Source organism: Alteromonas sp. CNT1-28, from assembly GCF_022348345.1.
Lineage (GTDB): Bacteria > Pseudomonadota > Gammaproteobacteria > Enterobacterales > Alteromonadaceae > Alteromonas > Alteromonas macleodii.
Map to the genome: position 1 here is coordinate 1 of NZ_JAKREZ010000035.1, position 44,219 is coordinate 44,219.

Here is a 44,219-nt window from a genome sequence, read left to right on the forward strand (position 1 = left end):
ACTGGCGTCAGGCGATGAGTCGTTTTATTATCGAGTTCGAGGAACGCCTCGAAAAGCATATTAACTAATGGCAGTTACACAGAATCTGTTACAGGCTCTAAGTAGTTCCGTTCTGCCCCGCTTCTCCTTTCCCGAAGTATTTACGAAGCTCATCATATCCACCAATTCGCTTTTCTTCGATGAAGGTTTGAGGCGTCGTTTCTACACCATGCTTTTGCTTGAAATCATCGGTGTCATTACGTGAAGTAAGATGATTGTCTTCTACTAAATAGCCTTCTCGCTCTAGTAAGTCTTTTGACCTTAAACCGTAAGGGCAAATGTGCTCTTTAGTAACCATTCTATATAGGATAGCTTTCTTACTCATTTTCCTTTCCTTTATTCAATTTACCTTCAAATTGAGGAATTGGACGCTGTTCGGCCTGTTCCTGAGTTGTTACCTTGCCATTCTTATTTATATCCTCTATCAACCACTCCATCTCCTTTATTTCCTTTCGCTGAGCTTTAATAATGCCGTTTGCTAATTCTCGTACGCGAACGTCTTCAAGGTTAGAACGCTCACTAGTCAAAATAGCTATAGAGTGATGAGCAATCATTGCTTTCGTGTAAGCGGTATCTGAAATGGTACTTTGTGAACGAACAAGATAGATACACAAGGCGAAAGTAAGTGCCGCTATTATAAAAATGGCTGTATTGAGTTTCTTGTTGCTATACATACCTAACATGAAAGCTAACATTATAATCGCCATGCCTGCCCCCATATAGAGTGCCATATAAGTCCTTGTCTCACTGAACCAGACATGCGAGATAGCGTAGGTATTTAAGTACATCATTAAAAACATCGCTACAGTTGAAGTTATTATCATTGCAGCGAACTTAGAGTATTTCATATGTAATCCTTACTTAAGAAATAGTTAATATTTGTAGATCTTTCTAACAAAAGAAAGCTTGAGAGAGGTTACAAACCAATCAATCTTAACTAGTCAAGTTTTGTACCAACAAGGAAATATTATGTTTTTGTCTATATTAATAGTTTTAGCTGCGCTGTTGAGCTGCGTAGGGCTGCATCTTTTTAATATTTCAGTAGTCGCGGACAATATCAGCGAGAGATTGAAGGGAGCTTGGATAAAAACACTGTCGGTAGTCGTTATTGCCATTTCGAGCCAACTTTTACTAGCAGTCATTTTTACTCTGGCGTATGAAATTGGACTTTATTTCGAGCTCGGCGATTTTAAGCAACCTGCCACTTCCATGGATATTTTTTACTTTTCACTAACTACGATTACTACATTGGGTCTTGGAAGTATCGAGCCGGACGGACATCTACGAATGATAGCAGGAGTTGAATCGGCTACAGGGTTTCTACTAATAAGCTGTTCAGCATCGAAAGTGTTCAAGCATATGTAATGTAAAAACTGTAACCTGAGAAGATGTAAACCTCACCCGTCAGGACTAGTTTTTAATGAAACAATGTTTCGCAAATTATTGTCTTTTTAGATACTAAAAAGCGAACAATAGAGCACTCTTTGCTTCTCTCTTAAAGAAGTTTGAGGGTATAGCTTAGCAAACGTTTCAGAACCAAAAGCACGGTTGAAAGCTGACTTTATTATCTCAAAACTGATTTAAATCTGGGCTATGATCTTGGCGCTTTTATTCGAGTCGCTTATGCAGATATATTTGGGATTACTATAGGAGCATACGCACAACTTCGGTAATTCCTTCATCCCTGATAACTCTAGTTTCCAAAAGCAGTTACAGCTTGAGTTCAAACAGATGAACATACGAGCTGCGCTGTGCTATTTACTTCTCTTACGGACATTTTTGCGGGTTTTGAGGTTCTTCCTGCAGACTTTCGAAGATTATGAATCAATACTAGTAATTGAATTTTTTACTGAGTTATGATTTTCGTTTGGTTTTAGAGCGCATTGATTAAATTTACATATCTTCAATAACTATTCTTTATTTTTAAAAGCAACCGAAGAAGCCACCGTTAAACGACAAAAAAGTAACCTTATCTCCTATATGGTGGACTAAATACACCCACGCCTTTTATACTCTTCTACCCATTCCTTGAAGCGTTTTTCATCGCGCTCTGCGGTCTTTGCGCGTCTATGTAAGGTTTTCTTAGACAATGCTTTTGGTTCTTCTTTATCAAAAGTAACTCCAGATAATGCATCTGCAAACATCTCGGGTTTTACATGACTGTAATGCTGCTCGATCATTTCTGTACTGGTTCCACATTGACGCGTAATTACGTCTATGCTGGTTCCGTTGAGAAGCTGCCACGTAATGTAAGTGTGTCGGAGAGAGTACAGCGTTCGAGGTCCTCTGGGTGACTCTTTTAATCCGGAACTTTGAAGAGCTTTCTCAAATGCCTTACCTAATTGCCTTGTGGGCTCGCCACTTGCTAGCAAAAATAGCTTTTGATTGGGTGTGCGCAATGGAAAGCGTTCTCGTAGGTTCGTTAGGGCTCCTATCACATCACGTTTGCAAACTACTTTACGCGGTCCCGTATATTTTGTTGTTTTACCCTTAGAGACATTGATGAAAAATTGAGCTTTTGAACCTTGAGTTTTAATCTCGATATCTTTCCAAGTTAGGTGTTCCATCTCCGTGCCGGGCCTAATTCCGGTATTAACTGCTATTTCACAGTAATCGTATAGTAACTCACGAATTTGACGGGTCTTTTCACTATGAGCGTTTTGCTCACCTTCATATATTTCGTTGAGGATAACATCATACTCTTCTTCAGAAAAAGCCGCACGACGTGTGCCTGTTCCACCTTTCGAAGAAAGAACAGGTACTTGAGCGGCGATCATCCATTTTTGCTCAATAGCTTCTTTAAAAACGAGCTGAAGAGCAGCATTGTGAGTTAATAATGTAGAGGAGGCTGGAGACTTCTTCATTCGTCCCTTACGCCACTCATCAAACTTAGATATTTCTTCTTGGTCAATTGAGGTGATAAACGTACGCGAAAAGTAGGGGATGTGGTAGTTTTCTAACGCTCGAATATAGTCTTTATAGGTGCGTTTACCGCCCCCGTGTTCTAGTTGCTCTTCAAGCTTTTCGATGACGCGGTCAGCTACGTCTTTGAATCGCTTACTTTGGACTAGTGTGTTATTTTCGTGTCTAATTTGGTGGTCTAAGAAGATTCGATGTGCCATGGCGATAGCTTCGTCTTTATCTTTCTTCTTAGTTGATTTACAGAGCCATTTTTTGTGATTGGTTAGTATAAATCGCGCATACCAGCGCTCACTGTTATCTTGTTTAAAGATATACAGCTCGTCGTTTATGTCGTGTCTTTCAGTCTGTTTTGCCATAGCGCCAGTAAAACAGAAAAGAGCTCTCTTTGCAAAGAATTTGCAAAGAAATTAAAAGTTGCATATTTTCAATGCTTTAGAGTGGTTATTTGCATTGAAAATCCGCGTGCCCCTGGTTCGATCCCGGGTCGAGGCACCATTATTTAAGCCCTTGCAGAAATGCGAGGGCTTTTTTGGTTTCGGCGGTTGAAAAACACAGGCACACGCTAACGTGCCCCTGCGGCTGCGCCGCGCGTTACAATCCCGGGTCGAGGCACCATTATTCAGAAAGCCCTGCATGAAAATGCGGGGCTTTTTTGATCTCGGCGGTTGAAAAACACAGGCACACGCTAACGTGCCCCTGCGGCTGCACCGCGCGTTACAATCCCGGGTCGAGGCACCATCATTTAAGCCCTTGCAGAAACGCGAGGGCTTTTTTGATTTCGGCCAACCAGCCCCGAGCTTTCAATTAAATCCGGTTTTTCCAAAAACTATTCTGATAAAAGTTATTTCTCTAGTGCTTTAACCATCCAGTTATGCCAAATTCTGCGTTAATACCTACGAAAGGGTACTTAATTTAGCGAGTGGTGCACTTATTGACTTTTAATCTAAGTAACTTGATGCACTTAATCGTCGAGGTTTGATTTAATGCGTCTTGTGTCTTGTGTCTTGTGTCTTGTGTCTTGCGTCTTGTGTCTTGTGTCTTGCGTCTTGCGTCTTGCGTTTGGAGTCTTGTATGAGTTATGACTAGACTTTCGTTATAGATTTTCACAATTTAAATTAAAAGGGAGTTTAATTACGATGCTTAAGTATATTCATAGTTTTCTGTTTTCGAATAAAAGCCATCGAGTACGTGTGAAGTCGCCAATTGTATTTAAATTAGGTGCTTATGTAACATTCTTCGTGGTTTCATCTATTGTATTTTCCGGTTCTACCTTAGCAAAAACGGTTTGTAGTACTGAAGTGATAGAGGAAAAAGGCACCCCTACTCTCAGTTCTGGGCTGATTGATGCAATGTATGAAGCAATTAGCACTAACACGTTTGCCCTTGACGAACCTTATACTTTGATAAGTAAGAAACATTTCTGTACGGGTGTAGGTAAGTCTAATAAAGGAACCGAAAGCTCTTTGGAAACCTTTAACAGTGTTCCAAATCCTGATCCAGCTCCGAAAGGAGGTGATAAGCAAACAGTCAAGCAGACTAGAGCTGATGGAACCAGGGAGTGGACTTATACATATATGAATGGAGTTTGGGTATTGACTGGATACAAATACACACCTTTGCCTGATGCTGATAGTTTGGATCCATAATTGACCGGCCCCAAATAAATGGATTCACGATATAGATGAATTCGGGCATGATTATGCCCCCTAGTGGGGCTTATCGATGAAATCGAAATGAACAGATAGTTTCCAATATTAAGCAGCATGAAGCGGGGCTGAAAGGCCAATTAACACCTCAAGTCATTGATGATGACGAACACACAAGCGCTAAGACATCTGTACCAAACTTAAAAACTCTTGAAGCGAAGACACATGGAATTGTGCCTTTGGTGACTTTTTAACGCCCGGTCGAAGTATCTGAACCGTTTTCATACCTAAACTATTACCCGCACTAATTTCTGACTCCTCACTGTCTCCAATAACCCATACCTCACTCGGAGCTGTATTATATTTTTTGGCTATGATGTCGAAGTAGAATGCTTTGCCTTTTCTAGGCGGGTTACCTGGGTCATCGTAGTAAATGTCTTCAAAAGCACCTTCAACGCCCAATTGGCGAATTTTCGAATGTTGAAATTTTTGGAATCCAGAAGTTACAAGTAGCTTCACCTCTTCAAACGCATTAACTAAATGAGTGTCTTCATAGCCTTCTATAGGGTGCGCAATACTCAACTGCGAAAAGTAAGCATAACTCGCAGATTTTGAATGCTCAGAGAACTTATATTTTTCAACAATATAGTCCAAAGGTTTACGCCAAAAATCCAGACGCATTTCTTGTCTCATAGAGGGAGTTAAATCGTTACTCTTATCTGACTCGATGACATCGAATAGAGGTAGCAATATGTCTTCACCTACACTATTGCCCGGAGCTAAGCAGTTGTCGAAATCAAAAATAATTAATGGCATGTATGGATAAATTACTAGGGAGTGGTGTGCACCATAGTCGCACATGAATGTTTCGATTTCAGAAAGAGCAACCTGCATAGTCGCGCACTTGTCGCATAGTGGAATTACGCCAAATACTCTGAAAGCAAGCCTGATAAGAACTAGTTTGCGCTTTTTAGGCGCAGTTAAAGCCAAAAAACGCTTTTTTAATAAAAAACTTATGCATGTTCTTGCCTACTTTTCAAAATGGGTACTACGCTTACTTCATATGTAAAAACGCAGCGAAATATAACGTTGTTACTTTTTAAAAGAGGTAACGCGCCATTGCTCTGTGTTTTAAAGAGATAGTTTTTGGCTTAACACCTGTGATTTTAAGCGGAGTGAGAAACTTCGAACTGTTAATAATGATAGGAAGCTAGCTGCTTCGTTCAACTGCCTTTGTCTAAAAGAAGCAACCGGCAGTTGAATGTTCAGGGTGAAACTAAGCCGCGCGTAATTCTCAAGGAGAGTTTTTTGTCAGCTAACAACACATCTTCAAATCAGCAGAGCGCAGTAAACACCATATTTGCTATTTCAGGTATTGGAGTTATCGCTTCGTGGGTGCTCTACTTTTCAGTATCGGCGTTAGCCGCTCTCGCTGTGCTAACCGGCGCAGTGGTGATTTGTGCCCTTATTCACTCAAAAAGTAACAGCGAAAGCGACGAGATATACCCGACAGAGAATAGTGCTGCGGATATGGCGGCAAGCAGAAATGCTGATATTGAAAAAGCCAGTGAGGGGTTAAGTGTTTCACTTGGCACTTGTGACGCCAATTTATCGGACATCAAATCAACGCAGGATGACGCAGTAGAAACTTTGTCTCACGCCTTTAGCAGTTTGAAATCACTAGTTTCTCAACAAATTGAGTGTATTGAAGATCTGCTAAGTGTGGACGAAGCGCATACGCAGTCTTACTCCGACCGAATGCGCAATTTCGCCCGCGAAACCGATGGAACACTAACGCAATTCATTGATTCTACAGAACAGATGTCGTCGTCGACAAAGCACCTAATGGAGCAAGTGCAAACCATTCAACAGGCCATGCCTACGGTAATTGAAGCACTGAGTGGTATTGATGACATCGCTGCGCAAACTAATTTACTTGCTTTGAATGCGGCCATAGAGGCGGCGCGAGCAGGTGAGGCTGGTCGTGGCTTCGCTGTTGTTGCTGATGAAGTCAGGGCGCTCTCAACTCGCTCCACTCAGTTTAGTGATGTGATTAAAACCCAGGTCGAGAACATAAGAAGTCTGGTAGATAAGCTCACAGACACCGCTGAATTTGTAGCGTCGCAGGATATTTCTCAGGTGGTTAATGCTAAATCACATATCAGTGAGCAGTTGTCTGAGATTATCAAGAAAGCGGAGGCTGACCTTGTAACCACTAAACAGATTGAAGACATTGGCTCTCAGCTTGACGAGTCGATAAATGCGGCCATTCGGGGTATGCAATTTGGCGATATCAACGGCCAACACATTCAGTATACCCAAGATATGATCAAGTTCATTTTAGAGCAGTTGGCGACGTTAGACGCCAACAATATCGAGCGTTTCGTCAGTGCATTAAACGAGTACCAAAAAGGACTCGCTGCGAAAGGGAAAAATGACCACAACCCTGTGTCTGCAACATCTATGGACGCTGGGGAAGTCGAATTGTTCTAGCTAAGCAAGGAACAGGAAGCACAGTCAGTAATGACCTACTTTGGAGAAGTGAGCATATGAGCAAACACATTCTAGTTGTTGACGATTCAGTATCCATTCGTCAGATGGTAGAAATGACCCTAAAAGGTGCGGGCTATACCGTTACGACAGCCCAAGACGGGCAAGATGCGTTAGATAAATGCAAAAGTCAGCAATTTAATTTTGTTTTAACCGATCAGAATATGCCACGAATGGATGGCCTTACGCTTATAAAAAATTTGCGCGGTTTGGGGACTTACAGCAGAACGCCTGTTGTTATGCTTACTACAGAAGCAGGCGACGATATGAAAGCAAAAGGTAAAGCCGCTGGCGCCACAGGCTGGATGGTAAAGCCTTTCGATCCAAACAAGCTTCTTGATGTAACGAAGCGCGTGCTGGGCTAAATCGCCCACCCACTCCTAAAATCTGGAAGGATTCGGAATGAGCATCGATATAGAACAGTTTCATGGCGTGTTTTTCGACGAGAGCGATGAGCATCTCGACGATATGGAACAGCTATTGATGAGTTTAGATGTTGAATCCCCTGATCCTGAAGAGCTGAATAGCATTTTTCGCGCTGCCCATTCGATTAAAGGTGGCAGCGGTATTTTCGGTTTTGATGCGTTGATGAATTTAACGCATGTGATGGAAAACTTGTTAGATAAAGCCCGCAACAATGAGCTTAGTGTTACCGCTGACATTGTAAATGTGCTTTTAGAAACTCTCGATGTTTTAAAAGACACGCTTAACGCCTACCGCGATGAGACCCCCGTACCAGAAGACAGTATTGCCGAGCGCATTAAAATTCTAAATGGCGTAATCAACGGTCAATCTACAGACGCAACCTCAGGCGATGGTGACGATTCTTCAGAAGTAAGCGTGAATGCGCAAAACGAAAGCGCTCAGGACGACAGCTTTGGTTTCTTTGACGATGAGCCTAATAGTGCTATTGAAGCCGCTGACGACAGTTTTGGTTTTTTCGACGACGAACCAGTTAACGAAGCGCTCTCTCACGGCGACAACACTAAAAGTGAGAATAATGACGATGACGGCTTTGGCTTCTTCGATGATGAAATATCGAATAATACAGTTGGCGCACAAACTGCATCGACTAAAGCCGAAACAGCTGAAGTAGAGCAGGGTTTCGGTTTTTTCGAAGACGCACCGTCAGCTACCAATATCAATACTTCCCTAGAAATTGCGAGTAGTAATAACGCGCAAAGCGCCAGTACTCAATCGAATACAGCAACAACATCTAACAATGATAAAGCGCCAACAAGTGGCGTTGCCCCCACTACAACACAAGTCAAAACGCCACCAAAACCGCCAGCGAAAAAGAGCACTGCCCGTGAATCGGCCTCTATTCGTGTAGACACCACTAAAATTGATGCCATGGTTAACTTAGTCGGAGAGCTGGTTATTACCCAGTCTATGCTGTCTATGATAGGGCAAGACGTTGAAGGGCAAGTTGGCGAGCGGCTGCAGCTAGCCATTGATGAGTTGCAGCGAAACACCCGGGAAATTCAAGAATCAGTGATGTCTATGCGCATGCTCCCGCTAACCGCAACCTTTAATCGTTTCCCGCGCTTAGTAAGAGATTTGGCAGGTAAGTTAGGTAAGCAGGTAGAACTGGTACTCCAGGGAGGCAGCACGGAAATTGATAAAAGTTTAATTGAAAAGATTGTCGACCCCCTTACCCATCTCGTTCGCAACAGCATCGATCACGGCATAGAAATGCCCGACAAACGCGTCGCTGCTGGCAAGCCAGAAAAAGGCACGGTTATTCTAAGTGCCGAGCAGAAAGGCGGTAGCATTATTATCAGCATTATTGATGATGGCGGTGGTCTTCACCGCGACAAAATTCTCGATAAAGCGCGAAGTAACGGGCTCACCGTATCTGATGACATGCCTGATTCAGAAGTATGGCAGCTTATATTCCAACCTGGGTTTTCAACTGCCGAAGCCATTACCGATGTATCGGGAAGAGGGGTAGGTATGGATGTGGTGCGCCGCAATATCGAATCGATAGGCGGTCGTATCGATATCGAGTCTAGTGCCGGTGAAGGTTCAGCGTTTTTCATTCACCTGCCGCTTACGCTAGCCATAGTTGATGGCATGTGTGTGTCGGTGGGTAAGCAAATCTTCGTGATCCCACTTTTAAATATTATTGAATCCTTCCAGCCTACTAAGCAGCAGCTGAAGACCTTGGGCAACGACACCGTTCTCTATATACGAGATCAATACTGGCCTTTGGTGCCCCTCTACGACTTCATGGAAGTAGAGGATGCCGCGCTTTCTCCCACAGAAGGCATTGTGGTGTTGCTTGAAAGCAGTAAAAAACGCTTTGGTGTTTTGGTTGATGCACTCGTCGGTCAGCAGCAGGTGGTGATTAAAAGCTTAGAAGAGCACTACCGTAAGGTGGCTGGAATAGCGGGGGCAACCATTATGGGCGACGGAAAAGTCGCACTTATTATCGATGCAGACTCCATTGCTACAACGTATACCTCCAGTCAAATAGAGGAGTTACTTTCATGAGTGAAACTGCCTTGCATCAAGCGGTTACCGGCGGACAGGACAAAGAATATTTAAGTTTTGTGCTTGGCGATGAGCATTACGCCTTGGACATCACCACAGTAAAAGAAATTAGAGGGTACGAACAAGTCACTAAGATTGCGAATGCGCCAGCCTTCATAAAAGGCGTGATTAATTTGCGTGGTGACATCGTTCCTATCGTGGACTTGCGCATTAAGTTTAACGTCGGCGAGGCCACATATAACGACTTCACAATAGTGATAATGCTGAATATTCAAGAGCGTATTGTTGGCATCGTGGTAGATGGTGTATCCGATGTTATTCGCTTGTCTGAAGAACAAGTACTTCCGCCACCAGAGTTTGGCGTAGCTTTTGACAGCAGGTATCTACACGGCTTAGCTGATGTAGATGAAAACATGGTCATTCTGGTGAACATAGAAAGCTTAATAACCAGCGAAGAGCTGGGTTTAGTCGCACCTGAGAGCGTAATAGACGACGCGTAGTTACAAGGTCCTTCACTAAACGGAAACACCTGACATTGGGAAATATTAGTTATGGGCGTATTTAATTTTCTGAACGGCGAAGAGTTAAAAATAGCGAAGCACGACTCGCTATTGAAGTCGAATATCCTAAAGGCCAGTGCCTCAAACTTGTTGGTTATCGACAAGTCGGGGGGTATTCACTACCACACTCCCGCATTCCTGCGAATGACAAAGGCCTACCCTAAGGACTTTACTGTCAACGATGGTGAGTCTTCACTATCAGGAAAGCACATAGACGACATTGCAAATGGGGCCAGCGCTTCAGAAAACCTGTCTTATTTACTTACCCATACTTCGGGCGATAAGCACCTCGTTTCTCTTGCTGAGCACGGCTTTTGTGTAAGTGCATCTACAATAACGATAGACGAGAATGGCACTCAGCTTTATGTCACCGAGTGGCAGGACAACACTGAAAATAAACGCAACAAAGGTATGGTCGATGCCATTATGCGAAGCCAGGCGGTGATATCGTTTACGACAGATGGCGAAATCTTGTCCGCCAACGATAACTTTTTATCCGCAATGGGTTATAGCGAAAGTGAGGTGGTGGGAAAGCATCATCGTATTTTTGTCGACAGTAACTATGCACAAAGCGACGAATACAAACAGTTTTGGCAAAAGCTTAAAAGTGGCGATGTACACAGCGGAGAGTTTTGCAGAATAAACAAGCAAGGCGAAGAGGTGTGGATTCAAGCGACCTACAATCCAGTATTTGATGACAACGGTGACGTAGATTACATCATCAAGTTTGCCTCTGATACTACAGCGCAAAAACAAAAAAATGCTGACTACGAAGGGCAGATTACGGCCATTAAGAAATCACAGGCCGTGATCGAGTTTGATCTTGAGGGGAACATTTTAAATGCCAATGAAAATTTCCTCGCCGCAATGGGCTATAGCCTGTCAGAAATTAAAGGGCAGCATCACAGTATGTTTGTCGACCCAAGCTATAAGTTAAGCGCTGAATATGCAGCTTTTTGGCAAAGCTTAAAAGCCGGAGAGCACAGTGAGGGTGAGTATAAACGCATTGCAAAAGGTGGCAGGGAAATATGGATCCGCGCATCGTACAACCCCATTTTCGACAGCTCGGGTAAGCCATTTAAAGTCGTTAAATTTGCCACCGATGTAACGCAAGACAAGTTAAAAAATGCGTATTTCGAAGGACAAATTAACGCTATCAGCAAATCTCAGGCTGTGATCGAGTTTGATGTCGACGGCACTATCATTACTGCTAACGACAACTTCCTCAACACCATGGGCTACCGACTAGACGAAATCAAAGGTAAACATCACCAACTATTTGTGGATGAAGAAACCAGACAGTCAGAGTCGTACCAGCGTTTTTGGTCTGAACTTAAAGAAGGTAATTTCTTCTCAGGAGAATTTAAGCGCGTAAGCAAAGCAGGAAAAGCCGTTTGGATCCAAGCTTCTTACAACCCTATAGAAGACATGAATGGCAACCCGTTTAGGGTGGTCAAATACGCGACTAACATTACCGAAGAGAAGTTGAAAAACGCCTACTTTGAAGGCCAATTAAATGCCATTAGTAAGTCACAGGCCGTCATTGAGTTTGACCTTGAGGGGGTTATTTTAAACGCAAACAGCAACTTCTTAGCCGCGATGGGATATACCCTAGATGAAGTGAAAGGAAAGCATCACAGTATTTTTGTGGAGCCTGGTTTCAAAAACAGCCCTGAATACGCAGCATTCTGGGAGCAATTGCGCCAAGGCGTTTATGCTAGCGGAGAATACAAGCGTTTCAACAAGTCAGGAAAACCAGTTTACATTCAAGCCTCTTACAACCCAATCCTAGACCAAAACGGCACGCCGTTTAGAGTCGTGAAATATGCCACGGACGTGACAGGAAGAACCTTAGCGGTAGAAAGCATTAAGTCTATTATGGCAAGTCTAACAGACGGTGATTTACTGAAAACGATAGAAGAGCCATTAGAAGGTGACTTTAAGGTGCTTGGCGAATCTATTAATCACTTTATTGGTGAACTGCGCGACACCATAGTGAAAATTCACACCGCTGTGGAAACCATCGATACGGCTTCAAATGAAATCGCCACCGGCAACGCCGATTTGTCTAGTCGTACCGAGCAGCAAGCGTCTAGCTTAGAAGAAACAGCGTCAGCCATGGAAGAGTTAACGGGCACAGTGAAGCTGAACGCAGAGAATGCCGATCAAGCAAAAGGCTTGGCAAGCCAGGCGTCAGAAGTAGCATCTGAAGGCGGAAAGGTCATTGAACAAGTAGTGCATACCATGGGTGAAATTAACGACTCTGCCCAGCGTATATCTGACATCATCGGCGTTATTGATGGCATTGCTTTCCAAACTAACATACTCGCACTGAACGCAGCAGTTGAAGCTGCAAGAGCGGGCGAGCAAGGTCGCGGGTTTGCCGTTGTTGCCTCTGAGGTGAGAACGCTAGCGCAGCGTTCTGCCGAGGCGGCAAAAGACATAAAGGCACTAATTTCTGCGTCGGTCGATAAAATTGGTGATGGCAACGTGTTGGTGAATAAGTCTGGGGAAACCATGGCCAACATAGTCACTGCAATTAAACGCGTTAACGACATTATGTCTGAAATTGCAGCGGCATCGTCTGAGCAAGCCACCGGAATACAGGAAGTGAGCAATGCGGTGGTGCAAATGGACGAAATGACTCAGCAAAATGCTGCGTTAGTTGAACAAGCAGCAGCGGCTGCAGACAGTATGAGACAGCAATCGGGTGAACTAGCCCAACGGGTGTCTGTGTTCAAAGTGGGAAGTAGTCGCAAGCCCACTCAGAATGCTGACATTCAGTCGCTAAACGGCAGCAAAGCATTACCTAAAGAGCGTGAAGTGCCCAAGCAGCGAATGAAAGCGCTGAACCCAGCGGCACCAGATGCGTCAGATTGGGAGGCGTTTTAGTGTATGACCGCTCTACAAAGCACGGATGCGCAAAGGGAATTTCCATATAGCCGAAGAGATTTTGAACGGGTTAAAAGCCTGCTGTTTAAACAAGCCGGAATTAACTTAGCTGATTCAAAAGATGCGATGGTATACAGCCGCCTTGCCAGGCGGCTGCGTGCACTAGAGATACACAGCTTTAAAGAGTACTTAGCGTATGTAGGAAGCTGTAAAGATGAAATGGAACACTTCATTAATGCGCTCACCACTAACCTCACGGCATTTTTCAGAGAGCCACATCACTTTGACGCACTCGCCAATTACCTGACAAAGCGACCTCAAACTAAGCGTATTTGGTGTGCCGCAAGCAGCACTGGCGAAGAGCCTTATAGTATTGCAATGACAGTGGCGTCGGTGTTTGGCACCTTTACTCCCAATGTACAAATACTTGCCACTGATATCGACAGTAAAGTTCTGCAAAAGGCTCGGGAAGGAGTGTATGCCCAAAACAGTATCAGTCAGCTGTCTTACGATTATAAAACGCAATTTTTCTATAGGGGAAAAGGCGCACAAACCGGAAGAGTAAGAGTAGTGGATGAGCTGAGAAAAATGGTGCAGTTCGAACCACTAAATTTGATGTCGCCAAACTGGTGTGTGGATGCGCCAGTGGACGTGATTTTTTGCCGTAACGTCATGATTTATTTCGATCGACCCACGCAGCGCAAAATTTTAGCGCGCATGGTTAAATTGATGTGCAATGACGGGATGTATGTCGCAGGGCACTCTGAGAACTTCACGATGTATCCTGAACTGGTCGCACCCATGGGGAAAACCATTTATCGGCCAGTCGTTTAAAAGGAATTTGCAGTATGAGTCAGGACGAAAACCCCATTCGATACTTTGATAACCGCCTTCAAAAAGAAGCCGTTAAACTATTGCCGGGTCAGTACTATGCCACTGCTTCAGACAAAGCGCTGGTAACCATTCTTGGTTCTTGCGTAGCAGCGTGTATTTTCGATCAAGAAAAGAAGATTGGTGGTATGAATCACTTTATGTTGCCTGACCTCAACTTCACCACCAATCTCGACGCTTGCCTAGCCACAAAGTACGGTGTACACGCCATGAACATGTTAATTGATCAGCTTGTACACCTTGGCGCACGGCGAAATAAGTTGATGGCTAAAGCATTCGGAGGAGGAAAGGTGCTTCCTGGGTTTGTGCAGCAAGACATTGGACGAGTAAACGCTGAATTTGTCTTGGAGTATTTGGATGACGCGAACATACCGTTAATAAGTAGTGATTTAATGTCTACTTATGCTCGCAAAATTTATTACTTTCCTGCCGACGGTAATGTTTATATGAAGCGTATTCGCGAGTTTAACAATGCTACCCTCTACGAGCGCGAATCTACCCACCGGGTTCTACTTTCTGAACAAGCTAAGACGGGTGTAATTTCATTTTCGGAACAGTCACATGCCTATAAAAGTCCTCGTAGTTGATGACTCTGCGTTAATCCGCCAAATCCTTTCAGAAATAGTAACCCGAGATCCAGGTTTAACGCTTGTGGGTGCGGCGCCGGATGCTTATGCGGCGAAGCGAATGGTGCAAGAGTTCAGGCCAGACGTTATTACTCTGGACATTGAAATGCCGAAGGTAGACGGGTTACGTTTTTTAGAAGTAATGATGAAGGCGATGCCGACCCCAGTTGTGATGATATCTACGCTGACTGAAAGAGGTGCCGACGCAACACTGCGTGCGCTCGAACTAGGCGCTGTGGATTTTATGGCAAAGCCAAAGCTCGGCGTAGCGCAAGGTATGGCTGAATACGCGGCGGTTATTGTTGAAAAGATAAAAGCAGCAGCGCATTCGAGGTTAGGCCAACCTACGCAAACACGCTGCACAAAACATGCTTCTATGCGCTACACAGGAACCGAAAAGTTAATTGGTATAGGCGCATCAACTGGGGGAACCGAAGCAATAAAAGACGTTATCATGCATTTTCCCCGCAATGCACCGGCCACCATTATTTCCCAACACATGCCTCCAGGGTTCACAACCACCTACGCCAAGCGGCTCGATAGCCTTTGTGAAATAACCGTGAGAGAAGCGCACGGAGGGGAGCGTTTATTGCCTGGATTTGCGTACTTGGCACCAGGTAATAAACATTTAAAAGTAGAGCGTAGCGGCGCTGACTATCGTTTAACCCTTGATGATGGCCCCAAGGTATCGGGACACAAGCCCTCCGTTGATGTGATGTTTGACTCGCTGGCTGAGCATGCTGGCGCAAACGCGGTGGGTGTGCTGCTTACAGGCATGGGACGGGATGGAGCAAAAGGCCTTAAGAGTATGCACACAAAAGGCTCTGTTACGTTTTGTCAGGATGAAAAAACCTGCGTTGTTTACGGTATGCCTAAAGTGGCTGTAGAAATGAAAGCCGCTAGTTTTATCAAGCCGTTAGAAGATATCTCAGATGCAATTCTAGATACGCTAGAAGCATTGGGCGCGGGAAGTAGATATTAGCTTCCCGAACACTAAATGTAGCAGCGTATTGTAAAATATGGTTAATGAAAATTTTGAGACTCCAATACAGTACTTTGACGAACGCTTTTCTATTCAAGCGGTAAAGCTGCTGCCAGGTCAATATTTCGTGACAACTTCGAACAAAATGTTGGTGACCGTTTTGGGTTCTTGTATAGCGGTATGTCTTTTTGATCCCTTGCTAAAAATTGGGGGAATGAATCATTTTATGCTTCCTGCATCACAAAATGTGACTGAAGTACACGAAAAGGCAGCGAGATACGGTATTTATGCCATGGAAGTATTGATCAATGACTTGATTAAGCTGGGGGCATGTAAAAAAAGGCTAAAAGCAAAGATATTTGGAGGAGGAAAAGTCGTTCCAACTTTTGTGCAACAGGATGTAGGCCAAATAAATGCAGACTTTATTGAAGGGTATTTAGAGGCTGAAGAAATTATTATTTTAGCTAGTGATCTACGTGAAGACTATGCAAGAAAAATCTATTTTTTCCCTGCTGATGGCGGCGTCCTTATGAAAAAGATCAGAACATTGAAAAATGCTACTATCATAAATAGAGAAAGCCAACATCGCTGGGAGTTATCTCAAAGAGCTTCGAGCGGAAATATCGATTTCTTTGAAGATTAATATTCTAATAAATTGGCTTTAGAAAACTAATAGTAAAGATTCATTCCTCCTCCTGTATTTACCTATCGTTATTAGGCTTGTTCCAGAAAAGCTAAGGTGTTTTAATAGCAACGCTTAATAGTGAGTAATGCTGCTGCAGAATGCTGTTGCTGTAGCCGATACTATGGATAGGCTCACTATTTAGTGCGTAAAAATATAAAAATCGATACGTAAGTGGAATGGTAAGGTAAATCATTGTCGACATAATAATATAAAAGACAATGGCTTATGTGCGTTAGCAAGAACAAGGTAGGCAGAGTTTTATTACTGCGTATGTTTTGTAGTACCTAACTAGAATAAAAGGCCTGCTATATTCCTTACAGATTTGAGAGCAAATATATGCTCATTCTTACGGTATGACACTAACCCGGGATTATAACGAGTAGTTGGGGACTCTTATGAAACAGCAAACGTTTATAGCAGTATCAGCTTTAATGTTTTCTTCTTCTGTTTTGGCTAATGGCGGCTTTGAACCGAATAAGAAAGCATGCGTGAACGTCGGAAAAGAAATCACTCGCGTAAGCACTGAAATGGACGCAGCTAAGTCAGGTATTCAGAAGTCATGGCTTAAGCGTCAATTAAGCGCACTAGAAACGAAACGCAATTCTTGCAGCACACAAGGTTTTAAGCCAAACCAGCCCGAGCTAGCAAAAGTTTAATTGTTTTGTATTTCGATTTGAAAAAAGTCTTACTTCGGTAAGACTTTTTTGTTTGCGCCTAACTATTTTGCAACTACGCTAGATTTATAGTGGTCAGGCACAGCGAGGTCGTTGTGCCCTCGCACAGAACACGTTACGAACTTATCATTTCGATAAGCGCAGTAAGCGAAGCAATGTTGTGATCGGGAGCAAGACCTAACGGGTACATCATTTTCCCCGAGCGTTCTACGAATGCGGTTTGCATACCTGTCGCCTTAGCACCACTTACATCCCAACCATGAGCCGCCACCATCATGGCATCTTCGTTCTTTACGTTAGCCTGCTGACAGGCCCAGTGATAAACCGCAGCATGTGGTTTGTAGGTACGTACACTTTCCACACTTAATACATGGGAAAAATAGGGCTTAATATTGGCAAACTCAAGCTGTGCGTCTAGTCCGGCTTTAGACGAGTTTGAAAGCGCGACTAAGGTTACACCAGCACTTTGAAGCGCCTTTAATGTAGGAACAACATCGTCGTGCGCTGGCAATCGGGTAATATGCTTTTTGATGGTATCTTTTGCGGTAGCCTCATCAACAGAGATATCCTTACTGTGAGCTACCATGGTAAGCGCTGCGGCTCCAATATCAATGAAATCGTGAAACTGTCCAGACGCAACATCCACTAAACTGTGATGCAATAGGTTAGCAAACCATAAGTCTACCAGTGTCTCATCGCCGTTTAGCACCGACGCTAAGCCTGTTTTTATGGCCTGCATGTCTAGTAGTGTTTCATTAATATCGAAGAAAATAACCTTTGGCGTCACGATTCAACTTCCTATAGTTGATGATAGTAAACGGTACGTTTCGTTTTTAGCTTGTTCGTTGCTTATACCACTGTAAAACAGAATTGGTTTTGCTAAAGCACATTACGACCAATGTCGATGAATTAACGCTGACAGGATATAAGAAGAATCTAACAAGAAAGGGGGGCAAGAAAAGGCAGCAATAGCCTCATAAACCTTGAACGAAATATATTGAGAGAAACGAACAACAAAAAGCCGGCACTAAGGCCGGCTTTATTTTTAGGTGTTGCGCTTTTTGTTCTTAGAAGAACAAGTAAGAAACGCTAAGCTTCATGCTACGAGGCATAATGTAGCGGCCGTTTGGTGAATCTGGATTACGTGGGTCACCCTCGGTAATACCTTGTTCGTCGGTCAGGTTATCAACAGAGAACTGAAGACGAAGTGATTCAGTTGGCTCTAGAGTTAGACCTACATCAATCTTCTCGTATCCCTCTAGTACAACTGTGTTTTCGTTGTTACCAAAGCGATCATCAACCGCTGATAATGTACCGTATACCGTGGCATACATATCGCCGATATCGAAGCCGTAGCTTGGTGTTACACGTACTTGCCAACCAGGCTGACGCTGAGATTCATTGCCTTCGTTATTGGCGCTGGCAGTAATTTCAGTTTCCTGAATAGTTCCGTTCACGCTCAACGAGAAGCCTGAATCGTGGCTATAGCGACCGTCAAGTTCTATACCGTAAGCTTCGTTGGTAAGAATTTCAGCCGGTGCGCCCGGACGGCGTACAAACGTATCGCCTTTTACTTCGTTTGCGAATGCAGTCGCAAAGAACTGGATGCTGTCATTCATGAACTTATAGCCAAGCTCGCCTTGAGTAACTTCTTGAATCAAGTCGTTACCGCCAGTGTAGGCACCCCAGTTGTCTCTGAAGTCGTCGAAATAAGGCATTTTATAGCCTCGGTTCATGCGAACGAATACACCGCTGGTGTCATTAAGCGCGTAGTTTGCGCCCACCGTCCACGACGTTTTAGTTTCGTCGTACTCAAGTGCTTTAGTTATTTTGCCGTCAAGATCTTCATCTACCGAATAGTTCACTTCGTGATTTTCACGGCGTAGCCCTAAGTCGATGCTCAGGTCTGTGGTTGCGTACCACGTACCCGTTGCATAAAGTGCGAACGTGCTTGCATCACCTACAGAGCTGATGTCGTAGTTCCAATCGCAGCCTTGTGCGTCAGTGTTACATTCGATCCCGTCTAGCAATTCGCCGCCTGGCTGCAACACGTGGTAAGCCGTGTTACCAATGCTCCACCAGTCATTAGCTTTGGTTGATGCACTGTAAATACCAAATGATGTATCGAAGTCTTCCCAGCTTTTCGACACAGCAAGGTCGTTAGTGAAAGCTTCAATATCTTTAAGTACTACCCAACGGCCGATTTGCTGAATAGGCGTATCACCGTCATACACTGTGCCAGTTACTGCACCAGTGGCTGATTCGCCATTGTCGGCAACATTTGCAACGGTAGTTGCAGAACCATTCGGTACAAGACCAAAAGTATTGGCTTCACCTTTGGTAAGGTTAAAGCGGTCAACTAGCTGCCAGTCGTTGCCTAAGTCAAGCTTAATGCTACCGCCACTTACGTGACCGTCCCATCCACGACCTTCGCCAAAGTCGAATGACTCAGTAGTATCATTAGGGCCATACGTAATGGTGCCTTGTCGATTCAATGGACCAATTTGCGTATAGTTTGCGTCGATACCTTCAACGTTTAAAGGTGTAGGTAAGTACCAAGTACCGCGATCGTCAGTTTGACGGGTATAAAGGTTAAGCTCGCCTTTTTCGAAAACTTTAGTGATGTTAACGGTGAACTGGTTACCCTGCTCAGAATTAAAGCCGGCATCACGAATACCTTCTGAGCTCTTAATGTAGCCACCAACCATGTAGTACAAGTCGTCATCTAGTGCGCCGCTTGCAACCACGTCAATGCGGTTTAGGCCGTAGTCAGAGATAGTGTACTTCGCTGACGCTTCTGTCGACTCGCCACCACGTTTAAGGCGGAAGTTTGTTGTAAGACCTGGTTGACCGTTGCTTACTACTGGGTTTGGACCACCGCGTAAACCTTCAACCATTTCAATGGTATCGTCTATGCGAAACAGCTGAGAGTTCTCAAGGAAAGATAGCGTAGGTGCAGGGTAGATAGGAGAGTTCTCAAGCGCAATCGTTAAGAACGGCGCATCGCCACCACCTGGAAAACCACGCACAAATACGTTCGCGCCAGACTCACCGCCTGAGCTTTCAACCCAAACACCTGGAATGGCCTTAAACAAATCGGCCGTAGACTTAGGTGCCAATTTTTCAATGTCGCTAGCGTCGATGTTGGTTACCGCGAAGCTTGCGTCAATCTTTCTAATCCCTGCGCCGCCTGGCGTACCGCTGACAACAATGATCTCTGCGTTGTCTTTCGCTTGTTGTTTTACGTCTTCTTGTGCCATGGCAGGCTGCGTTAGTGCTACCGCTACTGCACTCGCCAGCATTCCTTTTGTAAACAACGTTTTCATGGTGTGTGCTCCCGAAAATGTTCTATTGCGTTGTTAACTGAATGCGTTAAACAGGTTTAAAAATTGTTATACGCATCACGATTGCGAAACAAAATAGATCTGTTTGCAAACGATTGCAAGAATAAAATGCAATCGTTTGCAAATTTTTTGTTTATTGTTGTTAACATGGTTTTACGCCAAGACGATTCGCGCTATATTGTGAATTCGGCTGTAGAGTCGACGATTTATCCGGTTTAGGTAGCGGTTTTACGCTTATATTTTGTAGTGCTATCACGGGTAACCCGGTATACCGAAAATTATTAGAGAATGGTCACATTGGTTTCTGAAACAAAACTCACCTTAGCGAAGCTGGCTGATATTGCTGGTGTATCAACTTCGACAGCATCACGGGCACTGAAAGACAACCCGCTTATTAAGCAGGAAACCCGAAACAGAATTCAGGCACTAGCTAAAGAGCACAATTTTAGTATTAACGCGGCCGCTAGCCGCTTAAGAACACAGAAAACTCACGTGATAGCGGTGATTTTAAATCTAATCGACAACACCGAACAAAGCACTACAGACCCATTCCTGCTTAAGCTGGTGGGAGAGCTAAATCAGGCGCTAAATGCCAAAGGCTACGAGCTACTGCTGTCTAATTCATTTATGGCATCTGACGATTGGGCGAACTACTTTATTCGTAGCCAGCGTGCCGACGGCATTATTGTCATTGGACAAGGCAAATCTACGGCCAAAATCGACCGAGCAGCACAGTCGGGCATTCCCATTGTGTTGTGGGGCGATGCAAAAACAGACGCGCCATATCCCATTATCGGCGGCGACAACTATCTGGGTGGCTATACGGCAACCCAGCATTTGCTGAGCCACGGCGCCAAACGCATTTTGTTTCTTGGAGACTCTGAACACGCGGAAATGCAGGAACGTCACAAGGGATATTCGCAGGCACATAAAGACGCTAACGTGCCAATAGATGCGCAGTGCACTTGCGCTATAGACATTACCTCTAAAGCGGCTTACCAATATATTAACGAGCGCATAAAAGCGAATGGCTTAGACTTCGACGGCATCGTATGCGTAAGCGACATGGTAGCGTTGGGCGCATTGAAAGCGCTTAAAGAGCGCTACGTTGGTATTCCAAGCGATGTTGGCATAGTGGGGTACGACGATATTTCTTTAGCTGAACTTATGCACCCGTCGTTAACAACGGTGCGTCAGAATACTCAGCAAGCCGCAATAGAGATGGTTACGCAGCTATTAAACCAGTTTGAAAACAAACCTACAGAAAGCCAGGTAGTGGAAACAACCTTAATTGCCCGTCGCTCTACGCAGCACAGCGACTAATATTTCGCTTTTTTATCAGCTTTTTAACGCATAAACGCTATTATTTAACGGTAACAGGGTGTCGATATTAAACTCTAACAAAAAAATAATAGTGCTTTGCAAACGTTTGCATTTTTATTTTCTTACGACTACACTCCTGCATAATTCAGTTAACAGAGTGTTTACACATGTCCCGATTCATGGTCATTGCAGCCATTGCCATTAGCTACTACGTATTTGCCATACTACTTAACAGTGTGGGTACTGTTATTCTGCAATCGATCAATAGCTTCGACATTAGTAAGCCAGAAGCAAGCACACTAGAAGGCTTTAAAGATCTTTCTATTGCTATTGTCTCGTTCCTAGTGGCCAGCTTCATTCCAAGAGTTGGCTACAAGCTTTCAATGTTACTTGGGTTAGCATTAGTGGCCGTTGCCTGTGCGCTGACGCCTTCTATCGCAAGTTTCTGGTTCATTAAAGTGTTGTTTGCCTGCATAGGTACTGCATTTGCGCTAGTGAAAGTGTCGGTGTACGCCATTATTGGTCAGCTGTCGTCTACCACTAAAGCGCACTCATCGTTAATGAACACCATTGAAGGTATTTTTATGTTGGGCGTGTTGTCTGGATACTGGGTGTTCGCTGGGTTTATCGACCCCAATAACGATGCTTCTTTATCTTGGCTGAACGTTTACTACTTACTAGCTGCGCTGGTTGGTTTTACGTTAATCGTTGTGGCATTGGCGCCTATAAAGCCTGTGGACAAAGCGCAATCAGAAGGCCTTGCAAGCGAGTTCTTCAGCATGCTGAAATTGGCCTATAAGCCGTTAGTGCTGGTGTTTATCTTTTCTATTTTCTTATACGTGTTAATAGAGCAGGGCATAGGTTCGTGGCTGCCAACTTTTAACAAAGAGGTGCTGGGCTTACCTACTCAAGTCAGCATTCAAATAACCAGTATCTTTGCGATAGCGCTGGCCGTTGGGCGCTTAACTGCGGGCGCAGTACTTACGCGAATGAACTGGTATCCCTTCTTAAATATCTGTTTGGCGGGTATGGCTACGGTAATGCTACTAAGCTTACCGCTTGCCGAAAACGTGGCAGACAGCACAATAGCCAGCTGGGCTGATGCACCAATAGCTGCGTTCCTTATTCCATTAATTGGATTGATGATGGCGCCTATTTACCCCGTATTAAACTCGGTAATGCTAAGCGCGCTACCTCAACATCAACATGCACCTATGACAGGGCTAATTGTGGTATTTTCGGCTCTTGGGGGAACCACAGGTTCTATCGTGACTGGATTTATTTTCGACGCAGTAGGGGGCCAACAAGCATTTTATCTATCGCTTATTCCAATCGGTGCATTAGTGGTAACCCTATTCTTCTTTAAACGAGCGTCTTCTTCTCTATCGCCTAAAGGTGCGCAGTAACTATGAGTTCTTCTTCACACAACTGGCGCGACAGCTTGTCGTTTTTTGCCAGCGACCTGTTTAAACATGTGCAAATGGCACAGCTATTCCCAGACAGCAAAACCTTCGCTGACGCTATTGTTAAAACCGATCTCAATACCGTTTTAGCGGCCTATGAACAAGCGTGTTTAGATGCTGAGAAAAGCGGCGAAGCAGTAGACTTAGCTACGTTTGTTAATACCCATTTCGATATTCCAGAAATGATTAGCGCAACATCGCAAACCAAGTTTGAAAATGTAGCCGATTATATTGAGCATATGTGGCAGGTGCTAACGCGTACCCCCGACACTGAGCAGAAAGACAGCTTAATAGCGCTAACCCGTCCATACATAGTGCCGGGTGGACGCTTTCGCGAAATCTATTACTGGGATACATATTTTACCGCGTTAGGTCTAATTGACGCGGGGCGCACCAACATGGCAATTAACATGTTGGTGAACTTTGTAGATATTTTAAATGAAGTAGGCTGCATTCCTAATGGCAACCGCGCCTATTATTACTCTCGCAGTCAGCCTCCTATTTTGGCGTTGTTTTATAATTTGCTTAAAGACGCACTAAGCGACCAGCAAAAAGAATACGTTATCTGGGGCTTAAAGAAAGAATACCAGTTTTGGATGAATGAAGCGGGCGAGAACGCGTCACAGAAGGGCGCAGCACAACTGCGCACGGTTACCATGCCGTGTGGTGCTACACTTAATCGTTACTTCGACACCGAGCCTACGCCTCGCCCTGAGTCTTATCGAGAAGACATAGAAACAGCAGAGCACATAGGCGCTGACAAAAGTCAGTTTTACCAGCATGTTCGCGCGGCTTGCGAATCGGGTTGGGACTTTAGTTCGCGCTGGCTAGCTAATCCCAATTCATTGGCAAGTATTCGTACAACTGAAATTATTCCCGTAGATTTAAATGCGCTTTTGGTAACGCTTGAACAAACTCTGGCAAGCGTGACTAAAGGTGCCGAGCAAGCGCGCTACAGTGCGGCATCTACAGCACGAATTAAGGCAATAAACACCTATTTGTTTAATGCTGAAAAGGCGGGCTATTTTGACTATCACTTCCCCACACAAACTCAAACCGATGTAGTGTCAGCGGCTATGTGTGTGCCGTTGTTCGTTGGTATCGCAAATGAACAACAGGCAGAGGGAGTGCGCGCCGCGGTAATGAACACCTTGCTAAAAGAAGGTGGCGTGGTAACCACTTCAAACGCGACGTCGCAACAATGGGATGCGCCAAATGGCTGGGCACCGCTTCAACTGTTTGCCGTTGAAGGGCTGCGCAACTATGGGTTTGAAATGCAGGCTCAAACCATCATGCTGCGCTTTTGTAAAACCATTGAGCGTCACTTTGCATCAAGCGGTGTGCTTCTTGAAAAGTACAATGTGTGCGAACCGGAAATAAAAGCAGGTGGCGGTGAATACGACGTTCAGCTAGGTTTCGGGTGGACCAATGGCGTGTATACCCGCTTTCAGGCATATCTGAACCAGTAAACAAGCTTCCGTTACAACAAAAACGCGCGGTACCGTAACAACGGGCCGCGCGTTTTTTGGTAGTGTAGATATTAATTGCTGCCTGAGCGGTTACCCATATCAATCGACATGGCAATATCATCGAGTATATCGTTTAGCCCCGTAATCTTCTCGTGAGCGATAAATACGCTCATCTGCGACTCAACCACGATATGGTCGGAAGTGGCATCGTTTTCAAAGGTATTGTCTAGTGCGTTCTGTACGCGGTCGAAAAACTGTCGCGCACTTCGTTCTTCAATATTGTGCAGACATAAAATAAATTGCTCGGTACCAAATCGCCCTAAAATATCGTTACCGCGGGTAACATTTTGAAGCGTTTGTGCAATTTGTCGTAATACTAAATCACCTTTTGTTGACCCCATTTTCCGCGTTATTTCACGCAGGTTGCTAATGTCGAATATAGCAATGGCAATGGCCCGGCCTTTTTTCGGCGCATCAAGCTTGTTAATGCGGGCTATCGCCGAATTCGCATTAAGTAGCAGAGTAACGGGATCGATGGCTTTGCGCGCAAGGTGTTTTCTACGAAGTACGTAGCCAGTAATACCGCTTACCAGAAGGAAAATAACAATAGCGGTATACAGCGTGTTCTTTCGTTGCTGTTCCGCTTGTTCAATCGCAGATTCCAAATCATAAATACGGGTATACAAGTTAGCAGCACCAATAATTAAGGCCGAGTCTTGAGTAACTTCACGGCGCTTAGTCACTTCTTTAGAATAAATCTCGTGCGCTTCTTTCGCCTTAGCTAAGTCCTGCAGTGCGATATACATAGACACGTTGAAGCTAAGGTAATCCAAATTTGAACGAAAGACCGGCGGTATCGCGTCATCATTTAACGCTTCAATACCTGATATATACTGCTTAATACAGGTGAGATCGTTGTCATGTAAGCAAATCTCAGCTTTGTGCCAGTTAACAAGAAGTTCGCCTAACGAACTCGAGATGTTCGAAGACGCTTTTTCTAAATCGGGAAGGGTGTAGGTAAGTCGGTTGTAGTTTTCTGTTTTTCTATAGTAAATAGACAGTGCATACTGATACAAGAAGTTGGTTAGCGGTGTGTCTATTTCGCTATTGAGTACACCTAGTTCTAGAATGCTTTGGTAGGCGCGCTCAGTTTGACCGCTGCTTAGCAATGACACAATGGCGCTGATAAGAATACTTACCTTATTACTGCCTTCATATACAAGCAAGCCCATTTCATGTGCTTTTAGATATTGCTCTGCTGCTAAGGCATGTTGCTCTAAATCGCCATATAGTAAACCAATTGCGTTGTGAATATGCGCTAACTCACCGGGGCTGCCGTCGTTTGAATAACGCTTAAGCACACCAAACATCTTACCTAATCTTATTTCAGGTGAAGTGGTTTCTGAGCAGTAGTTAATTAGCCCTAAAGAAGAGCTGGTAAAGATATCGCTGTGGCGCTCGGGCGATGATAGTTCTTGGGCTTGTTGGTAGTACTTACAGCGTGCAGGGTTTTCTCTGGCGTCATAAGAAAAGCCAATTTGATAAATAGCCGATGCAAACGCATAAGAGCTTTCATCAATATTGCTTTGCATAATGGCTTTAAGCAGCATAGTTTCAGCCTCTTCGTACTTACCACGGCAAATTAAAAACTGCCCTTTGGCTACGGTTAAGGCAAAACGTTGTTGTGATGTAAGCGACTCAAGAGCAAGTGTGTCTTCAAGTTCTGGAAGTAGAGACTGATTAGGGCAATCATACGAAGGCGTGCGTACCTTTTCGATAACGGCATCGATGTTGTCGTTTGCCAACGCGGCAAAAGAAGCTAGCGCAACGCTCAAAAAAGAGAATACTGTTAAAGATAACCTTTGAAACATGAGAAATAACGTTTTTGTTTTTTCTTCATAATATCGATTTGAGCCCAGAACTACTACACGGGGCACCTAAAAGTTACGTATTTTTTGTATCTTAATGCGTCTACTATTTTTTAAAACGTTGGGCTATATAGGCACGTGTTAAGTATTTACCCTACATTGCTAATGGGTAGGCGATCCAAAACTAACCAATATAGCTACTCCGACCAAGGCAACGGCTGACCATACAATAGTTGCTTTAGTCGCCCGTTCACCAAGTACCCATGCAACCCCTAGCGACATTAATGCGCTTGTAGCAATAAGGGTTTGAACCACGGCCGCTTTCGCATAAGCGAATGCAAACATTTGTAGGTAAATAGCGGCAGTAGTGCCAAGTAACGTGGCTAACACAAAAGCAGGCCATACACGTTTTCCACTGTCGCTTTCATAGTTAATAACGGGCATGTAGCGCGTTTTGGTTATGGCTATAAATGGCACCACAAATACCATACCGCCCACAAGGCGCAAGAACGCAGCGCTGGCAGCGTCAATTTCACCGGCACTTAAAATGTCGCGGCTAACTACGGCACCAACTGCCTGACATAACGCCGCGCCCACACCATACAAATAGCCACTGGTAGCAAATACATGAGTAGTGCTGCGTTTACGTACCTTTATAACCATATCTACCGAAAACAGTACCACTGCAACGCCAACCCACTGCTGCCAGGTAATCCATTCGCCAATAAACGCCATAGCAAAAAGGGCAGTGAATAAAGGCGCAAGGGTTTCGGCGACCAGCACCGCTTGGCTATCGCCAATGCTTTGCAAGGCTTTAAAAAAGCAGGTGTCGCCAATGCCTATACCAATAAGCCCGCTAAGCAATAACCACAAAACAGCATGAGTACTAAGCCCCATTGGCTGAACCACTACTAAAACCACTGCCAAAATGGCAATAGAAATAAGCCCTTTCCAAAAGTTCATGGTAAGCGGCGAAAATGCGTTACCCGTTCCACGGAATAAACGCGCAGCAATTGCCCAACAAAGCGCTGTACCTAGCGCAGCAAAAACACCCATAAATTACCTGTTAAAACTTTGCCCAAAAACGCTGGGGCAAATAAGTAGCTTGCCAAAAAGAGCGGCTATGCTAATGCAAGGTGTGGGCGGGGTAAACTTAAATCACATCAGTAGTTTTTAACTAAATATATTGAAGCCTTAAGCAAACGTAACAGAAGGCTAAAGGCATTCGTGGCATTATGTTGGTGGTAAGATTCGTGAGTAAGTTAAGCGCTGTACTCAATTAAGTGGGCGTTAACCGAAGTTTAAGAATAATAGTGAAGTAAAAGGACGATAAAAGCGTGAGCGTAGAGCAGATGAACTTAACCGGCATTAAAGGTGTAATATTCGATTTAGACGGCACCTTGGTAGAGTCTAGCCTTAACTTCACGCAAATGCGCGCCGACGTAGGCTGCCCACAAAACGAAGATATACTTACCTTTGTAGATGCCCTTAGCTGCGCCGAAGCCAAAGCGAGTGCACACCGCGCTATATTGCAGCACGAACTTGACGATGCGCAAAATGCTAAGTGGTTACCCATTGGCAAAGCCATGGTAGAAAAGGTGCAGGCACACAATTTACCCATGGCAATAGTTACCCGCAACTGCCGCCAAGCCACCGCAATTAAGGTAGCAAATAACAGCATTCCCATCGATTACGTGCTAACCCGCGAAGATGCCCCAGCCAAGCCCGACCCAACCGCATTATTGATGGTGGCGAACACATGGCAGCTTCAACCTGAAGACTGCCTGTATGTAGGCGACTTTATTTATGACCAGCAAGCCGCCGAGAATGCTGGGATGAAGTGGTTTTTGGTTTAGAGATCAATTTTATGCCCTGAAGGTGGAGTCGGTACTTCGGGTAAGATCGTCATCAATTCTTCTTCTACAAAGCATGGGTTTCCGATGCCCGCATATACTTTAGTATACTCTTCTTCTCTTAGCTCTTGCATGTTCATATTTTGTTCGATACTCATAGTTAATTCCTTTTCAATTAATTTCAAATAGCTAAAAAGCGCAGAAAGGTTAACAAGGCTACTGACATATGGATTTGCGATTGAAGACAGAAAAGAGATTCATTAAGCACTTTTTCGTGTTTGGCGCAATATTGATGTTTTTCTGTCTCATTATTTCAAATGATGCTAGAGCTCTTGGCGTTACATTAAATGGTAAAACTAAGTTCGCAGGTATTCCCGCAGGTATCATAAGAGACATCGAAGTAGTTGGTGATGCTGTTTATATTGCATCTGAAAATGGTGTGTTTAAGTACTTGGGAGGACAGTCAGAGAGGGTAAGTTATGATTCGACTCTCAGCACCCGTGGTACGGTTTCTGATCTTTATTTTGATGGGAAAGAAACACTATGGATAGTTGAATTTGGAGTAGGGGTTTACAAGTTTAATGTGGGTACTGGTCTAGCAGAAAGTTTTCATCACGAAAGTAAGTGGCCCAAATATGCATGGAAGATAGGAGTCTTGGAACACTATGTTGTTGTTTCTTTGATAAGCGGCATTATCGTTGTAGACATTGCGACGGGTGAGCTACAAAGTTGGGCATCAAATGTTGGTGTCGGAAACGTAGAAAGAGTCTTATCGCTCTCGGTATCAAAGAGCGGTCTGGTCTTCTTAGCGTCTAAAGACGGATTAGTGATAGTTGATCCTGACAGGAAGGTCAGTGAGTTGATAGCGGTTGACAATTCCTTGACCGCTCTCTCTTCAGTTGACGCAGTCTCAGCGTATGACTCTATAGTTCATATCGGTGGAAAAGAAGGAGTTTATGCTTGGGACATGTCAACTAACGAAAAGCGATTTTATCCGTTCAAAATTCCAAGTTCATCCAGCTCTATTTCAGATGTTTATGTTTCAGAATTAGGTAGGTTATATGTCGCAGCAGGAGGCCTATTCGAAATCAAAGAAGGACGAATAATCAAACCTGACTTTATGTCACCTTTGATAACTTCTGATGGAATAAAAAGCATTGTAAAAATTGCAGAATTACCGTCGGGAGAATTATTAATAGCGTCTTCTCAGCTAGGGCTTGTTTCTATTTCTCACTCACATGAAGCTATAAATCTTGTCCATCAAAATGGCCAGGTCTTTAGAAAGAACATTAAATCATTTGGCACCAGCAGTGATTTTGGGTATGCCGTAGGCACAAAAGATCAAGGCTTTCTCATTGATTTGAAAACAGGGGAGGTAAAGCCATTTAGTTTTTGGGAGAATAATAGTTGTATTGATGAATTGTTGAACGAAATTAGTGCGGAATTTACAAATACAGTTTCTGGCTACGACTTCTGCAGTTCTGAGTATTCACACATCACTAGTAACTCTGTTTCCCATTCTTATGTATACCATGACTCTGGGGAGAATGCGTTTTATAACATTATTGATAGAGGTGTGATAGTCGATAAAATACCTGCCCCTCAAAACATGATCACTTCGGTTTTGACTGCCTCTGGTGAAATCGCAGGATTCGATACCAATAGTTATTTTCATATCCAAATGTCCAAATTTAACTGGAAGTCAATTTCTCCTGATGAAGGCAATTGGGTTGGACTGACTTGCTTAATTGAACTGGAGAACACTTTCTTACTCTGTACTTCAGGGCAGGGAATAAAATCTATCAACAAGCGTACAGGAGAGATAGCTTCATCTAGTCTACTCGAAGATACAGGTGCAAGATTTATTAGGGGAGCTCTGTTAAGCACAAATGATAACTTATGGTTCTTATCAAACATGGGGCTCTTTGTTGTAACGTCAGACGGTAACTTAATTTCTTTTAATGAAAATGATGGGATATTTGATACTGACTTTGAATACCGTGGAATACAAGAACTGGGAGATCGCATAATTGTCCTCGGTGACAAGTACTCATATGTAATCTCTGAGAAGAAAGCCATTCTGGCTATGAAGGCCAAAGAAAATATTAAGAGTAGAGTTGTTTTTACCCGTATCGACTGGGCTGCTAAAGATTCGAAATCTCATAAGATGCTTCAAACAACTGGGGGTCTCTCTAACCCAATAATGCTAGAAAGTGATTTTGATGCATTTGCAGTGGACTTTAGAACTAACAGTTTTTCAGAGAATGAAACTCAAAAACTAGAGTACAGAATTCTAGGAATAGACGATGAGTGGAGCGTGCATCCTCAATCACAAGCCTTTCTCACATTGTCGGATCTTAGGTCTGGAAGCTATGAGTTTCAAGCGAGGGTGATGGGAGTTGGAAACCCTATATCTACATTAGTGTTTGAAGTAAAGCCACCGATATACTTTCAAAGGTTTGCTTTTTGGATTTATCTCACTATTACTTTAAGTCTCATTATCGCATACAAGCTCAATTATCTGAGCAAGGTATGGGGCTACTTTAAAACTACTAAACTCTACAACCATCTTACCCGCTACGAAATAACCGACGGGCACTCTAAATTTGAAAAGATGCTTCGCAGCAAAGAACGCTTCATTAACGAAATCACTCACGAACTTCGCACCCCAATTCAGCTCATCAATGGATCGTTAGAAGGCATATCCAAAACAGCTCATGCAGCGAGCAAAGAACTGATATGTGTTCAGGACAATATGAAAAGGGTCGAACAGTTGATTAATCAAATGAGTCAAGATGTCCCTAAAGCCTTGGCTGCTGCCGACTACTACAGATCCTACTCGCCAGACAACATAAAATTCATCGTCCTATCGCTAGAGCCATTAGCCAAGCAGAAGCGGCAGAATTTAGAATTACGTATTAAAGGGAAAAAAGAAATATCGCTCATTAACGACAGCTTAGAGAAAATCCTGGCAAATCTAATTCAAAATGCAATTAAGTTCACACCAGAACTTGGCACAATAAAAGTAGCCGCTATACAAGATAGTAAAGTGCTTAAAGTTATCGTTAGTGATGACGGAGAAGGAATTGATGAGCACTTTCACAAAAAAGTATTCGAGCGATTCACTAAAGGGAGCAGTGAGCATGAAGGTCATGGTGTTGGCTTAGCAATGGTGAAAACCTTAGTTGAACTGAACCAGGGCGACATTGCGTTAGAGAGTCAAAAAGGCATTGGAACTAAAGTTACCGTAACGTTACCCATTGATGACATTGAGTATGTAAATTCGCATGCTGAAAAATTGTCACCCGCAAATGCCAAATCGAACAAGAAATCACTATTAATAGTTGATGACAGCAGAGAGTTCCGCTCTTATCTATTTGATTTGTTTTCTAGCAAATATCGCTGTTTAGTTGCGCGAAATGGTGTGCAGGCGTTAGACGTTATGCAGCATTACCTTGTCGATCTAGTTATCACAGATCAAATGATGCACGAAATGGACGGGCTGAGTTTAATAAGAGAAATTCGCGGTAATGTAAGCTATGCCAGTATTCCCATATTGATGTTAACTGCGGAAACCGGAACTGAATTAGAAAAATCAGCGCTAGAAGAAAAAGTGGACTACTTTTTGGCAAAACCTGTATCAAAAGAGGAAATTACTCTTAGGGTTGAGCATTTATTGTCGGTTAGAGAGGCAAAAGAGCGCGAGGAAGAGGAAAGCGAAGAGCCTGCATTTAAATTTGGATGCCTGAAAATCCCCGAGTTTGATAACGAAAAGGATATGGCGTTCTTTTTGAACTTTATCGCAGTATTGGAAAAGAACTACCACAATGAATCATTCAATAGAGACCAAGCTGCCTCGCAGTTATTGATAAGTCCTAGAAGTTTGAACCGAAGAATGTCAGAGTTGTTTGAATACAACTTCAGCGAGTTTCTTTCACGCTTCAGAATCGAAAAGTCTATTCCGTTACTGTTAGAGGGAAATAGCATTCTAGATACCTGCCTAGACGTTGGCTTCGGCACCGCAGCTTATTTTTCGACGTCCTTTAAAAAGGTTATGAGCTTACCACCCAAAAAGTTTGTGGAGCAATACAATAAAACAGTAGCGTAAAGGTAGTATCTAAAAGAACTAAATATACCTACGTCTCTCCGCCAAAAAGCCTATCAATAGAAACGATGCCACATAGCCTGCACCTTGGTACTGCCAAGGCAAGTAGGCTAGGGTGTGTTTTAAAAAAGGTGCGCCGTACAAGGTTAGTGCGCCATAGCCAAAGGCACACAGCACTACAAACAAACTAACGCGAATGGTGAAATGGTAAGGTGCCAGTATGCGTTTTACATGGCCGTTAATCAGGTCGCCGTACACCACTAGAATAGTGGCCATAAGCATAATGCTCATTTCGGTGTAATAGGGGCTTAGGGCGCGAGAAAGGGCACTGAAAAGTTCACTCATAAAATTACTACTATTATGACGTTTTTACTGTGTGCCCATTATAACCACGGTAAGGTCAAAAGCGTTAGCTAACGCCCTTATTAAGTGCGCTTACTGCTTTAAAGCCTTGCTCAATAGTGGCAATGCGGTCGGTGGTCTGATCGCGCTCTACAAATTTATGTTCAATACCGGCTAATTTGCCGTGCGCGAATATCTCTTTAAAGTTAATGGTGCCTGTGCCCACATCAGCAAAACTGCCGTCTTCAGCCAAATCTTTTACATGCCAAAGTTTAAAGCGGCCTGGGTACTGCTTAAAGTAATCAATGGGATTTTTACCTGCTTTTACCGTCCAGTATAAATCCAGTTCCATGGCAACAAGGTCTGGGTCGGTCTGAGTTATAAGCACGTCTAATGGTGTCTTACCGTCGCGTACTTCAAATTCAAAATCGTGGTTGTGGTAGGCAAGAGTAATACCTTCCTTCTTACACGCTTCGCCAATGGTATTTAGCTTATCGGCAAGGGCTTGGTATGGCGCAATGCCTGTACCACGCTGGGCTTCGCTAAGCCAAGGAACTACCAAGTACTTGTGACCAACGGTTTGTGCGTCATCTAAAATTTGTGACAGGTTAGTATCGAACGCGTCTAACTGAATATGAGCCGAAGGCGCAGTTAGGCCATTGTCATCAAGCAGTTGCTTAATTTCCTTTGCGCTATGGTCAAAGTAGCCTGCAAATTCCATTTCCGAATAACCAACATCTGCAACCAGTTTAAGCGTAGCCGGCACACTTACTTTCATAATATCTCTAAGCGTGTAAAGCTGCAGACCAACAGCACTTTTGTGCATGCCCTTCATCATAGCTCCTTTATCACTGCCATGCCCCTGAACCGAACTAGTACGTGCCAAAACAGCAGGAGCGCTTATAGCCGCCAGTAAACCAGATGAATATTTAATGAACTGTCGTCTTGAAACGCCAGAGCCAATATTACTGGCCGCGTCTAAAATTGCTGTCTTACTTAAGTTTGTTTTACTTAAATTCACTGCTTGCTCCTTTTCTGTAGTGGTACATAGGTGATGACGCATCGCTATCATCAATTAACCCAAAGCTTTGCCCGTGCTCTCACGCACAATAAGTTCAAACGGCATAATAACTTTGGGGGCCTTGCGAATTTTTCCGTTAAGAAGGTCCACCAGTAGCGTAACCGCCGTTCTACCAAATTCTTCTGCAGGTTGAGCAATAGTGGTTAGCGGTGGATCCACAAATGCTGAAAACGCAATGTCATCGAAACCTGCCACCGATATGTCATTAGGAACATGTAGGTTGGCTTGCTTGAAGGCTTGCATGGCACCAATAGCCGTTTCGTCGTTCTCACAAAATACGGCGGTGGGTCTACTTTCAAGGTGACTAATGGTTTCCCCTGCGTTGTATCCGGCCTGTAATGTAAAATCCCCCGGGAACAACAAGCTCTCATCAAAGGCAATATTGGCTTGCGCTAATGCGTCTTTATATCCAACCAAGCGTTCTTGGGTAAGCGGACTTGAATTAGGTCCTTTGATCATGGCTATACGGGTATGGCCTAATGAAATTAAGTGCTCGGTCATTGCTTTGGCTGCAGCACGGTTGTCTAACGACACAACAGGATATTGGCCATCGTCAATCACCTCACAGGCATTCACCATGGGAAGTAGGCCATTGTCGTTGATCATCGTGGCATCAAATGGGTTGTGCGCACGTAACTGTATAAGCCCATCAGCCTGAGAAGTACTTACCATCTTGGCGTAATGGCTTTCTATTTCACTATTACCAAGCGTATTGGCAAGTAAAATGGAATAGCCCAGTTCGGCTGCCGCTTCCTGCATACCGCTAATAACACGGGCAAAAAATACGTTCGCTACCGTAGGCACCAGTACCACTAAATTGTGCGTTTTTCCCGAACGAAACTTAACTGCCATTAAGTTAGGTTTATATCCAACTGCCTGAACAGCGGCCATCACCTTATTGCGCGTTTTAGGAGAAACACGCTCAGGTTGTTGCAATGTTCTTGATACGGTAGCGACCGACACGCCGGCACTATCTGCTACATCTCTAATATTTGCCATTTACGTTATTGTTGTTTGTTAATTCACTCGCGCATTGTAAACCTAACCCAGTAGAGGTGTGGTCTATACGATGGTAGCGAATTCAAAATTTACGTGAAATTAATATGTAACCGTTTTCATTTTAAGCAAAAGAATACGCACTTTCATTAAAACGTCAAAGGTTATTTGTAGGATTTATGTAAATTTGAGCTAGTGTTATGTTCAAATTTGGTGCAGGAATAAGCGGTTAAAGGTAGTAAAGCCCCGGTATTACCTCGCCATTTGTAAACTTTAGATTAACAAAATGCTGTTTTTTGTATTGACCATTAAAATGTAACGGGTTACATTTTGTGGCATTAGTAACACCAATAGTGCGTTTGCACACAGAGGAATTTCAATGCAACCAATTCGAATGGGAATGATCGGAGGCGGGGAAGGCGCGTTTATCGGTGCCGTGCATCGTCATGCCGCAGGGTTAGATGGGAACTACCAGTTGGTGTGCGGCGCATTTAGCCGCAACGAAGAAAATAATACGCGTACTGCTTCTGCATTGAACGTATCAACATCGCGTACATACGACAGCTGGCAGTCAATGTTAGAAGAAGAAGCCAAATTACCTGAACAGCAGCGCATGCAGGTTGTGGTTATCGTAACGCCTAATCATCTTCACGTACCTATTTCACTTGCCGCAATTAAGGCGGGCTTTCATGTTTTCTGTGAAAAACCAGCAGGCGTTAGCTTTGCAGAAGTAAAAGAGCTTCAAGATGTTATTCACGCCAGTGAATCGCTATACGGCTTGGCTCATACCTACCTTGGTTATCCTATGGTTTGGCAAGCACGTCATCTCGTTGAAAGCGGTAAGCTGGGCAAAATTCGAAAAGTGTATGTTGAGTATCCGCAAGGCTGGTTGTCTGGCGAAGAAGAAACGCACAATAAGCAAGCGCAGTGGCGTACCGATCCAGCAATTTCTGGCGCAACGGGCGCAATGGGCGACATCGGCACTCATGCCTTTGGACTTGTTGAGTTTGTATTAAACGACAGTGTTACCTCGTTATGCGGCGAGTTAAACACGCATGTTGAAGGACGTCGTTTAGATGACGACGGCGCCGCGCTTATTAAAACTAAGAAGGGCGCGTCGGGCGTGTTGATTGCTTCACAGGTTTGTGCTGGTGAAGAAAACGCGTTGAAGATCCGCGTCTACGGTGACAAGGGCGGTTTAGAGTGGCGTCAAATGGAGCCAAACTCCGTTATCTATCGCCCTGTTGATGCCCCTTATCAAGTGTTTAGAGCCGGCCAAGGTCAAGTTGGGTTATGTGATGCTGCATCTGCACGTTGCCGTGTTCCAGCTGGCCACCCAGAGGGCTACTTAGAAGCAATGGCAAACTTGTATACCGATTTTGCTAAAGCGGTACGCGCGAATCAAAAAGGCAAAGCTGATGGCGTTCCAGGAATAAATTCAGGCATACGCGGAATGGTATTTATAGATGCCATGCTTGCCAGTACTGACAGCGACACCAAATGGGAGTCGGTCAGTCAGGAAGGAACGCAGTAATGCAATTAAAACATACAATGAAAAAGGTGAGCGCTTATGGCTACTAATCAACAACCTATAAAAGGGCCGGCTATCTTCCTTGCTCAGTTCATGGGAAAAGAAGCGCCGTTCGATACGCTCGAAAATATGGCGAAGTGGGCAGCGTCGCTTGGTTACAAGGGAATACAGGTACCTACTGATCCTAGTCTGTTTGATTTAGAAAAAGCAGCCGAGAGCCAAGAGTACTGCGACAACATCGCTAAAATTTGTAAAGACGCAGGCGTAGAAATCACTGAGCTTTCGACGCACTTACAAGGTCAGCTAGTGGCGGTTCACCCCGCTTACGACGAGTTATTCGATAACTTTGCGCCGGCACACTTACACGGCAAGCCACAAGAGCGAACCGAATGGGCAATTAATCAGCTCAAATGTGCGGCTATTGCCAGTAAGCGCTTGGGATTGAAAGCTCACGCTACCTTTTCTGGTGCATTAATGTGGCACTTGGTTTACCCGTGGCCTCAGCGTCCTGCTGGCTTGGTCGAACAAGGCTTTGCTGAACTAGCCAAGCGTTGGAAACCCATTCTCGATGCATTCGACGATGCGGGTGTTGACGTATGCTACGAAATTCACCCTGGGGAAGACCTGCACGATGGTGCTTCGTTCGAACAGTTTTTAAAAGCTGTAGATAACCACCCACGAGCAAATATTCTTTTCGATCCAAGTCACTTTGTTTTACAGCAGCTTGACTACCTTGACTTTATTGACCGCTACCACAGCCGGATCAAAATGTTTCACGTCAAAGATGCCGAGTTCAATCCGAACGGTAGAAACGGTGTGTACGGCGGCTATCAAGACTGGCAAGACCGCGCGGGACGTTTTCGTTCCCTTGGCGACGGCCAGGTCGACTTCAAAGGTATTTTCAGCAAGCTTACCCAGTATGGCTTCACAGGTTGGGCGGTACTAGAGTGGGAATGCTGCTTAAAAGACAGTGCGCAAGGTGCAGCAGAGGGCGCACCGTTTATCGCTTCACACATTATCGAGCCAAGCAAATATGCGTTTGACGACTTTGCTGGTGGAGACGTAAGCGAAGCGAAGAATAATCGTATTTTAGGCCTTGAGCGCTAAGCGCCATCAATAGGATAACAATAACTATGATAACCCTACGCCTTAGTTTGATGATGTTCCTTCAGTTCTTCATTTGGGGAGGCTGGTTTGTAACATTAGGCACGTATCTATCGAATACCCTGTCTGCCAATGGTGGGCAAATCGGTATGGCTTTCTCAACCCAGAGTTGGGGCGCCATCATTGCCCCCTTTATTGTGGGCCTTATTGCTGACCGATTCTTTAATGCAGAAAAGATCCTCGGCTTATTACATATTGTTGGCGCCGTGCTTATGTACTTTATGTACCAAGCGAATGATTTCGCCAGCTTTTACCCTTATGTGTTGGCATACATGATTGCATACATGCCCACGCTTGCTTTGGTTAACTCAGTGTCATTCGGACAAATGGTCGACCCGTCAAAAGAGTTCGGAAAAGTTCGTGTGTGGGGCACTATCGGCTGGATTGTGGCAGGCCTTATGATTAGCTATGTCTTCTCATGGGATTCTGCACAGTCTATTGCCGATGGTATGCTCAAAAACACGTTCTTATTGTGCAGCGTTGCCTCGCTAATGTTGGGCGTATTCAGTTTTACACTGCCAAACACGCCACCTCAATCTAGCGGTAAAGCGGTAACTATTCGCGACATTCTTGGCTTGGACGCGTTGGCACTGTTAAAAGACAAAAACTTCTTTGTATTTTTTCTTTCATCTGTATTTATTTGTATTCCACTGGCGTTTTACTATCAGAATGCAAACCCTTTCCTTACTGAAATAGGCGTTGAAAATGCAACGGGCAAAATGACACTAGGTCAAGTTTCCGAAGTATTGTTTATGTTGGCCCTGCCGGTATTTTTGAACCGTTTCGGCATTAAAGCCACGTTAGTGATAGGTATGGCGGCGTGGGTAGTACGTTATGCACTGTTCGCATTCGGAAACGCTGACGAAGGTTTGTTCATGCTTATTGTTGGTATTGCACTGCACGGTATTTGTTACGACTTCTTCTTTGTATCAGGGCAAATCTATACCAATGCAAAGGCGGGAGAAAACGTAAAAAGTGCAGCGCAAGGGTTAATTACCTTAGCGACATATGGCGTAGGTATGCTGGTGGGCTTTGCAGTGGCAGGCGCAATTACCGACACCTACACGATGGAAACCGGTGCGCACAGTTGGCAGCAGGTCTGGTTATTCCCAGCAGGGTTTGCCGCTGTTGTGTTAGTGCTATTCGCCATTCTGTTCAGAAAGGAAAAGGTGAACGCAGATGCATAACATTACCCGCAGAAAATTACTTCAAAGTATGGCTATGACAGGGGCAGGCATTGCCGGAACAGGGTTAGCAGCAGCTGGTTTAGCCACTGCGATGCCTGCTGTAGCGAGTACAAGCGGCACGAAAGGTAGCAACACCAGGAATACGCCGCTTAAAGGAAATGTAAACCATTCGGTAAGCCGATGGACCTACGGCGATTTAAGCATTGAAGAGTTGTGCCAAACCGTTAAGCAATTAGGATTTGGAGCCATTGACTTGGTAGGCCCTGAAGATTGGCCTGTGCTAAAGCAGTACGGCATCGACTCTTCTATGTGTAACGGCGCCGAGATAAGTCTTGAAGACGGCTTCATTCACAGTGAGCTCCACGACGAACTAGAAGCGCGTTATATAAAGCACATCGATTTGGTCGCTGATGCAGGTTATACAAACCTTATCTGCTTTAGCGGCAATGCCCGAGGCATGTCACGAGAAGATGGACTGGAAAATGCGGTTAAAGGGTTAAAACGCATTTTACCTCATGCTGAAAAACGCAACGTAGTGATTTTCATGGAGCTGTTTAACAGCAAAGTCGACCACCCTGATTACATGGCCGACAATTCTGCATGGGCGATAGAACTTTGCAAACGCCTAGGTTCTAAGCACTTCTCACTGCTTTACGATATCTACCACATGCAAATTAATGAGGGAGATATCATCCGAACTATTCGAGATAACTATCAGTACTTTGGCCATTACCATACGGCCGGCGTACCTGGGCGTCACGAAATAGATGCTTCACAAGAACTCAATTACGAAGCAATTGCTAAAGCCATTGTCGAGACCGGATTTAAAGGCTACTTAGCACAAGAGTTTATACCCACACCGAAAACCAAAGCCAACAGAATAGCGTCGCTACAACAAGCGATCCATATCTGTGATGTGTAACGTGCGAACAGGCACAGCGACGAATTAAGTTTTAAGGACGTGTTATGGCGAGTAACGAATATGATGCAATAGTTATTGGATCTGGTATCAGTGGCGGTTGGGCTGCTAAGGAGCTAACTGAGAAGGGCCTAAAAGTGCTCATGTTAGAACGTGGCCAAAATATCGAGCACATTAAAGATTATAAAAATGCGCACAAAGAAGATTGGGATTTCCCTCACCGAGACTTGCCTACTCAAGCAATGAAAGTGGATTATCCCGTGCTCAAGCGCGACTACCCGCTAAATGAAAAAACGTACGGTATGTGGGCAAATGAAAAAGAAAACCCTTATACCGAAGACAAGCGCTTCGACTGGTACAGAGGTTACCACGTAGGTGGACGCTCACTGTTGTGGGGACGCCAAAGCTACCGTTTGAACAAAGAAGATTTCGAAGCCAATGCTAAAGAAGGCATTGCAGTCGACTGGCCTATTCGCTACGACGATTTGGCACCATGGTATGACTACGTAGAAAAATTCGCGGGTATCAGTGGTAATCGCGATGGCTTAGATGTATTGCCTGATGGTATATACCAGCCACCAATGCCAATGAACATTGTAGAGGAAAGTGTTGCGGCGCGGGTGAAAAAGGCCTATGAAGGCGCGCGGCACATGGTGCATGGCCGCACTTCAAACATGACACAAAGCAAGCCCGAAGAAGGACGTGTTCATTGCCAATACCGCAATAAGTGCTGGTTGGGTTGTCCTTTCGGTGGCTACTTCAGTACACAAGCATCTACGCTTCCAGCTGCGGTTAAAACAGGTAACTTAACCCTTCGACCTTTTTCGATAGTAAAAGAGATCTTGTTCGACAAAGACAAGAAACGCGCGACTGGCGTTGAAATTATCGATGCTGAAACCAACGAGACCTATGTATTTAAAAGCAAGATCATCTTTGTAAATGCGTCAGCACTTAACTCGGCGTGGGTACTGATGAATTCTGCCACAGACGTATGGGACGGTGGCTTAGGAAGCAGCAGCGGCGAGCTGGGTCACAACGTTATGGATCACCACTTTAGAGTAGGTGCCTCGGCAGACGTAGAAGGCTTTGACGACAAATATACCTACGGTCGCAGACCGAGTGGCTTCTATGTGCCAAGGTTTAGAAACTGGGGAAGTGATAAGCGAGATTACTTGCGTGGATTTGGTTATCAAGGCGGCGCAAGCCGTTCAGGTTGGAGCAAAGACATAGCTGAACTTGGTATAGGTGCTGGGCTTAAAGATGCGATAACCGAGCCAGGTCCTTGGACAATAGGCATGACAGCCTTCGGTGAAATTCTTCCGTATCACGAAAACAAAGTGTACTTGAATAAAAAAGTCACCGACAAATGGGGCTTACCAGTACTCGCAATGGATGTAGAGATTAAAGAAAACGAGCTTAAGATGCGTAAAGACATGCAGCAAGACGCTATTGAGATGTTTGAAGCGGCTGGCCTTAAAAATGTTCAAGGTTGGGATGCAGACTACGCACCTGGTATGGGCATTCATGAAATGGGTACGGCGCGTATGGGAAGAGATCCTAAAAGCTCTGTGCTTAACGCGCATAACCAAGTATGGGATGCACCGAACGTATTTGTGACCGATGGTGCGGCAATGACATCGGCCAGCTGTGTTAACCCTTCACTGACCTATATGGCATTAACGGCAAGAGCCGCAGACTTTGCCGTAGAAGAGTTAAAGCGAGGAAATCTATAATGGAACGCAGAGAACTACTTAAACTCATAGCAACTGCTACAGGCACAGCATTGTTCGCAGGTAATGTACTTGCCTACACAGATGTGCCCGCTGTACCGCTTAGCGACACATTATTTAATGAAAAAGATGTGGCCTTGCTGAATGAAATGGGTGAGGTGATCATTCCTCAAACTGACACGCCTGGAGCTAAAGCGGCCAACGTTGGCGCGACAATGGCTGTGTTGATAACCGATTGCTACACACCTTTACTTCAAAAGACCTTTCTTGATGGAATTAAGAAAATATCTTCGTTAAGTCAAAGTCGTTTCAACAAGCAATTTGTTCAGCTTACCAAGCAAGAACGAGAGGCTTTATTTAACGACCTGGATGTAGAAGCGAAAGCGGCGAATCTTGCTAACGGTGTTTATCAAGGTGTTGAAACAGGAAAGCCAAGTCAGTGGGAGCCAGGCACCGATGAGCCAACCCCTCACTACTTTACGTTATTAAAACAGCTAACACTTTATTGCTTTTTCACGTCTCAAGTTGGCGCGACTAAAGTACTTCGATATGTGGCTATTCCTGGACGTTACGACGGTGCATTCCCTTATAAAAAGGGCGACAAAGCGTGGGCAACCTAAGCCTGCGCTATCGAGCTGCCAAACACAACACAGTTATATAACGGATAAAACAAGGTACAGACACTATGAATAAAACATTCGTCGCTTCAACAGTGGCTTTGCTTATGCCACTTTCTGCATGCGCAACGACAGATGCAGATACTGAAAAAAGCGAATCGCGGTTAACCCGCGAACAACAGGCCGCTAAAACGGAAGTTTGGGAACCTGTTCCTGAAGTGGTTTCTTTTGATAAGGCAGGCGTGCCCTCTGATGCCATCTCTTTAATTGGTGATGACCTATCTAACTGGACTTCAGTAAAGGAAGGTGATGCTAAGTGGACGCTGGAAAACGGTGTTCTAACAGTGAAGCCGGGAACAGGCGATATCAAAACGAAAGCAGAGTTCTGTGATGTTCAGTTGCACGTAGAGTGGAAAGCGCCACAGCCAGAAGCAGATATGGAAGGACAACAGCGCAATAACAGTGGTATCTTCCTGCAGCAGCGATATGAAATTCAAGTCTTAGACTCATATCAGAATAAGACCTATCCCAATGGACAAGCGGCAAGCGTATATAAGCAAACTATTCCTTTAGTTAACGCTATGAAGGCGCCTGGCGAATGGCAAACTTACGACATCATATATAAAGCGCCTACCTTTAACGGTGAAGCGCTAGCAACGAAAGGTTATGTTACGGTAATACATAACGGCGTAGTGGTTCAGAATCATACTGAAATTCAAGGGACAACAGAATGGATCGGTGCACCTAAGTACAAAGCTCACGGATGCGCGCCGCTTCAATTGCAAGATCACGGCAATTTAGTAAGCTTTAAAAATATGTGGGTAAGACCACTTTAAAAAGCAAGCCGATAGATATCTTCAATCTCTTCAATACTCAATTGCTTGGGGTTGTTGCGAAGAAGGCGAGTTACTTTACTCGCCTCTTCTGCTAATTCACCTACACAAGAAGGCGGAATATTAAAGTGGGTGAGTGAAGCGGGAATGCCTACGTCGCGACACAGTTTTTCTATAGCAACTAATAACAGTTTAATTGCTTCCTCTTTTGAGTGGTGGCGCTCACATACCTTTAAAAGCTTAGCCACACAATAAAGTTTGTCTTGGCAGAACGGCGCATTTACTTTCAATACATGAGGTAGCATTACCGCGTTACTCATGCCATGTGACAGATGAAACCGTCCCCCTAGTGGATAAGCTAAGGCATGTACTGCCCCCACGCCCGCGTTTCCAAACGCAAGACCGGCCATTAAACTGCCGGTGGCCATATCTTCACGTGCTGCTAAGTTCTCACCATTGTTATAAGCGTGAAGTAATGAATTGAAGATAAGCTTGAGTGCTTTCTCTGCCAGAGCGTCGGTTATCGGACTAGCATTTACACTTATATAGGCTTCAAGCGCGTGAACGAATGCGTCTATACCGCTTGCTGCTGTAATGGACTGTGGGCATGTTTTTGTCATCTCCGGTGCAACAATCGCAACATCGGGTAGCAGGCAGGGACTAACAATCCCTTTTTTCATCTGTGCTATCGGATCTGACAAAATAGCAATGTTGGTAACTTCTGAACCTGTACCGGCGGTAGTGGGAATAACAATAAGAGGCAAACGACGTTTCGAAAGCGTATTTTCACCGAAGAGTTCACTGAGGGAGCCAGTATGATCGTATGTAGCTGCAAGTACTTTTGCACTATCAATAGCGCTACCTCCACCAAGAGCAATAATTCCGTCTACTTGCTTCTCACGAAGTATCGCTAACTTATCTTCTATGATATTCACTTCAGGCTCAGGTGGAATGTCATCAATAATAAGTAAGGGTGAAGAGGGTAATAGTGTGAGTAGTTGATCAAGAAGACCAGATGAAGAAACGCCCTTGTCAGTAACGATGGCACATTCCTTTATGGATAATCTCGCCATTTCATCCGTGAGGGCTTTAATAGCGCCAAGACCCGTTATGAGTTTTCCAGCGGTTTTAAATTCAGAAACCTTCATGCAAACCCCTCAATAATCCACGTACACGTTCAAATACTGTTCTATTAATTTATAGTACACAGCGTGACTTACCAATTAACTAACCTTATAGATCGTGAAAAGCGCGGTGAATTAGTGGTTTTTATGAACGTATTGCACATTGTTTATGCAGACGATCGAAAAATAAGGATTTTTTTAAAATACTTGTTGACGTGAGCGCTCATTTCCCTAAAATGCGCATCCGCTTCGGGGGAAAAGCAAAACAGCAAGCCTCCTGAAGTAAGTCTCTACTACCTTTATAGGT

General features: G+C 44.3%; 36 protein-coding genes and 1 pseudogene. 24 read left to right on the top strand and 13 right to left on the bottom strand.

What is annotated here, in order from left to right; genetic code table 11:
• Positions 1 to 100: 100 nt before the first annotated feature.
• A pseudogene (locus MHN02_RS17710) lies at positions 101 to 364 on the bottom strand (glutaredoxin); the annotation flags it as partial.
• The gene (locus MHN02_RS17715) at positions 357 to 887 is read right to left on the bottom strand and encodes a DUF305 domain-containing protein (RefSeq protein ID WP_239247544.1); all 531 of its coding nucleotides are present in this window, start codon (positions 885 to 887) and stop codon (positions 357 to 359) included. The gene MHN02_RS17715 and the pseudogene MHN02_RS17710, both read right to left, overlap by 8 nt.
• A gap of 121 nt (positions 888 to 1,008) precedes the next feature.
• On the opposite strand from MHN02_RS17715, the gene MHN02_RS17720 reads away from it, so the two are divergent.
• On the top strand, positions 1,009 to 1,404 hold the full coding sequence (locus tag MHN02_RS17720) for an ion channel (RefSeq protein WP_014978045.1): 396 nt from the start codon (positions 1,009 to 1,011) through the stop codon (positions 1,402 to 1,404).
• 623 nt (positions 1,405 to 2,027) lie between these two features.
• Here the strand turns inward: MHN02_RS17720 and MHN02_RS17725 are convergent.
• Complete coding sequence (locus tag MHN02_RS17725) at positions 2,028 to 3,317, bottom strand: tyrosine-type recombinase/integrase (RefSeq protein ID WP_014978046.1); 1,290 nt, start codon at positions 3,315 to 3,317, stop codon at positions 2,028 to 2,030.
• 780 nt (positions 3,318 to 4,097) lie between these two features.
• On the opposite strand from MHN02_RS17725, the gene MHN02_RS17730 reads away from it, so the two are divergent.
• Complete coding sequence (locus MHN02_RS17730; protein ID WP_014947930.1) at positions 4,098 to 4,607, top strand: hypothetical protein; 510 nt, start codon at positions 4,098 to 4,100, stop codon at positions 4,605 to 4,607.
• Between the two features lie 180 nt (positions 4,608 to 4,787).
• Here the strand turns inward: MHN02_RS17730 and MHN02_RS17735 are convergent, their stop codons facing one another.
• A complete protein-coding gene (locus MHN02_RS17735; protein WP_014947931.1) occupies positions 4,788 to 5,501 on the bottom strand; it encodes an HAD family hydrolase in 714 nt (237 codons plus the stop codon).
• Positions 5,502 to 5,915: 414 nt separating this feature from the next.
• Here MHN02_RS17735 and MHN02_RS21710 point away from each other — a divergent pair, with 414 nt between their 5' ends.
• The 10 genes from MHN02_RS21710 (at position 5,916) to MHN02_RS17790 (ending at position 16,945) form a co-directional block, all read left to right on the top strand.
• Positions 5,916 to 7,100, top strand: a complete 1,185-nt coding sequence (locus MHN02_RS21710; protein ID WP_075177585.1) for a methyl-accepting chemotaxis protein — start codon at positions 5,916 to 5,918, stop codon at positions 7,098 to 7,100.
• Between the two features lie 56 nt (positions 7,101 to 7,156).
• Entirely contained in the window at positions 7,157 to 7,522 is a 366-nt protein-coding gene (locus MHN02_RS17745; RefSeq protein WP_014947933.1) for a response regulator, read from the top strand.
• Positions 7,523 to 7,559: 37 nt separating this feature from the next.
• Complete coding sequence (locus MHN02_RS17750; RefSeq protein ID WP_239247546.1) at positions 7,560 to 9,653, top strand: chemotaxis protein CheW; 2,094 nt, start codon at positions 7,560 to 7,562, stop codon at positions 9,651 to 9,653.
• Positions 9,650 to 10,153, top strand: coding sequence for a chemotaxis protein CheW (locus tag MHN02_RS17755; protein WP_239247548.1), 504 nt, complete (start codon positions 9,650 to 9,652; stop codon positions 10,151 to 10,153). The genes MHN02_RS17750 and MHN02_RS17755 overlap by 4 nt, the downstream gene beginning before the upstream one ends.
• 51 nt (positions 10,154 to 10,204) lie before the next feature.
• The gene (locus tag MHN02_RS21715; RefSeq protein WP_272492225.1) at positions 10,205 to 13,105 is read left to right on the top strand and encodes a methyl-accepting chemotaxis protein; all 2,901 of its coding nucleotides are present in this window, start codon (positions 10,205 to 10,207) and stop codon (positions 13,103 to 13,105) included.
• A gap of 3 nt (positions 13,106 to 13,108) precedes the next feature.
• Complete coding sequence (locus MHN02_RS17770) at positions 13,109 to 13,939, top strand: CheR family methyltransferase (protein WP_014947937.1); 831 nt, start codon at positions 13,109 to 13,111, stop codon at positions 13,937 to 13,939.
• 14 nt (positions 13,940 to 13,953) lie between these two features.
• Positions 13,954 to 14,583, top strand: coding sequence for a chemoreceptor glutamine deamidase CheD (gene cheD, locus MHN02_RS17775; RefSeq protein WP_014947938.1), 630 nt, complete (start codon positions 13,954 to 13,956; stop codon positions 14,581 to 14,583).
• The gene (locus tag MHN02_RS17780) at positions 14,558 to 15,604 is read left to right on the top strand and encodes a chemotaxis response regulator protein-glutamate methylesterase (protein WP_239247550.1); all 1,047 of its coding nucleotides are present in this window, start codon (positions 14,558 to 14,560) and stop codon (positions 15,602 to 15,604) included. Before cheD (MHN02_RS17775) ends, MHN02_RS17780 begins: the two co-directional genes overlap by 26 nt.
• A 37-nt stretch (positions 15,605 to 15,641) precedes the next feature.
• Positions 15,642 to 16,247, top strand: a complete 606-nt coding sequence (cheD, locus tag MHN02_RS17785) for a chemoreceptor glutamine deamidase CheD (protein ID WP_239247552.1) — start codon at positions 15,642 to 15,644, stop codon at positions 16,245 to 16,247.
• Between the two features lie 437 nt (positions 16,248 to 16,684).
• On the top strand, positions 16,685 to 16,945 hold the full coding sequence (locus MHN02_RS17790) for a hypothetical protein (RefSeq protein WP_239247554.1): 261 nt from the start codon (positions 16,685 to 16,687) through the stop codon (positions 16,943 to 16,945).
• 133 nt (positions 16,946 to 17,078) lie between these two features.
• On the opposite strand, the gene MHN02_RS17795 is transcribed toward MHN02_RS17790, so the two are convergent.
• On the bottom strand, positions 17,079 to 17,750 hold the full coding sequence (locus MHN02_RS17795; protein WP_239247555.1) for a haloacid dehalogenase type II: 672 nt from the start codon (positions 17,748 to 17,750) through the stop codon (positions 17,079 to 17,081).
• A 280-nt stretch (positions 17,751 to 18,030) separates the two neighbouring features.
• The gene (locus MHN02_RS17800; RefSeq protein ID WP_014947951.1) at positions 18,031 to 20,289 is read right to left on the bottom strand and encodes a TonB-dependent receptor; all 2,259 of its coding nucleotides are present in this window, start codon (positions 20,287 to 20,289) and stop codon (positions 18,031 to 18,033) included.
• Between the two features lie 306 nt (positions 20,290 to 20,595).
• Between MHN02_RS17800 and MHN02_RS17805 the strand changes: the two genes are divergently transcribed.
• From MHN02_RS17805 to MHN02_RS17815, 3 genes are all read left to right on the top strand, one after another.
• Positions 20,596 to 21,630, top strand: coding sequence for a LacI family DNA-binding transcriptional regulator (locus tag MHN02_RS17805; RefSeq protein ID WP_239247556.1), 1,035 nt, complete (start codon positions 20,596 to 20,598; stop codon positions 21,628 to 21,630).
• 167 nt (positions 21,631 to 21,797) lie between these two features.
• Positions 21,798 to 23,036, top strand: coding sequence for an MFS transporter (locus tag MHN02_RS17810; protein ID WP_239247557.1), 1,239 nt, complete (start codon positions 21,798 to 21,800; stop codon positions 23,034 to 23,036).
• Between the two features lie 2 nt (positions 23,037 to 23,038).
• Entirely contained in the window at positions 23,039 to 24,562 is a 1,524-nt protein-coding gene (locus MHN02_RS17815) for a trehalase family glycosidase (RefSeq protein WP_239247558.1), read from the top strand.
• A 71-nt stretch (positions 24,563 to 24,633) separates the two neighbouring features.
• On the opposite strand, the gene MHN02_RS17820 is transcribed toward MHN02_RS17815, so the two are convergent.
• Together MHN02_RS17820 and MHN02_RS17825 are read right to left on the bottom strand one after the other, a co-directional pair.
• A complete protein-coding gene (locus MHN02_RS17820) occupies positions 24,634 to 26,433 on the bottom strand; it encodes a GGDEF domain-containing protein (protein ID WP_239247559.1) in 1,800 nt (599 codons plus the stop codon).
• 159 nt (positions 26,434 to 26,592) lie between these two features.
• The gene (locus MHN02_RS17825; RefSeq protein ID WP_239247560.1) at positions 26,593 to 27,486 is read right to left on the bottom strand and encodes a DMT family transporter; all 894 of its coding nucleotides are present in this window, start codon (positions 27,484 to 27,486) and stop codon (positions 26,593 to 26,595) included.
• Between the two features lie 281 nt (positions 27,487 to 27,767).
• On the opposite strand from MHN02_RS17825, the gene MHN02_RS17830 reads away from it, so the two are divergent.
• Positions 27,768 to 28,286: an HAD-IA family hydrolase gene (locus tag MHN02_RS17830; protein WP_239247561.1), complete on the top strand. Its 519-nt coding sequence runs from the start codon at positions 27,768 to 27,770 to the stop codon at positions 28,284 to 28,286.
• Here the strand turns inward: MHN02_RS17830 and MHN02_RS17835 are convergent.
• Positions 28,283 to 28,441, bottom strand: coding sequence for a hypothetical protein (locus tag MHN02_RS17835; protein WP_014978070.1), 159 nt, complete (start codon positions 28,439 to 28,441; stop codon positions 28,283 to 28,285). The genes MHN02_RS17830 and MHN02_RS17835 overlap by 4 nt on opposite strands.
• A gap of 80 nt (positions 28,442 to 28,521) precedes the next feature.
• Between MHN02_RS17835 and MHN02_RS17840 the strand changes: the two genes are divergently transcribed.
• Complete coding sequence (locus MHN02_RS17840; protein ID WP_239247562.1) at positions 28,522 to 32,391, top strand: ATP-binding protein; 3,870 nt, start codon at positions 28,522 to 28,524, stop codon at positions 32,389 to 32,391.
• 18 nt (positions 32,392 to 32,409) lie between these two features.
• On the opposite strand, the gene MHN02_RS17845 is transcribed toward MHN02_RS17840, so the two are convergent.
• The 3 genes from MHN02_RS17845 to MHN02_RS17855 form a co-directional block, all read right to left on the bottom strand.
• Positions 32,410 to 32,733 carry a DUF3392 family protein gene (locus tag MHN02_RS17845; RefSeq protein ID WP_014947959.1) on the bottom strand — a complete coding sequence of 108 codons (324 nt, stop codon included), beginning with the start codon at positions 32,731 to 32,733 and terminating at the stop codon, positions 32,410 to 32,412.
• A 64-nt stretch (positions 32,734 to 32,797) separates the two neighbouring features.
• Positions 32,798 to 33,751 carry a sugar phosphate isomerase/epimerase gene (locus tag MHN02_RS17850; RefSeq protein WP_239247563.1) on the bottom strand — a complete coding sequence of 318 codons (954 nt, stop codon included), beginning with the start codon at positions 33,749 to 33,751 and terminating at the stop codon, positions 32,798 to 32,800.
• 54 nt (positions 33,752 to 33,805) lie between these two features.
• Positions 33,806 to 34,810 (bottom strand): LacI family DNA-binding transcriptional regulator, encoded by a 1,005-nt coding sequence (locus tag MHN02_RS17855; protein ID WP_012516940.1) that lies wholly within the window; start codon positions 34,808 to 34,810, stop codon positions 33,806 to 33,808.
• 376 nt (positions 34,811 to 35,186) lie between these two features.
• On the opposite strand from MHN02_RS17855, the gene MHN02_RS17860 reads away from it, so the two are divergent.
• The 7 genes from MHN02_RS17860 to MHN02_RS17890 all read left to right on the top strand — a co-directional run bounded on the left by MHN02_RS17860 (position 35,187) and on the right by MHN02_RS17890 (position 42,791).
• Positions 35,187 to 36,341 carry a Gfo/Idh/MocA family oxidoreductase gene (locus MHN02_RS17860; protein WP_014978074.1) on the top strand — a complete coding sequence of 385 codons (1,155 nt, stop codon included), beginning with the start codon at positions 35,187 to 35,189 and terminating at the stop codon, positions 36,339 to 36,341.
• A gap of 36 nt (positions 36,342 to 36,377) precedes the next feature.
• Complete coding sequence (locus tag MHN02_RS17865; RefSeq protein ID WP_014997052.1) at positions 36,378 to 37,445, top strand: sugar phosphate isomerase/epimerase; 1,068 nt, start codon at positions 36,378 to 36,380, stop codon at positions 37,443 to 37,445.
• Positions 37,446 to 37,471: 26 nt separating this feature from the next.
• Complete coding sequence (locus MHN02_RS17870; RefSeq protein ID WP_239247564.1) at positions 37,472 to 38,689, top strand: nucleoside permease; 1,218 nt, start codon at positions 37,472 to 37,474, stop codon at positions 38,687 to 38,689.
• Positions 38,682 to 39,611: a TIM barrel protein gene (locus tag MHN02_RS17875; RefSeq protein WP_239247565.1), complete on the top strand. Its 930-nt coding sequence runs from the start codon at positions 38,682 to 38,684 to the stop codon at positions 39,609 to 39,611. Before MHN02_RS17870 ends, MHN02_RS17875 begins: the two co-directional genes overlap by 8 nt.
• 44 nt (positions 39,612 to 39,655) lie before the next feature.
• The gene (locus MHN02_RS17880; protein WP_101563333.1) at positions 39,656 to 41,341 is read left to right on the top strand and encodes a GMC family oxidoreductase; all 1,686 of its coding nucleotides are present in this window, start codon (positions 39,656 to 39,658) and stop codon (positions 41,339 to 41,341) included.
• Positions 41,341 to 41,958, top strand: coding sequence for a gluconate 2-dehydrogenase subunit 3 family protein (locus MHN02_RS17885; protein WP_039225776.1), 618 nt, complete (start codon positions 41,341 to 41,343; stop codon positions 41,956 to 41,958). Before MHN02_RS17880 ends, MHN02_RS17885 begins: the two co-directional genes overlap by 1 nt.
• A gap of 65 nt (positions 41,959 to 42,023) precedes the next feature.
• Positions 42,024 to 42,791, top strand: coding sequence for a DUF1080 domain-containing protein (locus MHN02_RS17890; RefSeq protein WP_239247566.1), 768 nt, complete (start codon positions 42,024 to 42,026; stop codon positions 42,789 to 42,791).
• On the opposite strand, the gene MHN02_RS17895 is transcribed toward MHN02_RS17890, so the two are convergent.
• Positions 42,788 to 43,936 carry an iron-containing alcohol dehydrogenase gene (locus MHN02_RS17895; protein ID WP_239247567.1) on the bottom strand — a complete coding sequence of 383 codons (1,149 nt, stop codon included), beginning with the start codon at positions 43,934 to 43,936 and terminating at the stop codon, positions 42,788 to 42,790. The genes MHN02_RS17890 and MHN02_RS17895 overlap by 4 nt on opposite strands.
• Between the last annotated feature and the right edge of the window lie 283 nt (positions 43,937 to 44,219).

Excerpts from the sequence above, each read along its gene's own strand:
- MHN02_RS17715 (WP_239247544.1), bottom strand. The coding sequence starts at position 887 with ATGAAATACTCTAAGTTCGCTGCAATGATAATAACTTCAACTGTAGCG.
- MHN02_RS17720 (WP_014978045.1), top strand. The coding sequence starts at position 1,009 with ATGTTTTTGTCTATATTAATAGTTTTAGCTGCGCTGTTGAGCTGCGTA.
- MHN02_RS17725 (WP_014978046.1), bottom strand. The coding sequence starts at position 3,317 with ATGGCAAAACAGACTGAAAGACACGACATAAACGACGAGCTGTATATC.
- MHN02_RS17730 (WP_014947930.1), top strand. The coding sequence starts at position 4,098 with ATGCTTAAGTATATTCATAGTTTTCTGTTTTCGAATAAAAGCCATCGA.
- MHN02_RS17735 (WP_014947931.1), bottom strand. The coding sequence starts at position 5,501 with ATGCAGGTTGCTCTTTCTGAAATCGAAACATTCATGTGCGACTATGGT.
- MHN02_RS17745 (WP_014947933.1), top strand. The coding sequence starts at position 7,157 with ATGAGCAAACACATTCTAGTTGTTGACGATTCAGTATCCATTCGTCAG.
- MHN02_RS17750 (WP_239247546.1), top strand. The coding sequence starts at position 7,560 with ATGAGCATCGATATAGAACAGTTTCATGGCGTGTTTTTCGACGAGAGC.
- MHN02_RS17755 (WP_239247548.1), top strand. The coding sequence starts at position 9,650 with ATGAGTGAAACTGCCTTGCATCAAGCGGTTACCGGCGGACAGGACAAA.
- MHN02_RS21715 (WP_272492225.1), top strand. The coding sequence starts at position 10,205 with ATGGGCGTATTTAATTTTCTGAACGGCGAAGAGTTAAAAATAGCGAAG.
- MHN02_RS17770 (WP_014947937.1), top strand. The coding sequence starts at position 13,109 with ATGACCGCTCTACAAAGCACGGATGCGCAAAGGGAATTTCCATATAGC.
- cheD (WP_014947938.1), top strand. The coding sequence starts at position 13,954 with ATGAGTCAGGACGAAAACCCCATTCGATACTTTGATAACCGCCTTCAA.
- MHN02_RS17780 (WP_239247550.1), top strand. The coding sequence starts at position 14,558 with ATGCCTATAAAAGTCCTCGTAGTTGATGACTCTGCGTTAATCCGCCAA.
- cheD (WP_239247552.1), top strand. The coding sequence starts at position 15,642 with ATGGTTAATGAAAATTTTGAGACTCCAATACAGTACTTTGACGAACGC.
- MHN02_RS17790 (WP_239247554.1), top strand. The coding sequence starts at position 16,685 with ATGAAACAGCAAACGTTTATAGCAGTATCAGCTTTAATGTTTTCTTCT.
- MHN02_RS17800 (WP_014947951.1), bottom strand. The coding sequence starts at position 20,289 with ATGAAAACGTTGTTTACAAAAGGAATGCTGGCGAGTGCAGTAGCGGTA.
- MHN02_RS17805 (WP_239247556.1), top strand. The coding sequence starts at position 20,596 with ATGGTCACATTGGTTTCTGAAACAAAACTCACCTTAGCGAAGCTGGCT.
- MHN02_RS17810 (WP_239247557.1), top strand. The coding sequence starts at position 21,798 with ATGTCCCGATTCATGGTCATTGCAGCCATTGCCATTAGCTACTACGTA.
- MHN02_RS17815 (WP_239247558.1), top strand. The coding sequence starts at position 23,039 with ATGAGTTCTTCTTCACACAACTGGCGCGACAGCTTGTCGTTTTTTGCC.
- MHN02_RS17820 (WP_239247559.1), bottom strand. The coding sequence starts at position 26,433 with ATGTTTCAAAGGTTATCTTTAACAGTATTCTCTTTTTTGAGCGTTGCG.
- MHN02_RS17825 (WP_239247560.1), bottom strand. The coding sequence starts at position 27,486 with ATGGGTGTTTTTGCTGCGCTAGGTACAGCGCTTTGTTGGGCAATTGCT.
- MHN02_RS17835 (WP_014978070.1), bottom strand. The coding sequence starts at position 28,441 with ATGAGTATCGAACAAAATATGAACATGCAAGAGCTAAGAGAAGAAGAG.
- MHN02_RS17845 (WP_014947959.1), bottom strand. The coding sequence starts at position 32,733 with ATGAGTGAACTTTTCAGTGCCCTTTCTCGCGCCCTAAGCCCCTATTAC.
- MHN02_RS17855 (WP_012516940.1), bottom strand. The coding sequence starts at position 34,810 with ATGGCAAATATTAGAGATGTAGCAGATAGTGCCGGCGTGTCGGTCGCT.
- MHN02_RS17860 (WP_014978074.1), top strand. The coding sequence starts at position 35,187 with ATGCAACCAATTCGAATGGGAATGATCGGAGGCGGGGAAGGCGCGTTT.
- MHN02_RS17865 (WP_014997052.1), top strand. The coding sequence starts at position 36,378 with ATGGCTACTAATCAACAACCTATAAAAGGGCCGGCTATCTTCCTTGCT.
- MHN02_RS17870 (WP_239247564.1), top strand. The coding sequence starts at position 37,472 with ATGATAACCCTACGCCTTAGTTTGATGATGTTCCTTCAGTTCTTCATT.
- MHN02_RS17875 (WP_239247565.1), top strand. The coding sequence starts at position 38,682 with ATGCATAACATTACCCGCAGAAAATTACTTCAAAGTATGGCTATGACA.
- MHN02_RS17880 (WP_101563333.1), top strand. The coding sequence starts at position 39,656 with ATGGCGAGTAACGAATATGATGCAATAGTTATTGGATCTGGTATCAGT.
- MHN02_RS17885 (WP_039225776.1), top strand. The coding sequence starts at position 41,341 with ATGGAACGCAGAGAACTACTTAAACTCATAGCAACTGCTACAGGCACA.
- MHN02_RS17890 (WP_239247566.1), top strand. The coding sequence starts at position 42,024 with ATGAATAAAACATTCGTCGCTTCAACAGTGGCTTTGCTTATGCCACTT.
- MHN02_RS17895 (WP_239247567.1), bottom strand. The coding sequence starts at position 43,936 with ATGAAGGTTTCTGAATTTAAAACCGCTGGAAAACTCATAACGGGTCTT.